Source organism: Agrobacterium sp. LY4 (assembly GCF_001526585.1).
GTDB lineage: Bacteria > Pseudomonadota > Alphaproteobacteria > Rhizobiales > Rhizobiaceae > Agrobacterium > Agrobacterium leguminum.
In genome coordinates, this window is record NZ_ASYA01000001.1 from 340,096 (window position 1) to 395,506 (window position 55,411).

At 56.9% G+C, this 55,411-nt stretch carries 58 protein-coding genes, 2 tRNA genes, 4 pseudogenes and 1 riboswitch (2 of these 65 running past the window's edge); of the genes and pseudogenes, 39 read left to right on the forward strand and 25 right to left on the reverse strand.

Going from position 1 to position 55,411, the window contains the following annotated elements; genetic code table 11:
- Positions 1-373: the 3' portion of an esterase family protein gene (locus tag L904_RS01685; RefSeq protein ID WP_035265050.1), read on the forward strand. The gene continues 356 nt to the left of window position 1, outside the view; the window shows 373 of its 729 coding nt (coding positions 357-729); its start codon lies beyond the left edge, outside the window; the stop codon is at positions 371-373.
- Between the two features lie 61 nt (positions 374-434).
- Here L904_RS01685 and pgi read toward each other — a convergent pair whose 3' ends face one another.
- Both pgi and L904_RS01695 read right to left on the reverse strand, forming a co-directional pair.
- Positions 435-2,060: a glucose-6-phosphate isomerase gene (pgi, locus tag L904_RS01690; protein WP_035265053.1), complete on the reverse strand. Its 1,626-nt coding sequence runs from the start codon at positions 2,058-2,060 to the stop codon at positions 435-437.
- 142 nt (positions 2,061-2,202) lie between these two features.
- Positions 2,203-3,915 carry a long-chain fatty acid--CoA ligase gene (locus tag L904_RS01695; RefSeq protein ID WP_035265056.1) on the reverse strand — a complete coding sequence of 571 codons (1,713 nt, stop codon included), beginning with the start codon at positions 3,913-3,915 and terminating at the stop codon, positions 2,203-2,205.
- A 359-nt stretch (positions 3,916-4,274) separates the two neighbouring features.
- Between L904_RS01695 and L904_RS01700 the strand changes: the two genes are divergently transcribed.
- The 6 genes from L904_RS01700 to L904_RS01725 all read left to right on the forward strand — a co-directional run bounded on the left by L904_RS01700 (position 4,275) and on the right by L904_RS01725 (position 12,129).
- Positions 4,275-5,330, forward strand: coding sequence for an ABC transporter ATP-binding protein (locus L904_RS01700; protein ID WP_020810552.1), 1,056 nt, complete (start codon positions 4,275-4,277; stop codon positions 5,328-5,330).
- Positions 5,331-5,479: 149 nt separating this feature from the next.
- Positions 5,480-6,496 carry an extracellular solute-binding protein gene (locus tag L904_RS01705; RefSeq protein ID WP_003503602.1) on the forward strand — a complete coding sequence of 339 codons (1,017 nt, stop codon included), beginning with the start codon at positions 5,480-5,482 and terminating at the stop codon, positions 6,494-6,496.
- Positions 6,497-6,569: 73 nt separating this feature from the next.
- Positions 6,570-8,246 carry an iron ABC transporter permease gene (locus tag L904_RS01710; RefSeq protein WP_020810553.1) on the forward strand — a complete coding sequence of 559 codons (1,677 nt, stop codon included), beginning with the start codon at positions 6,570-6,572 and terminating at the stop codon, positions 8,244-8,246.
- Positions 8,247-8,425: 179 nt separating this feature from the next.
- A complete protein-coding gene (locus L904_RS01715; protein ID WP_020810554.1) occupies positions 8,426-10,615 on the forward strand; it encodes a TonB-dependent siderophore receptor in 2,190 nt (729 codons plus the stop codon).
- A gap of 109 nt (positions 10,616-10,724) precedes the next feature.
- A complete protein-coding gene (locus L904_RS01720; RefSeq protein ID WP_020810555.1) occupies positions 10,725-11,606 on the forward strand; it encodes an AraC family transcriptional regulator in 882 nt (293 codons plus the stop codon).
- Between the two features lie 130 nt (positions 11,607-11,736).
- On the forward strand, positions 11,737-12,129 hold the full coding sequence (locus L904_RS01725; RefSeq protein ID WP_020810556.1) for a PRC-barrel domain-containing protein: 393 nt from the start codon (positions 11,737-11,739) through the stop codon (positions 12,127-12,129).
- Between the two features lie 93 nt (positions 12,130-12,222).
- On the opposite strand, the gene L904_RS01730 is transcribed toward L904_RS01725, so the two are convergent.
- The 3 genes from L904_RS01730 to L904_RS01735 form a co-directional block, all read right to left on the reverse strand.
- Positions 12,223-12,465, reverse strand: coding sequence for a DUF982 domain-containing protein (locus tag L904_RS01730; RefSeq protein ID WP_020810557.1), 243 nt, complete (start codon positions 12,463-12,465; stop codon positions 12,223-12,225).
- Between the two features lie 317 nt (positions 12,466-12,782).
- Positions 12,783-12,941, reverse strand: coding sequence for a YqaE/Pmp3 family membrane protein (locus tag L904_RS26605; RefSeq protein WP_020811433.1), 159 nt, complete (start codon positions 12,939-12,941; stop codon positions 12,783-12,785).
- 60 nt (positions 12,942-13,001) lie between these two features.
- Complete coding sequence (locus L904_RS01735) at positions 13,002-13,307, reverse strand: hypothetical protein (RefSeq protein WP_020811432.1); 306 nt, start codon at positions 13,305-13,307, stop codon at positions 13,002-13,004.
- 114 nt (positions 13,308-13,421) lie between these two features.
- Here L904_RS01735 and L904_RS01740 point away from each other — a divergent pair, with 114 nt between their 5' ends.
- Entirely contained in the window at positions 13,422-13,613 is a 192-nt protein-coding gene (locus L904_RS01740; RefSeq protein WP_174055965.1) for a helix-turn-helix domain-containing protein, read from the forward strand.
- Between the two features lie 195 nt (positions 13,614-13,808).
- Positions 13,809-14,027, forward strand: a complete 219-nt coding sequence (locus L904_RS01745; protein ID WP_035265168.1) for a helix-turn-helix domain-containing protein — start codon at positions 13,809-13,811, stop codon at positions 14,025-14,027.
- A 52-nt stretch (positions 14,028-14,079) separates the two neighbouring features.
- On the opposite strand, the gene L904_RS01750 is transcribed toward L904_RS01745, so the two are convergent.
- The 4 genes from L904_RS01750 to L904_RS01765 all read right to left on the reverse strand — a co-directional run bounded on the left by L904_RS01750 (position 14,080) and on the right by L904_RS01765 (position 15,998).
- On the reverse strand, positions 14,080-14,484 hold the full coding sequence (locus L904_RS01750) for a type II toxin-antitoxin system HicB family antitoxin (protein ID WP_020811429.1): 405 nt from the start codon (positions 14,482-14,484) through the stop codon (positions 14,080-14,082).
- A gap of 5 nt (positions 14,485-14,489) precedes the next feature.
- Positions 14,490-14,678 (reverse strand): type II toxin-antitoxin system HicA family toxin, encoded by a 189-nt coding sequence (locus tag L904_RS01755; RefSeq protein ID WP_031234109.1) that lies wholly within the window; start codon positions 14,676-14,678, stop codon positions 14,490-14,492.
- 145 nt (positions 14,679-14,823) lie between these two features.
- A tRNA-Thr gene (locus tag L904_RS01760) sits at positions 14,824-14,899 on the reverse strand.
- 136 nt (positions 14,900-15,035) lie between these two features.
- Positions 15,036-15,998: a nitronate monooxygenase family protein gene (locus L904_RS01765; RefSeq protein WP_020811427.1), complete on the reverse strand. Its 963-nt coding sequence runs from the start codon at positions 15,996-15,998 to the stop codon at positions 15,036-15,038.
- Positions 15,999-16,253: 255 nt separating this feature from the next.
- Between L904_RS01765 and L904_RS01770 the strand changes: the two genes are divergently transcribed.
- Entirely contained in the window at positions 16,254-17,399 is a 1,146-nt protein-coding gene (locus L904_RS01770) for a hypothetical protein (RefSeq protein WP_020811426.1), read from the forward strand.
- A gap of 48 nt (positions 17,400-17,447) precedes the next feature.
- Here the strand turns inward: L904_RS01770 and ppk2 are convergent, their stop codons facing one another.
- A complete protein-coding gene (gene ppk2, locus L904_RS01775) occupies positions 17,448-18,329 on the reverse strand; it encodes a polyphosphate kinase 2 (RefSeq protein ID WP_035265061.1) in 882 nt (293 codons plus the stop codon).
- A gap of 233 nt (positions 18,330-18,562) precedes the next feature.
- Between ppk2 and phoR the strand changes: the two genes are divergently transcribed.
- The 7 genes and pseudogenes from phoR to phoB all read left to right on the forward strand — a co-directional run bounded on the left by phoR (position 18,563) and on the right by phoB (position 26,495).
- Complete coding sequence (phoR, locus tag L904_RS01780) at positions 18,563-19,834, forward strand: phosphate regulon sensor histidine kinase PhoR (RefSeq protein ID WP_035265064.1); 1,272 nt, start codon at positions 18,563-18,565, stop codon at positions 19,832-19,834.
- 194 nt (positions 19,835-20,028) lie between these two features.
- Positions 20,029-21,062 (forward strand): annotated as a pseudogene (locus L904_RS01785) (substrate-binding domain-containing protein).
- Between the two features lie 263 nt (positions 21,063-21,325).
- Positions 21,326-22,810, forward strand: a complete 1,485-nt coding sequence (gene pstC, locus L904_RS01790) for a phosphate ABC transporter permease subunit PstC (RefSeq protein WP_035265070.1) — start codon at positions 21,326-21,328, stop codon at positions 22,808-22,810.
- A complete protein-coding gene (pstA, locus tag L904_RS01795) occupies positions 22,807-24,129 on the forward strand; it encodes a phosphate ABC transporter permease PstA (protein WP_035265072.1) in 1,323 nt (440 codons plus the stop codon). Before pstC ends, pstA begins: the two co-directional genes overlap by 4 nt.
- A gap of 14 nt (positions 24,130-24,143) precedes the next feature.
- The gene (pstB, locus tag L904_RS01800) at positions 24,144-24,959 is read left to right on the forward strand and encodes a phosphate ABC transporter ATP-binding protein PstB (RefSeq protein ID WP_003519986.1); all 816 of its coding nucleotides are present in this window, start codon (positions 24,144-24,146) and stop codon (positions 24,957-24,959) included.
- 96 nt (positions 24,960-25,055) lie between these two features.
- Positions 25,056-25,781 carry a phosphate signaling complex protein PhoU gene (phoU, locus tag L904_RS01805; RefSeq protein WP_003519985.1) on the forward strand — a complete coding sequence of 242 codons (726 nt, stop codon included), beginning with the start codon at positions 25,056-25,058 and terminating at the stop codon, positions 25,779-25,781.
- Between the two features lie 30 nt (positions 25,782-25,811).
- Complete coding sequence (gene phoB, locus L904_RS01810; protein ID WP_003493692.1) at positions 25,812-26,495, forward strand: phosphate regulon transcriptional regulator PhoB; 684 nt, start codon at positions 25,812-25,814, stop codon at positions 26,493-26,495.
- Positions 26,496-26,876: 381 nt separating this feature from the next.
- Here the strand turns inward: phoB and L904_RS01815 are convergent, their stop codons facing one another.
- Positions 26,877-27,410 (reverse strand): GcrA family cell cycle regulator, encoded by a 534-nt coding sequence (locus L904_RS01815; RefSeq protein WP_003519984.1) that lies wholly within the window; start codon positions 27,408-27,410, stop codon positions 26,877-26,879.
- A 431-nt stretch (positions 27,411-27,841) separates the two neighbouring features.
- Between L904_RS01815 and L904_RS01820 the strand changes: the two genes are divergently transcribed.
- The 3 genes from L904_RS01820 (at position 27,842) to L904_RS01830 (ending at position 31,248) form a co-directional block, all read left to right on the forward strand.
- Positions 27,842-29,041, forward strand: a complete 1,200-nt coding sequence (locus tag L904_RS01820) for an aspartate aminotransferase family protein (protein ID WP_035265073.1) — start codon at positions 27,842-27,844, stop codon at positions 29,039-29,041.
- A 57-nt stretch (positions 29,042-29,098) separates the two neighbouring features.
- The gene (gene argF / locus L904_RS01825) at positions 29,099-30,016 is read left to right on the forward strand and encodes an ornithine carbamoyltransferase (RefSeq protein ID WP_035265076.1); all 918 of its coding nucleotides are present in this window, start codon (positions 29,099-29,101) and stop codon (positions 30,014-30,016) included.
- 242 nt (positions 30,017-30,258) lie between these two features.
- Complete coding sequence (locus L904_RS01830) at positions 30,259-31,248, forward strand: Hsp33 family molecular chaperone (RefSeq protein ID WP_035265077.1); 990 nt, start codon at positions 30,259-30,261, stop codon at positions 31,246-31,248.
- 49 nt (positions 31,249-31,297) lie between these two features.
- Here the strand turns inward: L904_RS01830 and apaG are convergent, their stop codons facing one another.
- Complete coding sequence (gene apaG, locus L904_RS01835; RefSeq protein WP_003503545.1) at positions 31,298-31,690, reverse strand: Co2+/Mg2+ efflux protein ApaG; 393 nt, start codon at positions 31,688-31,690, stop codon at positions 31,298-31,300.
- Positions 31,691-31,923: 233 nt separating this feature from the next.
- Entirely contained in the window at positions 31,924-33,108 is a 1,185-nt protein-coding gene (locus L904_RS01840) for an O-succinylhomoserine sulfhydrylase (protein WP_035265079.1), read from the reverse strand.
- A 43-nt stretch (positions 33,109-33,151) separates the two neighbouring features.
- A riboswitch (SAM riboswitch) is annotated at positions 33,152-33,230 on the reverse strand.
- 73 nt (positions 33,231-33,303) lie between these two features.
- Between L904_RS01840 and L904_RS01845 the strand changes: the two genes are divergently transcribed.
- The 4 genes from L904_RS01845 (at position 33,304) to L904_RS01860 (ending at position 39,069) form a co-directional block, all read left to right on the forward strand.
- Complete coding sequence (locus L904_RS01845) at positions 33,304-34,398, forward strand: 2'-deoxycytidine 5'-triphosphate deaminase (protein WP_035265171.1); 1,095 nt, start codon at positions 33,304-33,306, stop codon at positions 34,396-34,398.
- Between the two features lie 59 nt (positions 34,399-34,457).
- Positions 34,458-34,531, forward strand: a tRNA-Gly gene (locus L904_RS01850).
- Between the two features lie 163 nt (positions 34,532-34,694).
- Entirely contained in the window at positions 34,695-35,882 is a 1,188-nt protein-coding gene (locus L904_RS01855) for an integrase arm-type DNA-binding domain-containing protein (RefSeq protein WP_059762453.1), read from the forward strand.
- 112 nt (positions 35,883-35,994) lie between these two features.
- A complete protein-coding gene (locus tag L904_RS01860; RefSeq protein ID WP_080707390.1) occupies positions 35,995-39,069 on the forward strand; it encodes a hypothetical protein in 3,075 nt (1,024 codons plus the stop codon).
- Here the strand turns inward: L904_RS01860 and L904_RS01865 are convergent.
- Positions 39,066-39,626, reverse strand: a complete 561-nt coding sequence (locus L904_RS01865) for a recombinase family protein (protein WP_035265082.1) — start codon at positions 39,624-39,626, stop codon at positions 39,066-39,068. The two genes, L904_RS01860 and L904_RS01865, sit on opposite strands and share 4 nt — an antisense overlap.
- Positions 39,627-40,249: 623 nt before the next feature.
- Between L904_RS01865 and L904_RS26615 the strand changes: the two genes are divergently transcribed.
- The 5 genes and pseudogenes from L904_RS26615 to L904_RS01885 all read left to right on the forward strand — a co-directional run.
- Positions 40,250-40,477 (forward strand): hypothetical protein, encoded by a 228-nt coding sequence (locus L904_RS26615; RefSeq protein ID WP_080707391.1) that lies wholly within the window; start codon positions 40,250-40,252, stop codon positions 40,475-40,477.
- Positions 40,478-40,770: 293 nt separating this feature from the next.
- Entirely contained in the window at positions 40,771-40,980 is a 210-nt protein-coding gene (locus tag L904_RS01870; protein WP_003519970.1) for a cold-shock protein, read from the forward strand.
- Positions 40,981-41,107: 127 nt separating this feature from the next.
- On the forward strand, positions 41,108-41,335 hold the full coding sequence (locus tag L904_RS01875) for a hypothetical protein (RefSeq protein ID WP_034499643.1): 228 nt from the start codon (positions 41,108-41,110) through the stop codon (positions 41,333-41,335).
- Between the two features lie 181 nt (positions 41,336-41,516).
- Positions 41,517-41,792 carry a hypothetical protein gene (locus L904_RS01880; RefSeq protein ID WP_003519968.1) on the forward strand — a complete coding sequence of 92 codons (276 nt, stop codon included), beginning with the start codon at positions 41,517-41,519 and terminating at the stop codon, positions 41,790-41,792.
- Between the two features lie 121 nt (positions 41,793-41,913).
- A pseudogene (locus tag L904_RS01885) lies at positions 41,914-42,352 on the forward strand (oxidoreductase); the annotation flags it as partial.
- 304 nt (positions 42,353-42,656) lie between these two features.
- Here the strand turns inward: L904_RS01885 and L904_RS01890 are convergent.
- Positions 42,657-42,977: a hypothetical protein gene (locus tag L904_RS01890; protein ID WP_035265084.1), complete on the reverse strand. Its 321-nt coding sequence runs from the start codon at positions 42,975-42,977 to the stop codon at positions 42,657-42,659.
- A 13-nt stretch (positions 42,978-42,990) separates the two neighbouring features.
- On the reverse strand, positions 42,991-43,278 hold the full coding sequence (locus L904_RS01895; RefSeq protein WP_035265086.1) for a hypothetical protein: 288 nt from the start codon (positions 43,276-43,278) through the stop codon (positions 42,991-42,993).
- A gap of 303 nt (positions 43,279-43,581) precedes the next feature.
- Here L904_RS01895 and L904_RS01900 point away from each other — a divergent pair, with 303 nt between their 5' ends.
- The 4 genes and pseudogenes from L904_RS01900 to L904_RS27500 all read left to right on the forward strand — a co-directional run.
- Positions 43,582-43,923 carry a hypothetical protein gene (locus L904_RS01900; protein WP_003519959.1) on the forward strand — a complete coding sequence of 114 codons (342 nt, stop codon included), beginning with the start codon at positions 43,582-43,584 and terminating at the stop codon, positions 43,921-43,923.
- A gap of 148 nt (positions 43,924-44,071) precedes the next feature.
- Positions 44,072-44,353, forward strand: a complete 282-nt coding sequence (locus tag L904_RS01905; RefSeq protein WP_035265088.1) for a hypothetical protein — start codon at positions 44,072-44,074, stop codon at positions 44,351-44,353.
- A gap of 146 nt (positions 44,354-44,499) precedes the next feature.
- A complete protein-coding gene (locus L904_RS01910) occupies positions 44,500-44,865 on the forward strand; it encodes a hypothetical protein (RefSeq protein WP_035265090.1) in 366 nt (121 codons plus the stop codon).
- Between the two features lie 248 nt (positions 44,866-45,113).
- Positions 45,114-45,245, forward strand: a pseudogene (locus L904_RS27500) (IS110 family transposase); the annotation flags it as partial.
- Positions 45,246-45,601: 356 nt separating this feature from the next.
- Here the strand turns inward: L904_RS27500 and L904_RS01915 are convergent.
- A complete protein-coding gene (locus tag L904_RS01915; RefSeq protein ID WP_156428571.1) occupies positions 45,602-46,678 on the reverse strand; it encodes a hypothetical protein in 1,077 nt (358 codons plus the stop codon).
- Positions 46,642-46,986 carry a hypothetical protein gene (locus L904_RS01920; protein ID WP_003519955.1) on the reverse strand — a complete coding sequence of 115 codons (345 nt, stop codon included), beginning with the start codon at positions 46,984-46,986 and terminating at the stop codon, positions 46,642-46,644. Before L904_RS01920 ends, L904_RS01915 begins: the two co-directional genes overlap by 37 nt.
- 105 nt (positions 46,987-47,091) lie before the next feature.
- On the opposite strand from L904_RS01920, the gene L904_RS01925 reads away from it, so the two are divergent.
- Positions 47,092-47,352: a helix-turn-helix transcriptional regulator gene (locus L904_RS01925; protein ID WP_003519954.1), complete on the forward strand. Its 261-nt coding sequence runs from the start codon at positions 47,092-47,094 to the stop codon at positions 47,350-47,352.
- A gap of 52 nt (positions 47,353-47,404) precedes the next feature.
- Here L904_RS01925 and L904_RS01930 read toward each other — a convergent pair whose 3' ends face one another.
- A complete protein-coding gene (locus tag L904_RS01930; RefSeq protein ID WP_051671945.1) occupies positions 47,405-47,770 on the reverse strand; it encodes a DUF3768 domain-containing protein in 366 nt (121 codons plus the stop codon).
- 5 nt (positions 47,771-47,775) lie between these two features.
- The gene (locus L904_RS01935) at positions 47,776-48,378 is read right to left on the reverse strand and encodes a hypothetical protein (protein ID WP_035265096.1); all 603 of its coding nucleotides are present in this window, start codon (positions 48,376-48,378) and stop codon (positions 47,776-47,778) included.
- Between L904_RS01935 and L904_RS01940 the strand changes: the two genes are divergently transcribed.
- The 4 genes from L904_RS01940 (at position 48,377) to L904_RS01955 (ending at position 52,799) form a co-directional block, all read left to right on the forward strand.
- The gene (locus L904_RS01940) at positions 48,377-48,652 is read left to right on the forward strand and encodes a hypothetical protein (protein WP_035265098.1); all 276 of its coding nucleotides are present in this window, start codon (positions 48,377-48,379) and stop codon (positions 48,650-48,652) included. The genes L904_RS01935 and L904_RS01940 overlap by 2 nt on opposite strands.
- A 176-nt stretch (positions 48,653-48,828) precedes the next feature.
- On the forward strand, positions 48,829-50,772 hold the full coding sequence (locus L904_RS01945) for a methyl-accepting chemotaxis protein (protein WP_035265101.1): 1,944 nt from the start codon (positions 48,829-48,831) through the stop codon (positions 50,770-50,772).
- 234 nt (positions 50,773-51,006) lie between these two features.
- Positions 51,007-52,173: an MFS transporter gene (locus L904_RS01950; protein WP_059762448.1), complete on the forward strand. Its 1,167-nt coding sequence runs from the start codon at positions 51,007-51,009 to the stop codon at positions 52,171-52,173.
- A gap of 308 nt (positions 52,174-52,481) precedes the next feature.
- Positions 52,482-52,799 (forward strand): helix-turn-helix transcriptional regulator, encoded by a 318-nt coding sequence (locus L904_RS01955; protein WP_035265102.1) that lies wholly within the window; start codon positions 52,482-52,484, stop codon positions 52,797-52,799.
- Positions 52,800-52,875: 76 nt separating this feature from the next.
- Here the strand turns inward: L904_RS01955 and L904_RS28300 are convergent.
- Both L904_RS28300 and L904_RS27505 read right to left on the reverse strand, forming a co-directional pair.
- Positions 52,876-53,090, reverse strand: a pseudogene (locus L904_RS28300) (hypothetical protein).
- Positions 53,065-53,361, reverse strand: coding sequence for a hypothetical protein (locus L904_RS27505; protein ID WP_059775485.1), 297 nt, complete (start codon positions 53,359-53,361; stop codon positions 53,065-53,067). Before L904_RS27505 ends, L904_RS28300 begins: the two are co-directional and overlap by 26 nt.
- A 114-nt stretch (positions 53,362-53,475) precedes the next feature.
- Here L904_RS27505 and L904_RS01965 point away from each other — a divergent pair, with 114 nt between their 5' ends.
- On the forward strand, positions 53,476-54,057 hold the full coding sequence (locus L904_RS01965; RefSeq protein ID WP_196248082.1) for a hypothetical protein: 582 nt from the start codon (positions 53,476-53,478) through the stop codon (positions 54,055-54,057).
- Between the two features lie 18 nt (positions 54,058-54,075).
- Here the strand turns inward: L904_RS01965 and L904_RS01970 are convergent, their stop codons facing one another.
- The 3 genes from L904_RS01970 to L904_RS01980 all read right to left on the reverse strand — a co-directional run.
- Positions 54,076-54,864 carry a hypothetical protein gene (locus L904_RS01970; protein WP_035265109.1) on the reverse strand — a complete coding sequence of 263 codons (789 nt, stop codon included), beginning with the start codon at positions 54,862-54,864 and terminating at the stop codon, positions 54,076-54,078.
- Position 54,865: 1 nt separating this feature from the next.
- The gene (locus L904_RS01975; RefSeq protein ID WP_051671946.1) at positions 54,866-55,120 is read right to left on the reverse strand and encodes an AlpA family transcriptional regulator; all 255 of its coding nucleotides are present in this window, start codon (positions 55,118-55,120) and stop codon (positions 54,866-54,868) included.
- A 114-nt stretch (positions 55,121-55,234) separates the two neighbouring features.
- Positions 55,235-55,411 carry the end of a hypothetical protein gene (locus tag L904_RS01980; RefSeq protein WP_035265112.1) on the reverse strand. It continues 807 nt past the right edge of the window, so 177 of the gene's 984 nt are visible here — the last part of the coding sequence; its start codon lies beyond the right edge, outside the window; it ends in the stop codon at positions 55,235-55,237.

Here is a 55,411-nt window from a genome sequence, read left to right on the forward strand (position 1 = left end):
TGCGTTTCAGGCCGCGAGCCTCGTCTTCCGCCACCCGCATCTTTTTCGCAAGCTCGTCGCCTTTTCCGGCCGTTATGACCTGACGATGAAGGTGGAATCCTTCGGCGATCTGTTCGATGGTTATTACGACGACGATGTCTATTTCCACATGCCGAGCCATTTCCTGCCGGGCCTCGCCTGCCCATGGCGGCTTGAACACCTGCGCCGCATCGACATGGTTTTCACCATCGGCGATGCCGACCCGTTTCTGGACAACAATCATCACCTCAGCCGGGTTCTATCGGAGAAGCATGTGGGGCATCGGATGCATGTCTGGGATGGCCGCGCCCACCGGGCGGGCGCGTGGCGCAAGATGGCGGCGCTTTATATTTGAGCCGCCACATTAAAAAAGCCGGAGGTGTCTCCGGCTTTTTAGATCGCGGTCGTAACGTCCCTCAGCCCGCCAGTCCCGCCAGCGCCTTCACCAGCCCCTGCGTCGAGCTGTCATGGCCGGCTGCACTTTCCTTGCCTTCCACGACGGGAAGCAGGCCGGTCGCCAGTTCCTTGCCAAGCTCCACGCCCCACTGGTCGAAGGAGTTGATGCGGAACAGCACGCCTTCGACGAAAACGCGATGCTCGTAAAGCGCGATCAGGCGGCCAAGGGCAAACGGCGTCAGCTTGTCGTAGACGAAGGTGATGGAGGGGCGGTTGCCGGTGAAGACGCGATGCGGCGCGATGAAATCGGCAAGTTTGTCTTCCATGCCCTTGGAGGTGAGCTGGGCTTTCGCTTCGGCAAGCGTGCGGCCCTTCATCAGCGCTTCCGATTGCGCCAGGCAATTGGCGATGAGAAGCTGGTGCTGGTGGCGCAGTTCGGGCTCGAAACCGTTGGCCGCGATCATGAATTCCGCCGGAATGACGCTCGTGCCCTGGTGGATGAGCTGGTAGAAGGCGTGCTGGCCATTGGTGCCGGGCTCGCCCCAGACGACCGGGCCGGACTGGCCTTCGACGGGCGTGCCGTCGATGGTCACACCCTTGCCGTTCGACTCCATGTCGAGCTGCTGCAAATAAGCCGGGAAACGCGACAGCCGCTGATCATAGGGCAGGATCGCGCGCGTCGGATAATTCAACACGTTGCGGTTATAAAAGCCGATGAGGCCGAGCAGCATCGGCAGGTTTTCGCGGATCGGCGCTTCGCGGAAGTGCCTGTCCATGGCATGCGCACCATCCAGGAACTTGCCAAAATTATCCGGCCCGATGGCGATCATCAGCGGCAGGCCAATGGCCGACCAGATCGAGTAGCGTCCACCAACCCAGTCCCAGAAACCGAAGATGCGGTCGCTTTCGATGCCGAAGGCGGCAACCTTTTCCAGCGCGGTGGAAACGGCGGCGAAGTGATGCTTGACAGCTGCCTCACCCAGTTTCTCAGCGATGAAGCGGCGCGCGGTGGCGGCATTCGTCATGGTTTCGATGGTGGTGAAGGTCTTCGACGCGACGATGAACAGCGAGGTTTCCGGGTCGACAAGCTTCAGCGTGTCGGCGATATGAGCGCCATCGATGTTCGAGACGAAATGCGCGCGCGGGCCGTCATGGAAAGGCGCAAGCGCCAGCGTCGCCATCACGGGGCCGAGATCGGAACCGCCAATGCCGATATTGATGACGTCGGTAATCTTCTTGCCGGTCGCACCCTTCAGCGAACCGGAGCGGATCGCATCGGCAAATTTGCCCATCGCGGTGAGAACGGCGTTCACGTCAGGCATCACGTCCTTGCCATCGACGAGAACGGGCGTGTTGGAACGGTTGCGCAGCGCGGTATGCAGCACGGCGCGGTCCTCGGTGAAGTTGATGGCCTTGCCGGAGAACATCTCCTCGCGCTTGGCCTCGACGCCGCCCTCGCGGGCCAGCGTCTCGAGGAGCGTCACGATTTCTTCATTCACCGCGCATTTGGAATAGTCCATCAGCAGGTCATCGAATTTCGCGCTGAAACGGCTGAATCGTTGGTCATCGGCCGCAAACGCGGCGCGAAGATCGGTTGCGGCTGTGCTGCTCGCCGTTACTTTCAGTTTTTCGATGGTGGCCTGCATCTTGTGCTCCTCGGCTTCCGTGGAAGGATGAGGAAACTATTCTTTTTCAGGCGGCCAAATCAAGGCGACTTTGATAAAAGAAAAGGGCCGCGATAAAAGAAAAGAGCCGGTTTCCCGGCTCTCGTCATTGGCTTCGAAGCGCTCAGTTCAGATTGCGCAATTCGCGTCGCAAAATCTTGCCGACATTGGATTTCGGCAGTTCGGTGCGGAACTCGATGATTTTCGGCCGCTTGTAATTTGTCAGGTTCTTGGCGCAGAAGGCCTTGAGTTCCGCTTCCGTCAGCGACTGGTCCTTCTTGACGACGAAAAGCTTGACGGTTTCGCCGGAATGTTCGTCGGGAACGCCGATGGCGGCGCATTCCAGCACGCCCGGGTGGCTGGCGGCCACTTCCTCGACCTCGTTCGGATAGACGTTGAAACCGGAAACGAGGATCATATCCTTCTTGCGGTCGACGATCTTGGTATAACCGCGATCGTCCATGAACCCCATGTCGCCGGAGCGGAAGAAGCCGTCTGCCGTCATGGCTTTGGCGGTTTCATCCGGCCTCTGCCAGTAGCCGGCCATGACCTGCGGTCCGCGAATGCAGATCTCGCCGACTTCGCCTGTCGGCAGGCTGTTACCGTCCTCGTCGCGAATATCGATTTCGGTCGAGGAAATCGGCAGACCGATGGTGCCACTGAATTCCGTCGAATCGAGACGATTGACCGTTGCAACGGGCGATGTCTCGGAAAGACCGTAACCTTCGGCAATCGGGCAGCCGACGATCGAAAGCCAGCGCTCCGCAACGGGCCTTTGCACTGCCATGCCGCCACCGAGAACCAGAATAAGCGACGACAGATCGAGCTTGCGGAAATCCTCATTATTCATCAGCGCGTTGAAAAGCGTGTTGATGCCGGGGAAAATATGCGGCTGATAATGCGTCAGCTCCTTTACGAAGCCGGGAATGTCGCGCGGATTGGCGATGAGCAGATTATGACCGCCGAGCGCAATGCCCATCAGCGAATTCACCGTCAATGCGAAGATGTGGCAGAGCGGCAGCGCGCAGATGAAGTTGAGAACTTCCGGGCGGTCCTTTCGGCCGTTGAAGGCGGCGTCCAGCCACAGGCTGATCTGAAGCTTGTTGGCCAGAAGATTGGCATGGGTGAGAACCGCACCCTTGGATACACCGGTTGTGCCGCCGGTATATTGCAGGAAGGCGATGTCCTGCGCCGTAAGGCTGACCGGCTTCAGCGAAAATCCCTGACCTTCCTTCAGCATCGCCTTGAAGCTAATGGAACCGGGAATGGTGTAGGCGGGCACCAGTTTCTTGACCTTGCGAACCACCAGATTGACGATATGTCCCTTCAGGCCGAGGAGATCGCCCATCGCCGCGACGACCACATGCCGAACCGCGGTTTTCGGCACCGCCTGCTGGGCCACATGGGCGAAGTTTTCCAGAACAAAGATCGCCTTTGCGCCGGAATCCTTGAGCTGATGTTCCAGCTCGCGCGGTGTGTAGAGCGGATTGACATTGACCACGATCATCCCCGCCCGCAGGATCCCGTATACCGCGACGGGATTTTGCAGGATATTCGGCATCATCACGGCAACCCGGTCGCCTTTTTCCAGCCCTCTGGATTGCAGCCAGGCAGCGACCGCGCGGGTTTCAGCGTCCAGTTCCCGATAGGTCAGGGACTTTCCCATGCTGGAAAAGGCCTTGCGGTCGGCAAATTGCGCACAGCTCTTTTCGAGAAGTTCGACAAGGGAGGCATGGGCGGATGCGGGGATTTCGGAAGGTACGCCCGGCGGATAGGATGCCAGCCAGCGCTTCTCTGCGCTGACATTTTCCGGGTGTCCCAAGGACAGTTCACTCATGCTTCTCCTCCCAGAGTCTTTGTCGCGCCGCGCATTCCTTGAAACGCGTGAAGGGCGCTTTCGGCTGCCTGATGTTCACGAAGCTCCCGCATTCAGCCGGCTCAATCGGCCGGGTTGAGGGAACTCCCTGTGGCGTCACCGGATCGACCGCTCCTCTCGCTCCCCGGTGACGAATGATAGACGCGTAATCCCTTGACGTCCATCTCGTCGGCAAAGCCTATTTAACTCTAACGTAAACGTCAATATTGCTGCCGCACATCTCGCCAACTCGTGAAGGGAAAAGCATTTTGCCCGGCTTTTTTGACTTTAATCCTGATTTGAGCGATCAACATAATTCGCAAAGCAGGGCAGGATTGGAAATGGCAGGCAGGGCAGCGCTTGAACTGAAATCGGTCGGGAAGAGATTCGGCGATACGGAAGTGCTGTCCGATATCGATCTTTCCGTCGAACGCGGCGAAATCATTTGTCTGGTGGGACGCTCCGGCTGTGGAAAATCGACCTTGCTGCGCATCGTGGCGGGCGTGGAGACGCCGGACCATGGCAGCGTTTCCCTGAACGGCGCTGCCGTTGCCGGCCCCGCTGTTTTCGTCGAGCCGGAAAAGCGCAATATCGGTTTTGTCTTTCAGGATTATGCGCTGTTTCCGCATCTGACCGTCGAGCAGAATGTGATGTTCGGTCTTCGGTCTTTGCCGAAGGTGGAAGCCCGCCGCCGCGCCGCAGAGATGATCGAACATGTTCACCTGCAGGAACTGGCGAAACGTTATCCGCATACGCTTTCGGGCGGCGAGCAACAGCGTGTGGCGCTCGCCCGCGCGCTTGCCCCGCAGCCCGGCCTGCTTCTGATGGACGAACCCTTTTCCAATCTGGACAGGGGATTGCGCGACAGCGTGCGCGAGGAAACGCTCGGCCTGTTGCGGCAACTGGGCACGACGGCGATCATGGTGACGCATGATCCGGAAGAGGCGCTTTCCGCAGGCGACCGTGTGGTTCTGATGCAGCGCGGGCGCATCGTGCAGAGCGGCACGGGTTACGAAATCCACGATCATCCCAAAACCCGTTATGCCGCCGATTTTTTCTGCGCCTTCAACAAGATCGAAGGCCGGGTAAGACAGGGTCGCGTCGAAACGCCGCTCGGGCTTCTGGGCGACGCGTCCGATCTGCCTGACGGTCTCGCCGCCATTGCCTATGTTCGCCCAAATGCGATTTCGATCATCGAGGACGGTGCGGCGAAAGAAGGAATTGCCGGCGAAATATCGAGCCGTGTCTTCCTGGGGGAGATCGAGCAGCTTGGCATAGCCGTGCCCGGACTGTCGGCCGATCTGCGTGTCAGGACAATGCAGCGCACACCCGCCAGGACGACAGCGGTGCGTTTCGGTATCGATCCCAAGGGAGTGCTGATATTTACTGCAAGTTGAGTGAGCGGATTTGTATGTTTATTTCCGCTCCATTTTCAACTCTTGGTGATCGAATCCGCGCGAAAAACAGAGAAATAAAACTTGATTTGGGTCATCAGGTATGATGTCTGCTCCCTCTATATTGCCGCTATCGGAGAGGGAGACAAAACATGACGAAATTTACCAGATTTGCCCTGCTTGCCAGCACGGTTGCCTTTGCAGCCGGAACGGCCAGCGCTGCGGAACTCAACATCTACACCACCCGCGAACCGGGCCTGATCCAGCCGCTTCTGGAATCCTTCACCGCCTCGAGCGGCGTCAAGGTCAACACCGTGTTCCTGAAGGACGGTCTTGCCGAGCGCGTTCTGAGCGAGGGCGCAAGCTCGCCTGCCGACGTTCTGATGACGGTGGATGCCGGCAACCTCGTCGATCTCGCTGAAAAGGGTGTCACCCAGGCGGTCGAATCCGAAACCTTGACCAAGGCTATCCCGGCTGAACTTCGTGATGCCAAGGGCCATTGGTTCGCGCTCTCCATGCGCGCCCGCGTTCTTTATGCGGCGAAGGATGTCGATCTCGCCTCCTTCAACTATGAAGATCTGGCGGATGCGAAGTGGAAGGGCAAGGTCTGCATTCGCGCCGGCCAGCACCCCTATAACACGGCGCTCTTTGCCGACTACATCGCCCATTACGGCGCTGCGGACACCGAGAAGTGGCTTGCCGGCGTCAAGGAAAACCTGGCCCGCAAGGCAGGCGGCGGCGACCGCGATGTCGCCAAGGACATCCTCGGCGGCATTTGCGATATCGGCATCGCCAACTCCTATTATGTCGGCCTGATGCGCTCGGGCAAGGGCGGCGAGGAGCAGGTGAAGTGGGGCGACGCCATCAAGGTCGTTCTGCCGACCTTCAAGAATGGCGGCACGCAGGTCAATATCAGCGGCGCTGCCGTGGCCAAGAATGCACCGAACAAGGCGGAAGCCGTCAAGCTGCTGGAATATCTCGTCTCCGACGAAGCCCAGAAGATCTATGCTGAAGCCAACTACGAATATCCGGTCAAGCAGGGTGCGGCTCTCAACGAGATCATCGCTTCCTTCGGCACGCTGAAGATCGATAACAAGCCGCTGACGGAAATCGTCTCGCACCGCAAGCAGGCGAGCGAGCTGGTCGACAAGGTCGGTTTCGACAAGTAAAGGCCAATCAGCGATAACTTGGTGAAAGGCGTTCGCATCTGCGGGCGCCTTTCCGCGTATTTTCTGAAAGCACATGAATCCAGACGCCATCCAGCCACTGACACCTCGTGCCCGAGCCAGGTTTTCATCCTCCTTCTGGTGGCTGTGCCTCTCCGTGCTGGCGGTCTGCGGCGCTATGGTGCCGGTTCTGGCGCTTGTATCGCAGGCGTTGCAGGGTTCTGAAGGCCTGTGGGCGCATCTCGGCTCGACCGTGCTCTGGACGGCGCTTCCGGATACGGCGATCCTTCTCGCCGGGGTCGGGCTGCTGGCCGGTGTCGTCGGAACCTATGCCGCCTGGTTGGTCACCGCCTATGATTTTCCCGGCCGCAAAATATTGGAATGGGCGCTGCTGCTGCCGCTGGCCATGCCCACCTATATCGTCGCTTACGCCTATCTGGATATTCTGCATCCCATCGGACCGGTGCAGGGCGCGATCCGCTGGCTGCTCGGTTATTCCAGCCCGCGCGAATTTCGTCTGCCGGACATAAGGTCCATGACGGGCTGCATCGTCCTTCTCGGCTTCGTGCTGTTTCCCTATGTCTATATTCCCGTGCGCGCCATGTTCCTGACGCAGGCGGGCAACCTGCTGGAAGCGGCACGAACGCTCGGCGTTTCCAGACGCGCGGCCTTCTTCAAGGTGGCGGTGCCGCTGGCGCGCCCGGCGATTGCGGTCGGCATCAGCCTTGCCCTGATGGAAGCGCTGAATGATATAGGCGCATCGGAGTTTCTGGGCGTCCGCACGCTCACCGTTTCCGTCTACACCACCTGGGTCACGAAATCCGACCTGCCGGGTGCGGCGCAGATCGCGCTTTCCATGCTGTTCATCGTTGTCGCCCTCGTGGCGCTTGAGCGCTGGGCGCGGCGCAAGCAGCGTTATGCGGTTTCGGCGCAGAAAAGCAGGGAACTGGAGCCGCTGCGACTCAACGGCCTGAAGGGCTGGGCCGCTTTCGTACTCGGCGGCCTGCCGGTCCTGATCGGCTTTGTGGCGCCGGCCAGCTATCTCGTCATCGAGGCATGGAAACGGTTCCGTTTCAGCGGCCTCTCCGCCCGCTTTGCCGATGAAGCTCTGAACACCATCGTCTTTGCCGGCCTGGCGACGGTTATCACCCTGATCCTCGGCCTTGCGGTTGCCTACGCCATGCGTCTTGCACCGGGGCGTCTCTCGCTCTGGTCCTACCGGCTTTCGACGGTCGGATATGCGGCCCCCGGCACGGTCATCGCCATCGGCGTGCTGATCGCGCTTGGCGGCTTCGACCGGTTTGTCGACCAGACCATGCGTGACTGGTTCGGCATCTCTACCGGCCTCATCTTCATCGGCAGCGGTGCGGCGCTGATCTATGCCTATTCGGCGCGTTTCCTCACCATTGCGGCGGGCGGTGTGGATGCCGGCCTCAGCCGCATACCGCAATCCTTCGATCACGCCTCGCGAACGCTCGGACGATCCGCGACGCAGACATTCCGCCAGATTCATCTGCCGCTATCCAAGGCGTCGCTTGCGGCAGCGGCGCTGCTGATCTTTGTCGATTGCGTCAAGGAGCTTCCCGCCACGCTTCTGTTGAGGCCGCTGAATTTCGAAACCTTCGCTACCCATCTTTATGGCGAAGCGGCGCGCGGCACCTATGAGGAGGCGGCAATCGCAGCGCTGGCAATCGTCGTCATCGGCATGCTTCCGGTCATGCAGCTTGCAAGGATCGGCCGGCGCAAGGGCTGATATCGAAGCCCTGTCCGATAAATGACGGGCGCAAAACTGTGCGAGAGGCCAATAAGCTTCAAATCCCGCCAGAAAACGACAAGCATCCTGCCTTAATCCTGATGTAAATACTCAGCTTAATTGAGGTGCCGCGGCCTGTCGAATTTGGACATCGGCTGCGATCTGTTTCGGGGCATATCTTGAAAAATTTGCATGGGATGTTTTTGAGCCGTCTGGCTTTGGGCACGGCCGCCGTTGTTTTGCTGGCGCCAGCGATGGGCCACGCGCAGGACACGACCGTTCTGCAGCAGATTACCGTTGAAGGGCAGGGCGCGGAAAACGCGACAGGTCCGGTCCGGGGTTATGTCGCGAAGAAAAGTGCGACCGGTTCGAAAACCGAGACGGAAACCAGGGATATTCCGCAATCCGTATCGGTCGTCGGCCGCCAGGAAATGGATGACCGCGGCGCAGTGACGAAAATCGACGAGGTACTGCGTTATACCCCCGGTGTGACGGCGGAGCCCTTCGGCACCGACCCGGATACGGACTGGATTTATATTCGCGGTTTTCAGGCCACCCAGACCGGCGTGTTTCTGGATGGTCTGAACCTGTTCAGCTACGGTTTCGGCGGTTTCCAGATGGATGCCTACGGTCTGGAGCGCGTGGAAGTTCTGAAAGGCCCTGCCTCGGTGCTTTATGGCGGCGCCAATCCCGGCGGTATTGTGCAGATGGTCCGCAAGCGCACGCAGGATGAGCCGGTGCGCGAAACGGAAATCGGCATCAATAATTTCGGCAATGCCTTCTTCGGTTTCGATCTCGGCGACAAGGTCGATGGTGAAGGCGTGTGGAAATACCGCGTCACCGGCAAGGTCTCCGGCGGCGACAATTACACCGATTATTCCGAGGATTTGCGCGGCTTCATCATGCCGCAGATCACCTTCGAGCCGGACGCGCAGACAAGTGCCACGCTTTACGGTTATTTCTCGGCGCTCGATCAGGTTCATATCGGCAACGGCTTCCTGCCTTATGTCGGCACCGTGGTCGACGCGCCCTTCGGCAAGCTCGACCGCAAGGCCTTTTATGGCGAGCCGGATATCGACAATGGCCGCGTCTACCAGTCCATGGTGGGTTACGAGGTCAGCCATGAATTCGACAATGGCTGGAAGATCAGCCAGAACGCCCGCTATGGCCACCTCTACAAGCATGAGACCGGACCCTATGCCGGCGGCTGGGCCAATACAGATGCAAACGGCCAGCCGATCCTCGATGCCACCACCAACGACTATATGTTGACTCGCTTCGGTTACGATGGCGTGTCGAAAGTCGACAGTTTCGGCGTGGATAACCGGGTCGAAGGCCAGTTCGATACCGGCGCGGTCAATCACTCTCTGCTCTTCGGTCTCGACTATAAATATTACCGGCTGGACCAGGTGCAGGCCTGCTGCGGATCGAATGCAATCGGTGCGCTCAACCCGGTCTATGGCTCGACGCAGGGAACGAATTTCGTCTATGCCGACAATATCGTGACCCAGCAGCAGATCGGCATCTACGCGCAGGACCAGCTGCGCTTCGGCGATGGCTGGCTGGTCACGCTGAACGGCCGTTACGACTATGTCGACACCGAGCTGAACAATAGGCTCCCTGCGGGTCTCTCCCGCCGCTCCAATGACGATGCGCTGAGCGGCCGCGCCGGTCTCGCCTATGAATTCGACAATGGCCTGACACCCTATGTCTCGGCGGCCACTTTCTTCAATCCGCTCATCGATACGCTTGCGGATGGCACTCCCGCTTCGCCGGAAGAGGGACACCAGTTCGAGGCCGGTATCAAATATGAGCCGACCTTCTTCGACGGCAGCATCACCGCCTCCGTCTTCAAGCTGGTCAAGGACAATGCCATCGTTTCCTATACGGCCGGCGGCGTGACCACGAGCGGTCAGTTCGGGCAGGTGGAATCCACCGGCTTCGAGCTGGAGGCCAAGGCCAATCTCACCGACAACTGGAAGGCGCTCGCCTCTTATTCCTATACGGATCTGGAGATTACCCGCGACGCCAATCCTAACCTTATCGGCAAATCGCCATGGATCGTGCCTGCCCACACCGCCTCGCTGTGGCTGGACTATGCCTTTACCACAGACGCGCTGGAAGGTCTCAGCCTCGGCGGCGGCGTTAGGTATCAGGGCAAATCCTGGGCGGATGAGGCAAATACGCTGCGTGTTCCGGATGCCGCCGTCTTCGACGCTGCAATCCGCTACGAGAAGAACGACTGGACCGCATCGATCAACGTCGCCAATGTCTTCGACAAGGAATATGTGAAGAGCTGCGCCGGCGTCTCCGTCTGCGGCTGGGGCGATAGCCGCACCATCACCTTCAAGCTTTCCAAGAAGTGGTAAGGCTTGGCCGAAGGCCGGCAGTTGCGGGGAAAGCAGTTTGCCACTATAAACATGAATAGATTTATCATGTTTATAGTGGCGCCATGGCGCCCTGCGGGATCGAGAGGCCATGGCTTTCCGCGTGCGGATGGAAAATGAGATCGAGGGCTTTGCCGTCATCGGCGGCCCGCGCTCGCGGGTGTGGAACGGCATCGTCGCCGATCTCTGGGATGTGCGTTGCGCCCCGAAGGCGGGCGGCCGTTATGTCGGCAAGGATCCGCGTTTCGTTTTCCTGCTGGACATGGACGGGACGGATGACGGCCGGTTCATGATGAACCGCTGCCGCCGCGACAATTACGGTTCGTCCAAGGCGAACCGTATTTCCTTCGTGCCTGCCGATCTGGATGTGCATGCCGAACTGAGCAACGTCTCCTTCGTGCGCCACCTCGATCTGCATTTCGATGCGGGATTGCTGGGCGCGCGGCTGGTGCAGGGCTTCGATCCGCACAGCCTGCTCGATCCGCATCTGATGTTCGAGGATGAGCGCCTGCTGGCGCTGGCGCGATTGATTGCCGCCGAATGTGATAATCCCGATCCGCTGCATGACCTTTATGGCGAAAGCCTCGTGCTGGCGCTATTAACGGATTTCCTGAAAGTGAAGCGGGAGCCGGTCAAAAAACGCAGCAAGCTCGCCGCCTGGCAGTTGAGGGCGGCGACGGATTACATCCGCGAACATTGCCTGCGGTCGATCCGGCTGGAGGAACTTGCGGAACTCACCAACCTGTCGCAATCGCATTTCAGCCATGCCTTCAAGGCCTCCACCGGCGTGCCGCCCCACCAATGGCAGATGCAGGCGCGCATCGATCGCGTCAAGGAACTGATGATGCGGACCGACATGGCGCTGACCGACATCGCCATTGCCGCCGGTTTTTCGGATCAGGCGCATTTCTCTCGCGTCTTTCGCAAGATGGTCGGTGTTTCTCCCTCCGTCTGGCAGAAAATCCGCCAATAAAGACGCGTTTTCGTTCCATTCTCCTTCAAAAAAATTCCCGCCGAAGCACCTGAAACGCCGCGGAACGAATTGTCCGTCGAGGGGTTTACCAGACGTGACACAAACGAGGAAAATCAAGGAGGAAAGGCACATGATGCATCAGGAACCCCGCGCCGGACAGGACCCCTATGTCAAGGATACGCCGAGCCTGATCGCCAGCGACAAGGTGGAAGGCACGCGCGTCTACGGCGCCGACAGCAAGCATATCGGCTCGATCCAGCGCATCATTCTGGAAAAGCGCGGCGGGCGCGTGGCCTATGCGGTCTTGAGCTTTGGCGGCTTCCTCGGCATCGGTGACGACTATTATCCGCTGCCCTGGGAAAAGCTGCATTACGACGAAGAACTCGACGGCTACCGCATCGATCTCACCAAGGAAGAGATCGAAAACGCGCCGCACTTCGCCAATCTCGATGATAACGACCTGCTGAACGCCAAGGACCGCAAGGTCTACGATTATTACGGCGTCGCACCCTATTGGATGTAAGGCCAAGGAAAAGCGCTTCCGGCTGTTTGATCACCGAAAGCGTCGCAAATAAAAGAACGGCTCCTTTTCAGGAGCCGTTTTCTTTTGGGTGCGTCAATGCGGGTTTTTCTGCATCTCGGAAACCGCATCTGTGAAGCACTTTCGTGCTTCTTCGGGCGATTTACGTCCGTCAAGGGCGGCACGGCAGGCGCTTCTCGCTCTCACGAAGCTCAATCCGCGAATTTTGGGCCAGCCTTCGGTCAATAATGTCAACGCTTCGAAGGGGCCGGCGATGACACTCTTGCCATTCGCCTCGAGATTGACCTCGACAGGCTCTGTCCATCTCTCGTTCTTCATCGTGCACCTCCCAGAGCAACGCGATCCCGAAATACACCCGACAGCGAAGCAACCCATGAACGCAGTCGTGTGTCACTGCTGCTTAGGATATGCGCAAGCGATCGAATTGACAACGGGGATCAGCGGAAGCCGAAAAACGACAGGATCGCCAGAACGATGACGACGAGGCCGACGATGTAGATGATCTGGTTCATGATTTTCTCCTTGGCTGGTGTCATCACCATAACGTGAGGGAGAAGATGAGGTTCCAGCAGCCAATGAGAATTTAATCACGTACTAAAATGTTGCGGGCGTCCCATCGCCGGTGAGAGCGGATGTCACCTCCGCAGGATCACCCAGATCGCGTGGATAATGCCGGGAACATAACCGCACAGCGTCAGGAGAATATTCAGCCAGAAATGCAGGCCAAGCCCGACCTGAAGAAACACGCCGACGGGCGGAAGGATGATGGCGATCAGGATACGAATGACGTCCACGATGACAGGCTTTCCAGTTGTTTATGACCTGCCGGAGAACGTGTGGTGGGCGGTTTGGTTTCAAAGGTTCCGGTGATCGCGGGAACTGGGTGAAGACTCATCCAGCAACAGCATTGCCGACTCTCGGATTATCTCTGGTCGGTGCCTGATAATCTGCAGATGACCATCAGGCCGACGATCAATGGGAAAGACGAACTCATCGACAAGCTTCGCCTTGAGTTGCTTGCTGGCGAGGCGATAACGCACCAAAATTCTTATCAATGCCAGCAGGAAGCAGGGAGGAATCAATAGCCATAACGCCTTGATCCAGTCCGGCGATGATTGGAATGTATCCAGAAGGTCCGCCCAAAAGTTGTAATCATTCATGATCTTGCGCCATAGGTGGCAGGTGGCTCGAAATCAAATATGTATTAAAATACATGGAGAAATTTTTCGCGCAACGGCCTTGTGCCGTTCATGGAGATAAAGAAACGCTTCGGATTGGCTGTAAAGGAAAAGCGGGTTGCGCTCGGCATTTCGCAGGAAGAGCTTGCGATGCGCATCGAGGCCGATCAGGCCTATGTAAGCCGGGTTGAAGCGGGGCAGATAAATGTAACGCTCGAAACCATGCAGCAGATTGCCTCCGCTTTAAAAACGGATGCGGCAGAGTTGCTGATATTGCGGCAAATTTAGTCGAGCGGACGAAGACGATTACTTTGCCGCCAAAAAAGACGGGCAGCGACCGTAATGCAGCAATTAAAGCATCCCACATCGTCCGCCATCTCCGGCAAATTTAATGTAGTATATAGTCAACATTTTGAAAATGACAACCAAAAATGAGACTCATAGTACGTGGGCATATCGTCGTCATTCGCACTTATTGCCTTCATGGAAGATGTACGCGCGATCCTGGCCCGAAATATCAAATCGGCCCGCAAACGGCTGAATATCTCGCAGGAAGAACTTGCCTCGCGAACACAAATCGATCGAACTTATGTATCGGGTATTGAGCGGCAGGTAAGAAACCCCACCATCACCGTGGTCGCAAAATTTGCTGAAGCGCTGAACACGACGACCGCCGACTTGTTGTGCAACAACGGTGAATAAAAACCCATCATCGATCGACGTAGATCACCATTCTAAGCGGCGTAGCCGATCATTATTTGCCGCTTGCGTTCGACATCTCGTGTTTAGCTGCACGCGCAAGAAACCCGGATCGTGTTAGCCCTCTCGATTCAGCGAAGGCGTCAATCTCCTTCAGGACATCTTCCGGAAGCGTGATGTTGAGGCGAACGGATTTTTTGCTCTCTGTCCTGAGAGCGACGAGAATGGCGACGCCATCCCTGTTTTCAGGGGCAGCCATCACCGTATCGAGAGACGACGGTTCGGGAATCGCTTCCCCATCCTCGATCATCCCCTCAACATGGAGCGCCAGGGCTTCTTCCGCCATGCGGCGGGCATCGTCAAGATCGGTGCCGGCAGTCACGACACCGGGAAAATCAGGGAAGGAAACACCGTAATCGCTATCAGCGTCCTTGTGGATCAGCCCGATATAGTTACGCATTGTTTTCACCTCAATTTCAGTCCGGATTGTTTTTCAATGCTTTTGAGCGTGCCTATCGGCAAATCCCGTTTCGGATGGGGAACGGTCACACGGCCCTGTTTCGTAGGGTGTTTGAATTGAACGTGGCTACCTTTGGTGTTCACCTCGTACCAGCCGTCCGCCTTCAATACCGAAATGATATCGCCGCTCTTCATATGTGTATAAATACACATAATTATGTGAAAAGTCAACAATTGGCGGACTGCGAAAATAAACCTTTCTGCCCTCTAACGCGCGTAAAGACGGATAGAGACAAGGCTTGGCAACCCAGCGCTTTGAAATGGATTTGTTATTTGGAAATGGTGCCGCTTACGTGACTCGAACACGTGACCCCGTCATTACGAATGACGTGCTCTACCAACTGAGCTAAAGCGGCCCGATTGTGACCCGTTTGGTGCGGATCAGCTTCATGGCGGGCTGATACAGGCAATGCTGACGGATTTCAAGCCTTGAATGTGCTGGTTTTGAAATTTCCGCAAAAAGCTTTGCCTGTCCATTGTTTACCGGAGCCTTCAGCCTTTCCCGCAGATGCGCTTTTTGGCCGTTTCATATTCATTTGCCAGACGATCGACGAGCGCCGCCACCGGTTCCACCGCCTTGACGGCGCCGATGCCTTGCCCCGCGCCCCAGATGTCTTTCCAGGCCTTGGCGCCGCCGGAGACCGTTTCGAAGTCCATTTTCGAAGGATCGGCTTCGGGCAGATTGTCGGGGTCCATGCCGGAGGCGACGATCGAGCTTTTCAGGTAGTTGCCGTGTACGCCCGTGAAATAGTTCGAATAGACGATATCCTTGGCCTGCGCGTCCACAATCGCCTGCTTGTAGCCTTCGGAAGCGCGCGCTTCCTCGGTGGCGATGAAGGGGGAGCCGATATAGGCCATATCCGCGCCCATAGCCTGCGCCGCGAGAATGGAGCCGCCATTGGCGATGGCGCCGGCCAGCAGCAGCGGGCCGTCGAACCATTCGCGGATTTCCTGAACGAGGGCGAAGGGCGAAAGCGTGCCCGCATGTCCGCCGGCACCCGTCGCCACCGCGATGAGCCCATCCGCGCCCTTGCGAATGGCGGAGCGGGCATGGCGGTCGTTGATGACGTCATGCAGCACGATGCCGCCATAGGAATGCACGGCCGCATTGACCTCGGGCACCGCGCCAAGCGAAGAAATCACCACCGGCACCTTGTATTTCACGCAAAGGCCGAGGTCATGCTCCAGCCGTCGGTTGGACATGTGCACGATCTGGTTGACCGCGAAGGGCGCCGCCGGGCGCTCGGGATTGGCCCGGTTGTGAGCGTCAAGCTCCTCGGTGATCATTGCCAGCCACTCGTCGAGCTGGCTTTCGGGCCGCGCATTGAGCGCCGGGAAAGCACCGATGACGCCGGCCTTGCACTGCGCCAGCGTCAGCTGCGGATGTGAAATGATGAATAGCGGTGATGCTATGACCGGAAGACGCAGATTGTCTTTCAGCACGGACGGTAGCATGTCTCCTCCCACGAATTACGTTTACGCGCACGTAAGTCAATATCGCGTTCAGCAGCAGATTGAAAGCGAAAACAGCGTGGCATTCGCCTCTCGAATCTGCGTTCGTAGCGCCACAATGAATTGATTTTCCCCAAGGCAATCCGGTCTTTATCACAAACGATGCTTGCGGAGGGGCGGTATAGCCGTTACCGAATCGTGAACCCATGGCGCAGCGCCGCATATTTTTTGCAAAGCGCAATAGAACAAGGATCGGTCGTGAGCGGACTGGAAACGGCAATCAGAAATGCTCTGGAAAAATCGGACAGATCGAACGCCGAAGTTCGTGCACGGATTTACCAATCCTCCCGCCAGGCACTGGAAGCGGGCCTGCGCAAGCAGGGCATAGACGATCCGCAGGTTGTCTCCCAGCAGCGCCAGCGGCTTGAAGGCCTGATCCACCAGATCGAGAATGAAGAGCGCAACCGGCTTCTGGACAGGGTGGAGCAGCAATTGCGCCCGCCCGCACCGGAAAGTCCGGCGCAGGACGATCACTCGGTCGACCCCGTTTCGCAGTCGCCCCACCACGACGATATGGGTGTTGAGCCGGAGCTGCGTGGCGAAACGCGCGATGTGCGGCCGGGGGCCGCCGCTGCTCCGGAGCCGCTGAGTGCGGGACAGCGCAATGGCAAGCCGCCGAAGAGAGGTTCCCGCGCGGGCGCCTCCTCGCTTGCCTTCCGTCCGGAGGGCGCGGTTGGCCGCCGCAAGCGCCGGGGTCTTTTCGCCCGGCTTTTCATCTACGTGACGCTTCTGGCCTTTATCGGTTTCGGGGCCTGGTGGGTCTATTCCTCAGGCCTCCTGCTCTCTCCGGAGCAGCGCGATACCAGCGTGCCCAATCCGCCGGCGCAGGTGCAGGCAGAGGATTTCAACGGGACGGAGCCTGCGCCGAGCCTTTCCGCCGGCCGTGGTTTTTCCGATGACTGGGTGGAAGTCTTCAATGCGGAGCGTGGCAGTTCCGGTGTTTCGGCCGGCCCGCGCGCCAGTGTCGAAAACATCGCCACACCCGCCGGCAAGGCTATAAAGGTGACCTCGAGAAGCGTTTCGCAGGATGGCGCGGTCAGCGTCGAGGTTCCGGTGGAGGTGATGCGGGATATGGCGGGCAAGTCCTCGACCATTTCGATCACGCTGCAATCCTCCAGCGACCGGCAGACCCAGGTGTCCGTCGCCTGCGATTTCGCGACATTGGGCGATTGCTCCCGCCACCGCTTCACCGCCACGGCCGAGCGCGCGGACATGCTGCTGAACACGACATTCGAACGATCTCTCGCTCCCAATGCGCCGGGCAGGATCTTCATCAACAGCGATATCGATGGCAGCGGCCGCCCGGTCAATCTTTATTCCGTGCGCATTCTGCCGGGCCAGTAAGGGAAAACAGGCGTCTCGAATGGAGGCGCCTGTCAGCGTCTTCCGGTCCTATTTGAGAAAATCCGGCCCAGATCCCAAAATCTTGTCGTCGATTTCGCCGATTGCCTTTTTGTCCTTGCCCTCATAGTCGAGCGCAAGAAGAATGTGGCGGATGAGGTTCACCCGCGCGCGGCGCTTGTCGTTGGCGCGCACCACCGTCCAGGGGGCGGCATCGGTGTGGGTCTTTTCCAGCATTTCGTCGCGCTTCTGCGTATAGTCGTCCCATTTCGTCAGCGCGGCTATGTCCATATCCGAAAGCTTCCAGCATTTCAGCGGGCTGTGGCGGCGGTCATGGAAGCGTTCGATCTGCGTTTCGCGGCCGATGTCGAGCCAGAATTTGAAAAGATTGATGTCTTCATGGGCTAGCATCTTTTCCAGACGCGGCGTTTCCTTGAGGAAGCGCTTGTGTTCCTCCGGCGTGCAGAAACCCATGACCGGCTCTACGCCTGCGCGGTTATACCAGGAGCGGTCGAAGAGAACGAATTCGCCGGCGGTCGGAAAATGCGAGATATAGCGCTGGAAATACCATTGGCCGCGTTCGGTTTCCGTCGGTTTGGTCAGCGCCACCACGCGGGCATAGCGTGGGTTGAGATAGGCCCGGGTCGCGAAGATCGCCCCGCCCTTGCCCGCCGCATCGCGGCCCTCGAAAACCGCCATGACCCTTTTGCCGGTAGCCTGCAGCCAGAACTGCACCTTGACCAGCTCCACCTGCAGCGCCTCGAGGGCAGTGTCATAGTCTTCCCGCTTCATCTTCTTGTCGTAGGGAAAATTGCCGGCGGAAAGTTTCTTTTCCTCAACCCATTCAGGAAGAACCGGATTGTCGATGTCGAAGCTGCGCAGTTTGCCGCCAATGGTGATCTCGACCGTCCGCTTCTTCGTTTCTTCGCCCATGGGTTCCTCCAGATGTTGTTGTGTAAAGGCAACTCGCCGCCAATGAGTTCACATCCATTGCCAGAATTCAAGTGAAACAGGACCGGTTGACCGGGATGCGGCGGCGGGAGCGATTGCCGCGTTGATTTTGCGCATATACGTTGTGGAAAATGCGCGATGATGAATCTCTGTCATGAAGCTGGCCTATGAGATTTCGATGCGCTGTCAGATGAAAGTGGAAAGAGCAGGCTGAAATGGCAGTCATGGAAGGCGATGGTGGATTAAGGCGTTTGGGAAGGAAGCTCGGCCGAAACTGGTTGCCCGTTCTCATCGTCAGCATGCTCGCCATCGTGGCCGTTGCCGAGCTCAACACGCCCTATATGCCCGCCGCCCTGTGGCTTTGCGCCGTCATTGCCATCCTCGCCGCTCGGGAGGGGCCGGCGGCGGCTCCCGCAAAGGACGGCAGCCCGGCTGCGGACGCAGATGAGCAAGAAGTGCCCGGCGAAAGCGTCATTTCCGGCGTAAGGGCGGGCCTCGCGGTTCTGGATACCCCCGTTTTCATTCTCGACAGGAACGCCAGCGTGCTGTTTCAGAACGGCGCGGCCGAGCGCGCCTTCGGCCAGTTGCCCGCCGGGGCGCATATTTCCGCCCGGTTGCGCTCTCCCGGCCTTTTGGATGTCATTCGCGAAACCATCACCACCGGCCAGCCCAACCAGGTCGAACATTCGGAGCGCTTCCCTTCCGAACGGGTCTTCATCGTCCGCATCGCCCGTGCGGATATGGGAGAGGGGGCAGGTCCGCCATTCTATATCCTGTCGTTCCGCGACGTCTCGGAGCTTCGCCGCATCGACCGGATGCGCAGCGACTTCGTCGCCAATGCCAGCCATGAATTGCGCACGCCGCTCGCTTCGCTCCGCGGTTTCATCGAAACCATGCAGGGGCCGGCGCGCAACGATCCGAAGGCGCAGGAACGTTTCCTTGCCATCATGCTTGATCAGGCAACCCGCATGAGCAGGCTGGTGGACGATCTCATGTCCCTGTCGCGGCTGGAATTGCGGGCCAACATCGCGCCCGACCAGAAGGTCGATCTCGTTCCCGTCATCGGCCATGTGCGCGATACCCTGCTGCCGCTTGCCGACGAGCTGGATGTGACCATCACGCTGCACCTGCCCGACCGGCCGGCAGAGGTGCAGGGGGACCGCGACGAACTGGTGCAGGTATTCCAGAACCTCGTTGAAAATGCTTGCAAATACGGCCAGGAAGGCAAGGTCGTGGATGTCTGGCTGCGCGCCGAGCCCGGCAAGCCGGTGGAGGTGAGCGTCATCGACAAGGGGCCGGGCATTCCCGCCGAACATGTGCCGCGCCTGACGGAGCGTTTTTATCGTGTCAGCGTCGCCGACAGCCGCTCGAAAAAGGGCACGGGTCTCGGGCTTGCCATCGTCAAGCATATCCTCACCCGCCACCGCGCCCGCCTCATCATTAAATCGGAATTGGGCAGCGGCACGGACTTCACCGTGAGATTCTGACATAAAATATGCATCTGCTTTTAATGTGTGGATATTTATAAATAAAATCAATAATTTAGATTGTCACAAATCTTTCGTCAAAGTGACATAAAAGGATGGGGCTACGGTGGTTAAGAAAAGGTCGCCGAGCGCAAGCTAAGAGCGAGTGTCGCTATCGGCTGCGTCCACAACAAAGCCCACGACGGGAGAGACAAATGAACATCGTTAAATTTTCCGCAGCAGCTCTGGTGGCTTCTGTCGCCTTCGCTGGCGCCGCCGCTGCTCGCGACCAGATCCAGGTTGCCGGTTCCTCCACGGTTCTGCCCTACGCCAAGATCGTTGCCGAGACCTTTGCCGAAACCTTCCCGAACTTCAAGGCTCCGGTTGTCGAGTCCGGCGGCACGGGCGGCGGTCTGAAGGCGTTCTGCTCGGGCGTCGGCGAGGCACCATCGACATCGCAAACGCTTCGCGCAAGATCAAGAGCGACGAACTGGCCGCCTGTAAGGCTGCTGGCGTTGCCGACGTTCAGGAAGTGAAGATCGGCTACGACGGTATCGTCTTCGCGATGGACTCGTCCAACAAGGACATCAAGCTCGAGCCGAAGGATCTTTACCTCGCTCTCGCCGCTGAAATCGTCAAGGACGGCAAGCTCGTTGCCAACCCCTACAAGAAGTGGTCGGAAATCAACAAGGAACTGCCTGACGTCGCGATCGCCGCTTACATCCCGGGCTCCAAGCACGGCACGCGCGAAGTCTTCGAAGAGAAGATCATGGCTGACGGCTGCAAGGAAGCCGGCGCCACCGACGCCATCAAGAAGATCGTCACCGACGCCAAGCAGGCTGCTGCCAAGTGCGTTGCAGTCCGCAAGGACGGCGCTGCAGTCGACATCGACGGCGACTACACCGAAACGCTCGCCCGTATCGACGCCAACAAGACCGGCCTCGGCGTTTTCGGCCTCGCTTTCTATGAAAACAACGCTGACCGTCTGAAGGTCGCGACTGTTTCGGGCGTCGTTCCGTCCACCGAAACCGTTGCCAGCGGCAAGTACCCGGTTTCCCGCCCGCTGTTCTTCTACGTGAAGAAGGCTCATCTGGGCGTTATCCCGGGCCTTAAGGAATATGTCGAGTTCTTCGTTTCCGACGAAATGATCGGCCCGGATTCCCCGCTCGCCAACTACGGTCTGGTTGCTGCTCCGGATGCAGAGCGCGAAGAAATCCGCTCGAAGTTCTCGGCCGGCTCCACGATGTAATGAAGAAAGAGGGGTGCGGCTTTGCCGTGCCCCTCATTCGGCTTCGCTTGGGCCGTCGTCCGCGGTTGACAGTTCCTAACCATCGCCATCCACATGATTGTCGATGGATTACAGATGGATAGGATGTATCAACCTTGACGCTTGCCAGACTATGATACAGTCAGGCGGCAGGCATCATGGGATGGTCCAGCGGTCTCGTTTTGATGACTTTTTGATTTGCCCGATATCGCACCGTGCTCTTGAGGCACGCCGAGGGAACTCTAATGAACACATCGATCCTTTTGCTGATACTGGCGCTCATCGGCATCGGCAGCTATCTGCTCGGCAGCCGCCGTGCCGTTGCCCTGTCTGGCGGTCGCCCCTCCAGCATGCATTCCCGTGCCGGTTATCACGGTTCCTACGCGGTCGTCTGGGCGGTGCTGCCCGCGGCGTTCATTCTCTGTGCCTGGCTCATTGTCAGCCCATTGCTCGTCACCTCGGCGGTGCGCGGTAGTTTCCCCGAGGATGTCCGGGCGCAATCCGAAGCGCAGCAGAGCCTGACCTACGGTATGGTGACCTCCATCGCCCGTGGCCTCCAGCGGCTGACGCCGGAGGAAACCGCGCAGGTCGAGGCGGACACGGCTGCGGTCCGGCCGCTTCTGGCATCGAAGGGTGTTGCAATCGCCGGCGATCCCGAGCGGTTCATGGTCGATGCCGCCCACACGCTCAACAGCATGACCTCCACCAGCCGTATCGCGATGATCGCCGTCGTGCTGCTGGCCGCGCTCGGCGGCGGCGCCTATGCGCTGCGCGCGATTGCGCCGCGTTTCCGGGCGCGCAACCAGGTCGAGAAAGTCATTCTCGCGGCCCTGCTCGTCGCCTCGTCCATCGCCATCCTCACGACCATCGGCATCGTCCTGTCGATGCTGACGGAGGCGATCCAGTTTTTCACCATGGTTCCGGCGCACCAGTTCTTCTTCGGAACGGTCTGGGATCCGCGTTTTGCGGCGGCAGGCGCCACCGACTCCTCCGGCCAGTTCGGCCTGATCCCGCTGCTCGCCGGCACGCTTTATATCGGCCTGGTCGCCATGCTGGTTGCGGTTCCGGTCGGTCTCTTCTCGGCGATCTACATGGCGGAATATGCCTCGCCGCGCTTCCGCTCCATGGCAAAGCCGCTGCTTGAAGTGCTCGCCGGCATTCCCACCATCGTCTACGGCTTCTTCGCGCTCACGACGGTCGGTCCTTTCCTCAGAGACATTTCCACGCAGATCAACGGTCTGGCGACGGGCAACTACGCCAACTTCATCCAGGCGCAGAGCGTCATCACTGCCGGCTTCGTCATGGGCATCATGCTGATCCCCTATGTGTCGTCGCTGTCGGACGATATCATCACCGCCGTGCCGCGTTCGCTGCGTGACGGTTCGCTCGGCCTTGGCGCCACGCGCTCCGAGACGATCAAGAGGGTCATTGTTCCGGCCGCTCTTCCGGGCATCGTCGGCGCCGTGCTGATGACGGCGTCGCGCGCCATCGGCGAAACCATGATCGTGGTTCTCGCGGCCGGTGTTGCCGCCCGCCTGCAGCTCAATCCCTTCGAGCCCATGACCACGGTGACGGTCAAGATCGTCAGCCAGCTCACCGGCGACCTTGAATTCACCTCGCCGCAGACGCTGGTTGCCTTTGCACTCGGCATCACGCTTTTCGCCATCACGCTTTGCCTGAATATCTACGCGCTTTACATCGTGCGCAAATACCGGGAGCAATATGAATGACCGACATCGTTTCTCCCGCAGCCGGCGCGAGCGCCGTCAACAAGGCCACGCGCCGTGATATCGGCATCAAGCGCCGCTATGCCGCCGAACGCCGCTTCCGTGCCTACGGCATGGCAGCGATTTCCTTCGGCCTCATCTTTCTCTTCCTGCTGCTTTTCTCGGTGGTTTCCAAGGGTTACACCGCCTTCCAGCAGACGATGATCACCGTTCCGGTCGAATTCTCCGAACAGATCATCGATCCGAAAAATGAGCGCGCCACCAATCCCACAAAGCTGATGACGGCCAATTATCCCGTCATCGCCCGCGATGCGGTCGCCAAGGTCCTTGGCGTTGCGCCGACGGACCGCGCCGGTCTTCGCGCCGTCAACCTCCTGATTTCCGACAGCGTGCGCACGCAGCTTCGCGACATCGTCGTCGCCGATCCCGCCGTCATCGGCACCACGCGCACCGTCACGCTTCTGGCTTCGGGCGATGTCGACAGCGCCTTCAAGGGCCAGGTCGACCTGAAGGCGGATGAAGCCAATCGCCGTATCTCGAACCAGCAGCTCGGCTGGATGAACCAGCTCGCCGAAAGCGGCCAGCTCGGCAAACATTTCAATACCGGCATCTTCGTCAACGGCGCGTCGAGCCGTCCGGAAGCGGCAGGTGTGGGTGTGGCGCTGATCGGCTCCTTCTACATGATGCTGATCGTGCTGGTGCTGTCATTGCCGATTGGCGTCGCGGCCTCCATCTATCTCGAGGAATTCGCACCGAAGAACCGTCTGACGGATCTTATCGAGGTGAATATTAACAATCTCGCGGCCGTTCCCTCTATCGTTTACGGTCTGCTCGGACTCTCGGTTTTCATCAACTTCATGGGCTTTCCGCGCTCGGCCTCGCTGGTCGGCGGCCTCGTCCTGACGCTGATGACCCTGCCGACGATCATCATCGCGACGCGCGCTGCCCTGAAAGCCGTGCCGCCTTCTATCCGCGCCGCCGCCCTCGGCCTCGGCGCTTCCAAGATGCAGACGATCTTCCACCATGTGCTGCCGCTCGCTATGCCCGGCATTCTGACCGGCACCATCATCGGTCTCGCCCACGCGCTGGGCGAAACGGCGCCGCTGCTTTTGATCGGCATGGTGGCATTCGTTGCGAATTACCCGACAACGCCGATGGATCCGTCCACGGCCCTGCCGGTGCAGATTTACATGTGGGCGAACGAAGCCGAGCGCGCCTTTGTCGAAAGGACATCCGGCGCTATCATCATCCTGCTTCTGTTCCTCATCGTCATGAATGTTGGCGCAATCCTGTTGCGTCGCCGCTTCGAACGGCGCTGGTAGAGGGAGCTTGAGCAATGAACATGTTGTCGGAAGCAGCAGTTGAAAAGGCGCTGGACAAGAAAATGAATGAAGTCTCATACAAGATGATCGGCAAGGACGTTTCGGTTTATTACGGCGAAAAGCGCGCGCTTTACGACGTGAACCTCAACGTTCGGGAAAATACGGTGACCGCGCTTATCGGCCCGTCCGGCTGCGGCAAATCCACCTTCCTGCGTACCCTGAACCGTATGAACGACACGATCGACGGTTGCCGGGTCACCGGCAAGATCACGCTCGACACTGACGATATCTACGACCAGGCGATTGACGTCGTGGAATTGCGCGCCCGCGTCGGCATGGTGTTCCAGAAGCCGAACCCCTTCCCGAAGTCGATCTACGAAAACATTTCCTACGGTCCGCGCATCCATGGTCTCGCCCGCAACAAGGCGGATATGGACCAGATCGTCGAGCAGAGCCTGCAGAAGGCGGGTCTCTGGAACGAGGTTAAGGATCGCCTGCACGAATCCGGCACCGGTCTCTCCGGCGGTCAGCAGCAGCGTCTGTGCATCGCACGCGCAGTTGCCGTCAGCCCGGAAGTGATCCTGATGGACGAGCCCTGCTCGGCTCTCGACCCGATCGCGACCGCAAAGGTCGAGGAACTGATCCACGAGCTGCGCACCAATTACACCATCGTCATCGTCACGCACTCCATGCAGCAGGCGGCGCGTGTTTCCCAGCGCACGGCCATGTTCCATCTTGGTCATCTTGTCGAGGAAAACGAAACCGACAAGATGTTCACCAATCCGGACGACCAGCGCACGCAGGATTACATCATGGGCCGCTTCGGCTGATCCCGGCCGGCGCTTTATCGAAACCGAACAAGACTGGTGCTTCTGCCGTGCCCGCTTCCGGGTACGCGCATGCAGGCCAAGCCGGAGGACTAGACCATGACACAGACAACGACCCATTCGCACATCGTTTCCGTTTATGACGATGAATTGAAGTTTCTAACGCGCCGCATCGCCGAAATGGGCGGTCTTGCGGAGCAGATGTGCGCCGACGCCGTGCGTGCGCTCGTCAATTCCGATGCCGCGCTTGCCCAGAAGGTCATTTCCGACGATGCGATCCTCGACCACGCCGAGCGCGAGATCGGCGACAAGGCCATCGTCACCATCGCCAAACGCCAGCCGATGGCGGCAGACCTTCGCGAGATCATCGGCACCCTGCGTATTGCAGCTGACCTTGAGCGCGTCGGCGACCTTGGCAAGAACACCGCCAAGCGCGTCATCGCGGTTGCCGGCACCGGCGTGCCGCGCAAGCTCGCCCGCGGCATCGAGCATCTGTCGGAACTGGCGCTGGTACAGCTCAAGGAAGTGCTGGACGTCTATTCCACGCGTTCCGCCGAGAAGGCCAATGCCATTCGCGAGCGCGACGAGGAAATCGACGCCATGTACACGTCGCTCTTCCGTGAGCTTTTGACCTACATGATGGAAGATCCGCGCAATATCACCACCTGCACGCATCTTCTGTTCTGCGCCAAGAACATCGAGCGTATCGGCGACCACGCCACCAATATCGCCGAGACGATCTATTACATGACCACCGGCAGCCAGCCGGAAGGCGAGCGTCCGAAGGACGACAGTTCCAACACCCTCGGTTCGGTGACCGAGTAACAGACAGGCAGCGGCTTGCGGAGTTAGTATATGGTGCCCAAGATTGCAGTTGTGGAAGACGAGGAAGCGCTGAGCGTCCTGCTTCGTTACAATCTCGAGGCTGAGGGATATGACGTCGACACGATACCCCGTGGAGACGAGGCAGAAATCAGGCTGCAGGAACGTATTCCGGACCTTCTTATCCTGGATTGGATGCTTCCCGGCGTTTCCGGTATCGAACTGTGCCGTCGGCTCAGGATGCGGCCGGAAACCGAGCGCCTGCCCATCATCATGCTGACGGCGCGCGGCGAGGAAAGCGAAAGGGTTCGCGGCCTCGCCACCGGCGCTGACGATTATGTCGTCAAGCCGTTCTCGACACCGGAACTCATGGCCCGCGTCAAGGCGATGCTGCGCCGCGCCCGCCCCGAGGTTTTGTCTTCAGTGCTGAAATGCGGCGATATCGAACTGGATCGCGAGACCCATCGCGTTCACCGCAAGAGCCGCGAAGTGCGCCTCGGCCCGACGGAGTTCCGCCTGCTGGAATTCCTGATGACCTCTCCCGGCCGGGTGTTTTCCCGCTCGCAATTGCTGGATGGCGTCTGGGGTCACGATATCTATGTGGATGAGCGCACCGTCGACGTGCATGTCGGACGTCTGCGCAAGGCGCTCAATTTTTCGCATATGCAGGATGTCATCCGCACCGTGCGCGGCGCCGGATATTCAATGGAAGCCTGAGAAAACCGAAACCGATGGTTTCACTTGGGATAAATTCCCCAAAAATCAGAAGGCCCGAGACCCGAACGGTGTCGGGCCTTTCGATTTTGAACCTTCCGCAAACGTGTATCCTTGTTCTTTTGAAGGTGACAGACGGTCTGCTGAAAGCCGGATTGCGCGGTGAAACCTGACAGGAGGAAGGGCGCGGCACGTCGCCGACAAATTCAGAGCATTTGCCGCAACGGCGCATCGCGGTTTTACATCCGGAGAATGCGCGAGAACAGGGATCGGGAGCGCCTCTTAAACAACGCGGGCTCCGCGTCTGAACCACTTTGGATTCCGCCATAAAAAAACGGGCCCGAAGGCCCGTAGTTTTTGAGTGTCGAATGCGTGCCGCAACACTCAAGCCTTGCGACGCTCGCTTACCGGCTGGTAGGCGAGCTTTGCATGGAACTTGCAATAGGGCGAAGATTCCAGTGCTTCACAACCGCAGAAATGGAAATCATCCTTCAGCGGATCGCCGACCGGCCACTTGCAGGTGCGCTCCGTCAGTTCTGTCAGCGTCAGGCGGCGGGAAATCGGTGTCACGACATTTTTGGAGGGAACGTAATCGAGAACTTCGGCGGTCTCGATATCGATCTCCTCGTGCAGCGCCGTTGCCGCGCTCGAGCGGTTCAGGGCGCGTGCAGGTGCTGCGCTGACGCGGGTCGCGAAATTCGTCGCGCGCGGGGCAGGGGCGGCGGTGCGCTTGGGCGCGGAACGCGCCGAAGTAACCGGGCCGCCGGCCTTCACGCGTCCCGGCAGGTTGAGGCGATGGACCTTGCCGATGACGGCATTGCGGCTGACGCCGCCCAGCTGTGCTGCTATCTGGCTGGCGCTAAGCCCCTCGGACCACAATTTCTTGAGTTTTTCGACCCGTTCGTCTGTCCAGTTCATGCCGCTTCTCCGCTTGTCGCGTATAATGTCGGCAGAATCCCTCTCCGCCTCGCGGGCGTGCCGCGAGCGTGGTTTCTGCCTGATTTTTGGTGACTAGTTCCGCCGCAATGCAGTCTAGTAATTAGCGATTAACCTAGTGCCACGCAGACTCCGTGGCAAGAGTCGCAGGAATCATCTCGAATCGATTTTCCGGTTTTCCCCAACTTGCTGGCGAGTTGAGTCTGAAAGGCAACACCTTGGGCCTCGTCCGCCGCCACCTACTAGGGCTTGAGAAGCCCGGGAAACGCGGACTTTTGTTGACATCGGCAGGCGAAGTGACAATAGTGCCCCTGCCGCCGCGAGGCGGCATTTTTGATTTTCAGGCAAGGGATAACCCCGGAAGCCTATTGACAACCGTCTGACAGCGCATCCGCGCAAGGAGTGATACAGCCATGGCCGAAGCCGCCGCGCCATTGTTCGATACGTTTGCAAGAGCCCCCCTGCGCTTCGAGCGAGGCGAAGGCGTCTGGCTGTTCACGGAAAGCGGCGAACGATATCTGGATTTTGCGGCCGGCGTCGCGGTCAACTCGCTGGGCCACGCCCATCCGCACCTCGTGGAGGCGATCAAGACCCAGGCCGAGAAGGTCTGGCACGTCTCGAACCTTTATGAAGTACCGGGCCAGGAAAAGCTTGCAAAGCGCCTGACGGAAGCGACATTCGCAGACAAGGTCTTCTTCACCAATTCCGGCGCGGAAGCGCTGGAATGCGCGATCAAGACCGCGCGCCGTTATCATTATTCCAAGGGGCATCCGGAAAAATTCCGGATTGTCACTTTCGAAGGTGCCTTCCATGGCCGCACGCTGGCGACGATTGCCGCCGGCGGCCAGCAGAAATATCTCGAAGGTTTCGGCCCCAAGGTCGAAGGTTTCGACCAGGTGCCCTTCGGTGACGTCGATGCGCTGAAAGCCGCCATCACGGCCGAGACGGCCGCGCTTCTGATCGAGCCCATTCAGGGTGAGGGCGGCATTCGCGCACCAGCCAAGGAATTCCTGCAGCTGCTGCGGTCGCTCTGCGATGAGCATGGCATGCTGCTGATTTTCGACGAGGTCCAGACCGGCGTTGGCCGTACGGGCAAGCTCTTTGCCTATGAGCAGACGGGCGTTGCACCGGATATCATGGCGGTTGCCAAGGGTATCGGCGGCGGTTTCCCGCTCGGCGCCTGCCTTGCGACGGCGGATGCCGCTTCCGGCATGACGGCGGGCGTGCACGGCACCACCTATGGCGGCAACCCGCTGGCCATGGCTGTCGGCAATGCCGTGCTCGATGTTGTCCTCTCCGAGGGCTTTCTGGAAAAGGTCCGTGATGTCGCGCTGGTCTTCCGCCAGGGCCTTGCCTCGCTGAAGGATCGTTATCCTGACGTTATCGAGGAAATTCGTGGCGAAGGCTTGCTTCTCGGCATCAAGGCCAAGGTTCCATCGGGCGAGCTGCTGCAGGCCATGCGCGCCGAGCATCTGCTGGGTGTGCCGGCGGGCGACAACGTCATCCGTCTTCTGCCGCCGCTCGTCACCACGGCGGAAGAGGCCCGTGAGGGTCTGTCACGCGTGGAAGCGGCCGCCGCTTCCCTAACAGCGAAACAGGCAAAAATCGCCTGAGGAAACAATAAAGGGCGGGCCTCTTCCCCGAGGCTCGCGAGCATGGGACAGTTTGAAATGGCTTCACCTAAACATTTTCTCGACCTGTCGGCCGTCAGCTCGCAGGACCTGCGGGCAATTCTCGACGATGCCCGCGCACGCAAGGCCGCCACCAAGGCCGGAACGGCGGAAAAGCCGCTTGCCGGCAAGATGCTGGCAATGATCTTCGAAAAGCCTTCCACCCGCACCCGCGTCTCCTTCGATGTCGGCATGCGCCAGCTCGGCGGCGAGACGCTTTTCCTCTCTGGTACGGAAATGCAGCTCGGTCGTGCCGAAACGATCGGCGATACGGCCAAGGTGCTGTCGCGTTACGTCGACGCCATCATGATCCGCACGACGGATCATTCGCGCCTGCTGGAGCTTGCTGAACACGCGACCGTGCCGGTCATCAACGCCCTGACGGATGACACGCATCCCTGCCAGATCATGGCGGATATCATGACCTTCGAGGAACATCGCGGCCCGGTCAAAGGCAAGACCATTGCCTGGACGGGTGACGGCAACAACGTCCTGCATTCCTTCGTCGAAGGCTCGGCGCGCTTCGGTTATCGCATGACGATGGCAGTGCCGATGGGCTCTGAACCGCACGACAAGTTCCTGAACTGGGCGCGCAACAATGGCGGCGAGATCATGCTGTGCCACGACGCCGACAAGGCCGTTGCGGGTGCGGACTGCGTCGTCACCGATACCTGGGTGTCCATGAACCAGGAACACAAGGCGCGCGGCCACAACATCTTCCAGCCCTATCAGGTGAATGACGCCCTGATGGCCAAGGCGGAAAAAGACGCGCTGTTCATGCATTGCCTGCCGGCCCATCGCGGTGAGGAAGTGACGGATGCCGTGATCGACGGTCCGCAATCCGTCGTCTTCGACGAGGCGGAAAACCGCCTCCACGCGCAGAAGTCCATCATCGCATGGTGCATGGGCGTCATCTGATGAGCAATCGCCCGGCCTGACACGCGTCACGCCGGGTGCTTGAACTTGCGCGCATAGATTACCATCTGTGGGACTTCGAAGAGGCTCGTCGGTTTTGCTGGCGGGCCATCATCACGATTTGCACGTTTTTCCCCGGAAGCGGTTTCTCTTCCCGGGTCTCTGTGCGACAAGCGAAAAAAGCACATTTTAAAAGCCGGACTTTTGGACGGTAGCGGCGCCACGGCTGCGCCAGGGAGTATGACATGGCAGATGTAACGGTTGAACTGGACGATCTCGATTTTGCTGGCGACGACAAGGTTGTGCCCTTTCAGGTCGAAGGTCTGGATGTGCGCGGCCGCGCCGTGCAGGTGAGTCCGCTGCTGAATGCCATCCTCGAGCGGCATGACTATCCCCCGGCGGTCGCCCGCCTGCTGGCGGAAGCGACCGTTCTGACGGCGCTGATCGGCACGTCGCTCAAGTTTTCCGGCAAGCTGACCGTCCAGACCAAGGGTGACGGCCCGGTCGACCTGCTGGTTGCGGATTTCACCGCGCCGGAAAGCATGCGCGCTTATGCCCGTTTCGATGAGGAGCGGCTGGCGGAGGCAATTGCGGCCGGGGCGACGTCGCCGGAGCAATTGCTCGGCAACGGCATTCTGGCCTTCACGATCGATCAGGGGGCGGGCATGCAGCCTTATCAGGGTATCGTGCCGCTCGATGGCTCGTCGCTGGAAGACATTGCCGGGGTCTATTTCCGTCAGTCGGAACAGCTTCCCACCCGCGTGCGGCTGGGCGTTGCCGAATTCTTCGACCGTGATGGCGAAGGCAAGCCGCGTCATGGCTGGCGTGCGGGCGGCGTTATCGCGCAGTTCCTGCCGCAGGCGCCTGAGCGGCTGCGCATGCGCGACCTGCATGGCGGCGATGGCGACGAAGGCGGTCACGAGGTGCTGGAAGACGATGCCTGGACCGAGGCGGTGACGCTGCTGAACACGGTGGATACCGACGAGCTGACCGATCCGCAGGTGCCGGTGGAACGCCTTCTCTTCCGGCTTTTCCATGAGAGCGGTGTGCGCATCTATGATCCGCAGGCGGTTTTCGACCGTTGCAGCTGCTCGCGGGACAAGATCAAGGGCGTGCTGTCCGGCTTCACCGCCGAGGAGATCGAGGCAAGCGAGGAAGACGGCGCCATTGCCGTGACCTGCGAGTTCTGCTCCACCACCTATCGCTACGATGTCAGCGAATTTGAGAATGCCTGAATGAAAGCCGCGTCCTGAAGGGCGCGGCTTTTTCATTGCCGGGTGAATGTCAGTTCAGGACCCGCATCAGGCCGGGTGAATCCAGCGAAAAGGCGGGTATGGTGACGTTGAACACCTCGCCATTTTCCGTTTCCATTTCATAATGGCCGAACATCAGGCCGGAAGGTGTATCCAGCGGGCAGCCGGAAGAATATTCGTAGCTGTCGCCCGGTTTCAGATGCGGTTTCTCACCCACAACGCCCGGCCCATAGACCTCATCCACCTGTCCGTTCTGATCGGTGATATGCCAATAGCGATTGACGAGGGTAACCGGAATATCGGAATTGTTCGCGATCACGACTTTGTAGCCCCAGACGTAACGATCGTCATCCGGGTCGGATTGTTCCTCGAGATAATACGGATCGACCGTTACCTCGATATCCCTTGTCAGAGCACGATACATACGCGCCACACCTCGATATTATGCCTGCCGCCGCATCCTACACTATAGGCTCTGGCTATCGTCAAGAAAATGAATGACTTGACGGGCAGGAGGCGTCTCCTGTTGCGCTGTTTTCCACCGTTAGGGATAACGGGAAAGGTAAATATTGGTTGCCTGAAGCGGTCTTTTTGGACCATGCAGGCGAACCATGGCCCGACACGCGGTCAGGCCATGGCAATTTGCAGATTGAATTTTCAGGCCGAAACGGCCGCCAGACCCTTCGCCAGATCCTCCAGCAGATCGTCGGTATCCTCGATGCCGCAGGAAAGGCGCAGGGTGCCGCCGGAAATGCCGAGTTCGGCACGCGCCTCATCGGTGAGGTTCTTGTGCGTCGTCGTGCCGGGGTGGGTGATGAGGCTCTTGGCGTCGCCGAGATTGTTTGAAATCTTCACGATCTCAAGCGCGTTCTGCAGCTTGAAGGCCGCTTCCTTGCCGCCCTTCAGTTCGAAAGCCACAAGCGTCGAGCCGCCGGACATCTGCCGCGCGATGATATCGGCCTGCGGGTGATCGGCGCGGCCGGGATAGATGACCTTGGCGACCTTGCCACTATCGGCGAGAAAATCGGCGATTTTGCCGGCATTGGCCGTCTGCTGTTTGACGCGCAGCGGCAGGGTCTCGATGCCTTTCAGAAGCGTCCAGGCATTGAAAGGCGACATGGCCGGGCCGGTATGGCGGAAATAATCCTGCAGTTCTTCTTCGATCCACTTCTTGTCGGAAAGGATCACGCCGCCAAGGCAGCGGCCCTGGCCGTCAATATGCTTGGTGGCCGAATAAACGACGATATGGGCGCCGAGTTCGAGCGGCTTCTGGAAAAGCGGTGTGGCGAAGACGTTGTCGACCACCACCTTCGCACCGATCTGGTTAGCGAGCTTCGCCACGCCGGCAATATCGATGATTTCAAGCGTCGGATTGGTCGGGCTTTCGAGGAAGAACAGCTTGGTGTTCGGCTGGATCGCCTTTTCCCAGTTTCCGAGATCGCGACCGTCGATCAGCGTGCATTCGATGCCGTATTTCGGCGCAAGCGTTTCGACCACCCAGCGGCAGGAGCCGAAGAGGGCGCGGGCCGCAACGATATGGTCGCCGGCGCGCAGCTGGCACATGATGGCGGCGGTGACGGCGGCCATGCCGGAGGCAAGTGCGCGGGCGTCTTCAGCGCCTTCCAGCAGGCACATGCGCTTTTCGAACATGTCGTTGGTCGGGCTCGCATAGCGGGCGTAGATGAACCCATCCGTTTCACCCTTGAAGCGCGCTTCGGCGGCTTCGGAGTTTTCATAGACGAAACCCTGGGTCAGATAGATTGCTTCCGACGTTTCACCGTAAGGGGAGCGTAGCGTACCGCCGTGAACGAGCTGGGTTGCCGGGCGCCATTTATTGCTCATGTGATCACCTTCAAAACAAAAAAACCGGCCGCAAAAGCAGACCGGTTCCTAGCACCCGGTCTTTTTAGCCACTTGTTTAACGTGGCTGCAAGCCGACCGGCCAAATCACCACGGGATAAGCTTGCCATACTGCCGTTACCGGCTTGCGTCAATGCTTTCCTTTTGGTTTTGTCGCCGTAAAAAGGAATGATGACCATGACCAGAACCACGGGCATTTTGGCGGATGGCGCAATCAAGGCGCTGTTTGCGGGCGGCAAGCTGAAGAGCGAGGCCGATCTCGATGCTGATCAGGTGCAGCCCGCCAGCCTCGATCTCAGGCTCGGCTCGAAGGCCTATCGCGTCCGCGCCAGTTTCATGCCCGGCCCCGGAAACCGCGTCATCGACAAGCTCAATCGTCTCAGCCTGCACGAGATCGACCTTACCCAGGGCGCGGTGCTGGAAACCGGTTGTGTCTATATCGTTCCCTTGATGGAAAGCCTTGCGCTGCCGGCGGACATGTCGGCCTCGGCAAATCCGAAAAGCTCGACCGGCCGTCTCGATATCTTCACCCGCGTCATGACTGACAGCGCGCAGGAATTCGACAAGATACCGGCGGGTTATGCCGGCCCGCTCTATCTGGAAATCAGCCCGCGCACCTTCCCAATCGTGGTGCGACGCGGCTCGCGCCTGTCGCAGATCCGCTTCCGCATTGGCCATTCGCTGCTCAACGAAAGTGAACTGCTGAAGCTGCACGAGACGGAAACGCTGGTTGCCAGCGACACGCCCAACGTGACCGGCGGCGGCATCGCGCTCTCGATCGACCTCAAGGGTTTCGGTGAAAACGGACTGATCGGTTATCGCGGCAAACATCACACGGCGGTGGTGGATGTCGACAAGAAGGCCCAGCACGACGTTCTCGATTTCTGGGAGCCGCTCTATGCCCGCGGCCGCGCCGAACTGATCCTCGATCCGGATGAATTCTATATTCTCGTCTCGCGCGAAGCAGTCCACGTTCCGCCGCTCTATGCGGCCGAAATGACACCCTTCGATCCATTGGTGGGCGAATTCCGCGTGCACTACGCCGGCTTCTTCGATCCCGGCTTCGGCCATGCGCAGGCCGGCGGCACAGGCAGCCGCGCCGTGCTCGAAGTGCGCAGCCACGAGGTTCCCTTCATCCTCGAACACGGCCAGATCGTCGGCCGGCTGGTTTACGAGCACATGTTGCAGAAACCGGAAGGCCTCTATGGCACCGGCCTCGGCTCCAATTATCAGGCGCAGGGGCTGAAGCTCTCCAAGCACTTTCGCGCCTAATAACGACCCCGGCGGGTGCTTGACACCCGCTGCGAACTATCCGATGTCTTATGCGCGGTGCGGGTGTAGCTCAATGGTAGAGCAGCAGCTTCCCAAGCTGAATACGAGGGTTCGATTCCCTTCACCCGCTCCAGCGACCTTTCCAACGAGATCAACGACGTCCAACAAGCGCTGATTTTCCAGCGTTTTTGCCTCGCGCGCGCGTAAGGTCGTGCAACGGTATGCAGTGACATCCAGCAATTTTGTCGGTAAAAATTACGGTATTCGTCATCGTGGTGGGAAGCCGATACCGTAAAATGGCACTGACAGACATTCAGGTTAAGAACGCCAAAGCCGACAGCAAACCGCGCAAGCTATCTGATGAAAAGGGGCTTTACCTCTACATATCGGTTGCTGGCGGCAAGTCCTGGCGCTTCGATTACGATTTTTTTGGAAAGCGAAAAACACTGACGATTGGAGCTTACCCAACTGTGGGATTGGCGGATGCCCGTCGATTGCGCGACGAGGCCAAGAAAAAGCTGGCCGAAGGTTTGGACCCATCGCTTGCCAAAAAACGCGAACACCTTGCCGCAAAAGCCGCTGCCGGAAACACTTTCGGTGTCATTGCGGATGAGTTCATTGAAAAGTTGAAACGGGATAGGCGCGCAGAGCCCACCATCACGAAAAACAAATGGATGTTGAAGGACCTCGCCGCGAAGCTGGGGCCTTATCCGGTTACTCAGATCACGGCGCGTGACGTTCTTGGAGTGCTGACCGGTATCGAAAAAAGTGGCCGTGTGGAGAGCGCTCTAGCTACGCGCGCTGCCATTGGACGTGTGTTTAGATATGCCATCGCCACGGCAAGGGCGGAGAATGATCCGACGTCGGCATTACGGGGGGCTCTCCAACGCCATGTGCCGGTCAACCATGCGGCCTTAACCACGAAGGCTGAGATGGGAGGCTTGATGCGGGCAATTTACGGCTACGAGGGGTGGCCGTCGTTGGTCGGGGCGTTGAAAATCCAAGCGTTATGTTTTGCCAGACCCGGTGAAACGCGTTCGATGGAGTGGACTGAACTCGATTTTGATAAGTCAGTTTGGACCATACCCGCAGAGAAAACCAAAATGCGCCGGGAGCACCACGTGCCGCTTTCCAAGCAAGCGGTTGAGGTTCTAGCGGAGATGAAGGTATTGTTCGGCGATAAGCCATATGTGTTCCCGTCGATGATGTCCGGAAAGAAAGTTTTGTCAGAGAACTCTATGAACTCGGCTTTACGGCGGATGGGGGTAACTGAAACCCAACACACCGCTCATGGCTTTCGCTCTTCCGCGAGTAGCATTTTGAACGAATCTGGTGAGTTCAGTGCTGATGCTATCGAAGCTCAGCTGGCGCACATAGAGGGTTCAAAGATTAGAAGAGTGTATAATCGCGCCACTTACTGGGAAGAGAGAGTTCGCATGATGAACTGGTGGGCAGACACGCTCGATCTTGAGCGAAGGGGGTAATAAGAGGCTGATTGCGATTTCCAAAGAAGTGGAACGATGAGAAGATACTATTTAATTAGGGGTTGCTTTTCGCTATTCTAAGTTTAGAGAATCAACCACCGGATGTTTACACGTGAGCAAGCCCTATATCGATATCGCTTTCATTACTCCCCTTAAAGAAGAGTTTGAGCGGTTAACAGCTAAGTTTCCCACTCAAAATGACATGGTTGAGGGGACTATTTATATCGCTGATCTTGTTCTTGGCGCTGGTGACCTTACTGCGGTGGTTGCGCTGCAAGATGATATGGGGAAGGCGGCGGCGAGCCGAGCCGCATCAACATTGCTAGCGAAGTACGATATTGGAGTTATCTCAGTCATAGGAATTGCTGGTGGGCTTAGCAACGACGTCGGTATCGGTGACGTGTGCTTTACTGGCCCTCTGCTTGACGTACTGGAGAACTCCAAGATAAGTGAGACAAAGAAAGGCGTGATAAAGATAGAGTTTAATCTTATACCCTATAAAACAGATCCACATTTGAGCTTTTCATTCAAGTACTCGTCATTCGGCAGTGACATTAAAGACGAATTCGAACATTGGCAGCTGGAACGTTTCTACGCATCTAAGGAGCTCGTTCCGGGAGAATTCATAGGCAGAAAAAATAAAAATGAGTTGATAGGGATTCCACGCATACATGATGGAAGTATAGTTTGTGGGTCTGTCTCGAAAAGTGACTTGTATAAAAGCAATGTCGTGGGGATAGACCGGAAATTATTGGCGGTCGAGACCGAAACTGGTGGCGTGTTCTCTGTTGCAGATTCGTTTGGGGTCCCTGTAATCACGGTTCGTGGAATCTGTGACTATGCAGACGGCAATAAAAATAAGCTCGAAGAGGCGACCGGGGGAGCTACTCGTACGATCGCAGCGGACAACGCTATGAGTTTCATGGCGTTGCAACTGCGTAACCCGCAATTCAAGAAATTTATCCAGCAAAGACGAGATGCCATCGATGGCAGGGCGATATTAGCAGCGCGGAAGCAGGCGGAACTCGACCTCGTACCCAACGCCCTCAATTTACTTAAGGATGAAGTTCATTCTCAGTTGTCGAAGTTGTCACCTGAGTATCAAGGGAAACCAGCTGGGTATAGGCTGCCTTTGCCTCGGGTGAGGCCCTCAGCGACAAACGCCACTATTAGCCCGTCGACGCAAGCATTTGATCCATTCGATATTCTCGAAGCTTCAGCAAGGCATAGGTCGGCATTGATTTCAGTACCTAAAAATTATCCCGATAATGGCCTGCCTTGGATTGTAGCGGGCGAACTAAGCCTCATTGAAATAAATGGAAGACAAGCGGTACCAGTCGTTATCAACGGCGATCTGATAAAGCCTCCGAGCGGCACATTCCAATCCCAAACCGTCGTGGATTTGTCGGCGTTGAACGGGCGGACGGACGCAAGGCCGGTGTTTGTAATATATGATTATCCAGAAGGTTCGAAAAGTCGTAACGACCAATTGCAGGCTGAGCAAGACCGCTATGAGGAAGCGCATTTTGTATTTATTAGCAAAAATAAAGCTGCAACGACCGATCGAACGTCGTTACATTTGGCGGTAGGGGCGGAGCGTTTCGATCTTTGTGAGATTTCCTTCGCTGAACTCTCGTTCTTTTTTCAAAGAACGTTTAAGTTGGCAGATCAGCAGGCAAGCGTTATCGCCCTTCGAATGCAAGATATGTTTGAGAAGTTCGAACTAAATGCGCATCCCACCTATTTTGCAGGACTGAGTTTTGAAGTTCTTGCGTCGCTTCTCAAAGCAAATAGACGCGCAGAGCTACTTCAACTTGCTGTAGGAGGTTTTTTGAGTTTCGTTGTTGCGGGCGATGAAGACCGTATAGTGCTGAGTAGAACGACGCGAGAGCAGTTTCTTAGAAAGCTAGCCTTTCGGATAGAAGTTTCAGGAGAAGAATTTACTCGCCCACAGTTGATCGATTTTGTTGAGAAATTCGCTGAAGAGCGAGATTTTGAAATCGATAGCATCTTATTTATTAAAGCGTTCCAAGATAAGGGTATCATCCATTTCGAAAATTCTAAAGTTCAGATTTCTTTACCATTCATATCGTCATACTTGTTAGCTGCGGAGTTAAAGGATAATCCGCAAGATGCGTTGATGTACTTTAATTTGGACTCGGATTATTTCGATTTCCCGACTTTTGACATTTACTGTGAATTATCGACCGGTGGAGAGTTAAGCGCGAAAATATCGAAACGGCTCTCTGAGGTCATCGATATTTATAATGATGGACGACCTAATCAGCATATATTGCTTACCAACGATATTCGTCCGGTTCTTGTCGATCATCCTCGTCGATTTGCTTCGCTCGAAGAACAAATTCGTAACGCAGTCCGAGATGTAATTGACGATCGACCGAACAGCGTAGAGAAACAGCGAATTATTGATATCGCCTCACGTGTGGAGACGAGTGCGCGTGAGGCGCAAAAGGAGGCCGAACAAGAGGTCGATTCAGGTGACAATTACCAAGACATTCGTCGATTAGTCAGAATTTGGACGATAGCGATCGTATCGCTTGGCTCTGGTTCCGAGCAACTGGGTCGCTCCGCAAAACGTGAGCTTGCAGAGTTGGTGGTTAGAGCCGGTTCGGTCATTCTTGATGCTTCGCTGCGGGTTTTCCCTAGCGCCCGCTTCGAAGCTCTTAAGGCCGAACTCAAAGCCGACGAAAATGTCCGAAGCAGTTTTGGAATCGGTGAAGACGAAGCAATTGATGAAGAGAAAAGAGAATTACTTGGCGCACTCGTTGATGCCTATGAGTTTTCACTTCTTGGGTTTCCAATGCGCGCTGTCTTTGAGCAGCTTGGCAATTTCGCCGGTCAGTCTGTGTTACGCGCAAGCGTGGCAAACGTGCAAAGTGATAATATGATGGAGCAACTTGTTGCTCGTATATGGGCGGCCGAAATCGATGCTGTGAGCGAGCGGTCTTCCTTGCTAGCTGCGATTAATGCTCTTCCTCCGGTGCCATTTTTGAGGCATTCTCTGTCGACTTATTTTATGACACGCGTTTTTTGGAACCATTGGGAGCCAGCGAACCGTCTAGCATTGTTGGACGCCGCAGAAGAGGCTTTGAAGCCTTTGAGTAATGGCTTCGATAAGGGACGTCTGAAAAGGATGGTGAGCGGGGCAGGCGCGGATAAAGATTAGCGTATATCATCAAGAGTCTCGCGAAGAATTCTATATATTTGCATCCTTGAGCATCCGAGATGTCGCGCTATTGATGTGATATTTTGATTTTGGCCGTAAAGGGAAAGCACAGCTTGTTTATCGATACGTGCTTTCCCTCCCTTGTATACACCGTTAAGTTTGGCTGAAGCGATGCCTTCTCGTTGACGCTCTTTTATAAAGCGCCGTTCCATCTGCGCAACCATCCCTAACACAGTCAAAATGATGCGCCCCATTTCACCTTGGGTCGACACACGGGGATCAAGGACTGTGACGAAAGCCCCTCGCTGCTGACAGTCATGTACGATATTGAGTACGTCTCTGGTGTCTCGACCAAGGCGATCTAGGCGCGTGACCACAAGCTCGTCGCCTTCTCTTAAGAACTCGATGACTGTTGCCAGTTCGGAGCGACCTTCACGGCTACTGCCCGAAATTTTTTCGGAACGAATTATTTCACAACCTTCGTGTCGAAGGCGGTCGAACTGAACCTGCAAATCCTGATCAAGCGTACTGACCCGGGCGTAACCAATGCGCGCCATATGTGTAACCTCAAGTTTTAGGCCCGAGGCTACCCTGTCACAAATAGTCGCCGTCAACCCAGATGTTACATGGGTGGCTGTAACCACCGACCGGTCACATGAGGGTATACCCTGATGCGACCCGTCGTCGTCGTATTTGTGGACAGTCAGGTTCTCTTATCAAGCGACGGATTGCGCCCCATTCCGGACGTTAGCATAGCAATTACACGCTCCCTAAAGCAGTCTTTTCGCTTATCAGGCCTTCAACGATCGTTAAGGGATGGGAAATTGACTGGCAGGTTTCGGGCGACGGCGGCGGGAAAGCTGCATCCCACCGGGCCAGCGAGCTTTGGGCGGCAGTGCACTTACATCGCCACTCCTTCATTCCTGCCGCTCCTCAGGAGTGAACATCGCGTGTATCGATGGAGGGTCAAATTAGCCCTCGTTCTTTGATATTAACGGTTTTACAGAACGCAAATATCTGTACGGGTTGGCTTCGAAGCTATCCCGCCCCCAAATGACCTTAATTGAAGGATTGCTAAACAGGCGAGCGGGCCTCATCATCGTGACCTCGGCAGCAATTGCAACGGGCGCTGCCGCCGGGGGCTTTAATGCCCGCGCCCGCAATCTGAAAGGAGGACACCATGTCTTCCAGCGTTCACGCCGTCGATTTCGATCCCGGCAGCAATCGTATTCTCAACCAGATGCTTCATAAGGCCGGATATGTAACGGCGAGGATGAAACCGCTGTCAGGAGCGCTTTCAAGTCAATCGCGCACTGTGTTGCTCCGGTTCATGTCCGGAGTCATTCGCCAGCGAGACGATGGTTTTCCGTTGGGACCGGAGTCCATTTCTGCTTTCGGACGACCGTGATTCCATAGGTGAACCTCGTGTCTGGTTACGCTCCCAGCTCCGTTTCCGCAGTCGAGGCTGTGAAACGGCTTAGGAAAATACAACTAAATGCTGAGAATATTGGTGAGAAAAAACTAAAAGTTGACAATCGCATATGAGCGACCTATATGTTGATTGTCGATATTTGCTTGCTTAGCTTTGGTTATCGCGCGTCTGGCACCGTGCCCTGAACGAGCCTTTTCTCTCAAAAATCGCTATCGCATCTGCAGCGCCGCAGGCGTTGTGGTCCTCTTATTGCTATGAAAGGGTTCATCATGACCACTGGCACAGTTAAATGGTTCAATTCCACGAAGGGCTTTGGCTTCATCCAGCCTGACAATGGCGGCACCGACGCGTTCGTGCATATCTCGGCCGTCGAGCGCGCCGGAATGCGCGAACTCATTGAAGGCCAGAAGATCGGCTACGACCTTGAGCGCGATAACAAGTCGGGCAAGATGTCGGCTTGCAACCTCCAGGCCGCTTAATCATCCCGGTATCCGCTCTCCGTTGACCACGGATGTACTGGCACTGGCGAGAGCATGATACCAGCAAGGTCAGGCAGATTGCCTGACCTTTTTTTGTTGCCACGGCGGCGTTCAATCTGGAAAAGCCATGTCACAGACACACAGCAAATCCCGGCAGAAGGCGGAGATTGCCTTCGCCAATACTCAATCGCAATTCTTCGCGCGTAACAGCGCCGTCGAGGAACTCGATTCCCTCGTTCTGGCCCGCGAGGAAAAGACGAGGCGGCTTCGTGAAGCGCGACTTGCGAAAGAATTGAAGGACCGTGAGGCGACGACAGCCTCTCTTCTCACGAAACGACGGGCCAAGACGGTCTGATCTGCCCAGGAAGAGTGGGGCGCGGACGGGATAAAACACGACGAGGCCGCCCGCAATCGGCGGTACGCCAATCGCAAGGCAAGGCGGTTATAGCAAATGGCTTGGTCACGTGAGATCATCAATCAGGCTCTGTCCGCAGTTTCTTTCAAACCGTTGCACTCCGCAACCGAAAGGGATACCTATGGCAGACAGTATCGGCGAACTTCAGGCACTCAACACGGCATGGCAGATCGCAATCCAGGAAATCCTGCGGATGGTGATCCGAGACATGTATCATGCGGCCGGAGAGGAAGCCTTTCTGGCGAACATCAAGCGGATCGAAGAGGCCGCCGTCGACAGCATTTATGCAGACCTGCGGCTACGCGGGACGAATGAATGGACGGAAGCGCTTGTCAAGGATAATGCGAGTAACTTTGTAACCACGCTGCTGACATCGTTCACATATGATCGAATCTAGTGGAAGATCGGGCCGTGAGCCGCATCGCTGCTGTTTCGTATGAGCATGTTGATAAGTTCGCCTTTGCGCGCGGCAAGTCGCTGGCGAGCGTCTGCTTTCAGGAATTATATGGGAGGCTCACGGCCCTAACGTCCGAACGGACGCCTATGGCGGCAAGATGGAAAACCGCGCGCGTCTGATACTCGAGGTCACGGCCACGGTGGTGCAGGAAATCGGCGGCGAGCGCACGGGTGTGCCGGATTTCGCCAGTTTCGCCTACAAATAGTATTTCCTGTAGCGGTCCCCAGACGCAATACGAGTATATCATCAATCGACTTGATGTTCTCGGCATCACCTGCATTCACGTCGTTGAAGGCGCGACGGGCCGCCCGCGCGACGTCGCACCCTTCGAATACGGATCGCTCCGCCGCCGCTTCAGCAGGACATATATCGCCAATAATCGCTATGACCTCGACCTTGCGACGCCGCATCGGGCCCATGGCAAGGCAGATCTGATCGCCTTCGGACGCCCGTTCGTCGCCAATCCGAATCTCGTCGAACGACTGCAAAGCGACCCCGGCTGAGATCCGGTCATGCTGTATGGCGGCGGCGCTGCGGGTTATATCGATTATCCCGCTTCATCGGGACTTCCGGCAGTGAGCCATCAGGGGGCGTACTTCGGGGGAGCTCCTGCGATATCGATCATCATCAATCTCCGATAATTCCCAAGGCTGCGTAGCCGGATGCCGCGCCATATCAAAAAATCTCTGGCCACCGTCGCCTCAAAGGACACCTGTCCGCACCCATGATCCATAGCACAGAGTGAAAACAGAGAGCATCAAGTTTTGTGATGGGGTTGATGAAATCAAGGGCGGAGTCTGCAGGCTATTTTTCGTCGGGGAAAAATCTTATGAGCTGTGTCTTCGTAAGCGTATCTCGACTCGCTGTATCAGAGGAGATGCAATGTTCAATATTTGCGCGTAAATCTGCCGGCACTTCTGGTCCGCCGGCTTTCAAGAGCTTGTCGCTCATCGCGAGAAGAGTCGCCAGTTCCACACCGCATCGAGACGCAGACATAACTACTCCTCCGGCCGGACTGGATCGCATTTCTTCAAGGTCTTTGCTGCCGGTATAAAGCGTCAACAAATACCAGATCAGAAAGAAAGCGGACCAAAGCACCATACTTCCAAGAACATACGCGCGCACAGGTGTTTCCCCGCTATCTGCCGAACCCCGGAAGACCTTGGATTGCATATCTCGGGAGTGGTCTGCGAGATGGCACACGTTCCCGTTTCTGTACCCCGAACAGGAACAGCATTTCTCCTTTGAGTTTGGAAGGGTCGGTCATTCCACCCTGAAAAAGATCGATTATCTTGCGGGTGGCCTTGTTGAATGACCGGTCGTCAGCCGAGCGCGTGTCGATTTCAAAGCCGGCATCTGACAACAGGGACAGCAACATATTCAGATCGTGAGACGAAATCGGGCCGTATTCTTGTGTGGAAGACATCGTGTCCTCCTTTCGTTGGGGCCAAGGGATTTCACCTTGAAGCGGTAACGCCCTTTAAAAAAGCTACCGAAGGAACGAGCCTGCGCGTTTTGAGGTTCATTAGCAAGGGAATTCCAATGTGCTAGAACGCAGCCGCCGCTCAATAATGACCAGCGAATGGCTGGTGAACTTCGCTGGAGCTTTCCAAAACCGTATTCGCTTGCGTCTTAAGCTATTCAGGCGCACTGTAAGGCGTCGGTAGCGATGTCACGGGCACTACTGGTTGAGGGTCGGTTACCCTAGCCCCAACGAGAGGAGGACATTATGTCTTCCCACCCCAGTTTTGCAGCCATCTCCCCCAAAGAGATGGAGATGATCCAGTCAGTTTTGAAGAGTGCGGGCTATAACGCCACATTGCTGGGCAATGACCAGCGACAATTCAACACGGCCGCGTTTCTTGTAATGAGACTGTTTCTTGCGGGAGAAACATCTGCCGATGCTCTCGCAGCACAATTGAAACGCCGTCTTGGGAATGCGGACTCACTCAATCAATCCTACCAATCACGGCCTGTCCTTGAGACCATCAGAAGTGTCCCGCGCAACACGATATACGTCCTCAGCTTTTTCAGGAAGGCCAGTGGTCGATCAATTGGGGCTAATGAATAGCCCTGGAAGAGCGAAGCCGGCGCGCTATAGGCAATCTCTTTGTTAATCCTTCTCAGGGGGTCGAAATCCACTTAGTGGAGAGCGATGACGGTCAAGGATAAACGTTGCGGCGCGGTGTGAATGACGTGTCAGGAAAGAGTTTAAGGGTATGAAAGAAAGAACGACATACAAAGAAATCACCTTCGCGAATCCGTTCGTATTGGATGGATTAGTAGTACCTTTGGAAGCTGGAACATATCGTCTGGTCGTTGATGAACAGCTCATTGAAGGTCTCAGTTTTCCTTCGTATCAACCCGTCGCAACACACCTTGAGATACCTGCTATCTCCGCACAATTAGTGAAGCGCCAGTTTTTGCAGGTGTCCGCGGAGGAAATAGAAGTGGCGCTGCAAAAGGATATCGAATCGCAATGCGGTGAGTCAGACCAGTGATCAACGTTTCACAAGTTGGCCGGCGATTGCGCTGGTCAGTTATGGGCAAGCGGTAATACAACGCCAATTGCGCTGCTTAGTTTTCTCCAGCAGAAATCTATCTCTGGCGTAGCACGGGCGAGCGCAGAACGAGTAAGGATATTCCTGTGTTACGCGCCTTCAGAGGCAAGAAGCTGATAGTGGTAGAGCGGCGTCCGTCGTTGACGGCGGCGTGCCATGCGCAACTTACTGTCGCCGGAGCCACCGTTGCAGGCCCTGTTTCTTCTGTCGAGCAAGTCTTGAACCTGTTGGAAGCCGGCGATGTCGACGGGGCAATTATTGACGTCAAAGTTGACGTAGAAATGATGTTACGCTTAGCCATGCTACTGGAATCAATGGCGACGCCGTTCGTTTTCGCATCTTTCATCGATGTGAACTCGGAAGGCTACTCTTTTGGTGGTGATAGGAAGCATCTCCGCAAGATAGCCGACGTTCTTTTTGGCTCGCCTGGACCGGCGTCAACCCTCCATTAACGTGGTCCCGTTGCATAGATGGTGTGGTTGATGGTCCACCCACCCCGCGCGTTCTTGTCAGAGGATGGCCGGATTAAACACAACGGGTGAAAGGACGGCGGCATGACATCAAATACTATGAGGGGGATCGATTTCGCGAAGAACGTTTTCCAAGATTCATGGAGCTTCGCTTTCCGAAGAGGTCAAGTTTCGGCGGAAGCTATCCCGGCAGCATTTCCTAGTTTGTAGCCGGGCAGGGCGTTTCGATAGTCGTAATGGAGGCTTGCGGGATGGCTCGTTACTGGTCACACGAACTGACGAAACTCGGCCATGAAGTACGGCTGATAACACCACAGTATGTGTGTCCATTCGTAAAGCGCGAGAAGAACGATGCTGTGGATCGCACTATGACCTCTATGACAAACCGGAGCCGGTCGAAAAAGCGTTGGCGAAACTGATCCCTTTCTACACGGAAAACCTCTGAGCATGGCTAAATTGCCGCCATGTTACAATGGCGGCACCTCTGCATGCGCAAACGAGCGGCATCAAACGTCTGTTTGGAGGTCTGGTAACTGAAAGACAGCTATCCGATAAATGCGTCCACCACCGGACAGTCCGCTCCCAGCCTTATTCAATACATGTTGAGATTTTAGCGCACCTGCTCAAGTGGCGGACGACAGCACGGCTTCGGAGCGTCTGCATTCGTCGCATCTTTCTCAGGTAGACATGCACGGTGGCGTGGAAATACCTGATGACCTTATCTATCCGTATCTTCCAAGCAGGCATTCAGCTGCCAAAACGCGCCTAACGCTCCGTCTAGATCGGTGGTAATGACTGTGCCCTTGTCATCGGTGATAGTAAGCGTTTTTTGACCCGATATCATCTGGTCCACAAAAGCCGTTTTGAAACCGGAAAAACTGTGCCAACCGAAATAGTCGTTAGGCTCACCTTCGGAACTGACGGGCGGTTCATTGTCAACCTTCCACGAGCTTTTAACAATACCGCTAAAGCTACCGTTCTCGATAAAGCCTTCGAGATCATGTCCACGTGCCTTCATAAACCCAATCGTGACATCGCCGCCGTTCTTTTTCTCCGCGTAGCAGGTTTCGCCCCAATCCTCCTCGCGCCTGCTGAACTCCCACGCTGTGGGTGTCGAAGACGCTGAAGCGTCGGTTTTGGGTGGGGCCGCGAAAGGTGACGTCGCTTCGTCTTCCGATGAGAACAGTTTAGGCCCCAGCTGCTTCAATGCGACGTCGCAGTCATTCAGTCCCTCGTTCAGCGCGTAATAGTCCCGCTTATTGATGGCTGGAATAATCCAAGGCTGCTCGTTGCCTTCGAACTTAAGTGCCATTGCTGAGGGCAGTTTAGGAGAGAACGCGAAGCTTGTTGCCAGAGCAATGCCAATGGCGCCGTCTTCATCCTCAGGATAGCTAACATATAACTCCTCTGGGGAAATCACATCCAGTTCATGTGGCGCCGGGCTAAGAAAGTTTACGCCAACCTTTACCTGTGTGGTTTTACCGACCGGCAGGTTCCAGCCGGTTTTTCGAATGCGAAGGCCGCGAGCGATCTTATCAACGCCAATCAGGCGCGTTTCAATCGACAAAGACCGGCTAGGCCACGCTGTCGTGCGCAGTACGCACGCCGGTTTTGCATCAGCCCCCTCAGGCTGAGTGAGCAGCAACTCCCAAGGAGTGCCCTGAAAGTAATAGGTTTCCTCCGCAGCCGCGACCGGGTTTAGCAACCCAGCGCCGAGCAGTCCGACAGCGGTCAGCGTCGTAAGTGTTTTAATGTGGCTCATGGCGCAACCTTCTTTCGCTTTGCTGAGCGCCACGTGAAAAATCCCATGACAGCAAGCACGAGAGCAATCACGCCCCATACCGACATATCGCCGAATGTACCTTGCGATGACGCGATGAAGGCCATCAAGGCCGACACGAAAAAGATGATGGCACCCACCAGCGGCAGGCCGAAAGAGAACGCGCCACCGATCACGAGTAGCACGCCCGTCAGCATTCCCACCGCGCCAGCGCTGCCTGTGGCTTGATCGTTCAGCAACCCGCTTCCCGCCGTCACCGCGCAGGATTGCAGCAGCACCAATATGCCGAGGAAGAGTCCAATAATTCCAACTGCGATTTTCATAGTACCCCCAATTTGACGCCGAGTAGGCAACCGTAAGTCGTTAACAGGAAATATGTCGTATATATTCGATGGATTAATGCCCGGCAAGATGCTCGCCATGCCGGGATGGAACATCGCGAACGCATTGGATGGAATCTCAGGAAGGTCAGGACCGCTAAGCGCGTTACGCAAGAGAATCTTGCTGTTGACGCAGGGGTAGACCGAACCACCATCAGCGGCATCGAGAGAGGCGATTTTAATGCCTCGGTCGATTTGCTCGCGCGGCTTGCCGACGCGCTCGCCATCGATATCTCCTTGTTCTTTGAAGTACCTGCTGAGGCTACCCCGCCTGAACCGCTGAAGGCGGGTCGCAAGCGGGGGCGCTGATCGCCGGTCAAGCTGAAAAGGTGCTTGACGATGAAAAGATGGAGCGCACTGGTCAGTACTCATCTGCCCGCATGACTGTGAGCACTCGGCAGGTTACATCGTCATCTGCCGGATCGGATGATCCGAATTGCAGGTCGAGATCGTAGTAGTCGATCTTCCAAAAGAACACGGCGTCTTCGAGTGTGACCGCGCCAAAATCGTGCTCGCCGTAAGGGTCGTTGTCTGGCGAGAAATCATCGAACGTCTGCACCGCCACTATGACCGCTCGCCGTTGTTCGTCGCTAAGGTTTGTGACGCCCGGTGTCAGCAGCACTCGTCCGTCGGAGAAGCTTTTTCGAAAAGCGTCGTTTTTATCGCGGATGGCTGCGGCCCGAGCGGCCGCATCCTGGCTGATGTTTTGTTCCATGGCGCAGCCCATGACGATCACTTCTCGACGTAAGCGGGGTGAATGAGGGCCACCTGATCGGTGCGGCGGGTGAAAGGCGGCATGTCGAGATAGTCGCGCCACTTAAGTCGAAGCCCGGTATCACCATCGATCTTGATGACGGTGGCTTCATACCACCCCTCCAGCGGACCTTCAGTCGCCAGCACGAGGCTACCCACCGTCAACTGGTCCCAGCTTTCGGGCATATTCTTGGGCGGAACAGGGTAGCTGGTTTCGGGGGCGGGTTTGTCCGGTACAACACGCGGTTGCTCCAGCCGTTCGCGTTCCTCATCGGATAGGTGAGCGGCAATCGCCTGATAGAGCTCCTGCTTCACAAACGGCACGAAGGCCTTGCCACTATCGAACAGCTTGCCCTGCGGCAACCGGCCGAGAAACGCCCTGAGTTCGTCGCCTTCCACTTTGAGCGCCACCATGCCCATCAGTTCGGCAGCCTTCTCAGCTGCGCGCGTATCGGTGGCAGGGAAGAATGAGGCGTGGGGCCTGCCGTTGTCGTCACGGCCGAGGATGATGACGGGGCAGGGCAGCGTGATGGCGGGTGCGGTGGTGGTGGGTGTAGTGGATGTGGCGGTTGAAACGTTCATGACTGTAGCTCTCCAAAACAAGAAGAGGGGCCAAACGGCCCCTCACACCGGCATCGCCACCGGCGTGTCATGGTATAGCATTACAACTAAAGATTGTCAAATTGCATGCTTGCAACTGCAATCGCGGGGCGATGTTGGTCTGGCAGACAACATTTCGAACGCGACCGCCGCTGAGCCTGAGCATCGGGCCATAGCCGCAAAAAAACCGATAATGGCACTGAATGTATTTTCTGAGAATGTCATCCTTAACGAATATAAAATATTATCACATTAGATTTATCAGTGCTGAAAATGAAACGGCAATCTTGATCGCCTTCAGCAGGTATTATGTCTTGGGATAAATTTTAGATATTTGAAAAGTTTCTTCCAGCGTATGCCATCTTGGTGCACCCGGCGAATGAGTTGCTCGTTGTTCCTCCTGATAAACGTCAATTATTGCGAGAGCGGCACATGAAACACATTTCTATCGTCGGGAAATTTCTTATTATTATGGCATGCTTCGGCTTGTTCTCTCTCGGGGTCGCCCTTTATTCCGGGATCCAGATTGCCAGTGTTGACGAAGACTACGGCGGCCTGATGGAAGGCGAATCAACCGCCGCCCTGTATTTGGCTCGCTCCAACCGCAACCTCCAGGCAGCACGAGCGTCCATCGGGGAACTTTTGATGTCGCGCTCGGCAGAGTTGCGTGAAAGGGCGGAGAAGGATATCAAGGACGCAGAAGCGAGCTTCGTGAAATACATGGACAAAGTTGCGGCTGCTGTTCCGCAGCGGGCCGAGATTGCACTCCTGAAGGCCGAAGGCCTCAAAGTCATGAAAGAGGCATGCGGACCGACGATTTTGGCGGCGCGAAACGCGACGACGGAGCAAGACATTGCCGCGTCACAGCAACTGTTCCTAAGCCAGTGTCAGCCTGCTTTCAGCGCGCTCACTCCGAAATTTACAGCTGCGACGAATGAAATCGTTGACGGTGCTGCGAAGACGGGGGAGGAGCTGTCCGCGCACGCCAGCAGCACAGTTACCAAGACACTTGCCGCTGTCATCCTTGGCTTGGTCATCGTTCTCGGCGTCGGCTTCCTTGCTGTCCGTTCCTGGCTGGTGCGTCCGATCCAGCGGATGTCCCTCACCATGAACGTGCTCGCCGGTGGCGATCTCAGCGCCAATGTCGATGGGACGGATCGCCGCGATGAAGTGGGGGGCATGGCGAGAGCGGTTCAGGTGTTCAAGGAAAATGGTTTGCGGGCAAGAGAACTTGAACAGGAAGCCGTTGCGACGCGCTCTGCCACCGAGGCAGAACAACAGCGGATCGCGGAACTTGAGCGTGAGCGCGCCCAGCAGATGGCACAGGCGACGTCGGGCCTCGCGGAAGGCCTGAAGCAGCTGTCGAGCGGGGATCTGACATTCCGACTGAACGAACCCTTTGCCAGTGACTTCGAAGCATTGCGGTCCGACTTCAACGCAGCCGTTGGTCAACTGGCGGACAGCCTGCGGTCGGTGGCGAACGCCACGGGATCGATCGATAGCGGCGCGCGCGAAATCAGCCAGAGTGCCGAAGATCTCTCAAAACGGACTGAGCAGCAGGCCGCGTCGCTTGAGGAAACGGCAGCCGCGCTCGACCAGATTACCACGAATGTTGCAAACTCCTCCAAGCGGACTGAAGAAGCGCGGCATGTGGCAATCGAGGCCAACAAGTCGGCGCGCCGCTCGGGTGAAGTTGTTTCGAATGCCGTAAACGCCATGCAGCGTATCGAACAGTCGTCTAACCAGATTTCCAGCATCATCGGTGTCATCGATGAGATTGCCTTTCAAACCAACCTGCTGGCTCTAAATGCCGGTGTGGAGGCTGCTCGGGCCGGGGAAGCAGGTAAGGGCTTCGCGGTGGTCGCTCAGGAGGTGCGCGAGCTGGCCCAGCGGTCGGCACAGGCAGCCAAGGAGATCAAGGAGCTCATCCGTAACTCAGTGGATGAGGTCAGTACGGGCGTAAAGCTGGTCGAGGAAACCGGTCAGGCGCTCAAGGTGATCGAGGAGCAGGTTGTTTCGATCAACACGCAGCTCGACGCCATCTCGACGTCGGCCAAGGAGCAGTCGATCGGTCTCGCTGAGGTCAATACGGCCGTCAACCAGATGGATCAGGTGACGCAGCAAAACGCAGCCATGGTCGAAGAATCAACGGCCGCCAGTGCTTCTCTCGCCAACGAGGTGGAGCGCCTGCGCGAGATCATCTCTGATTTCCGCGTCGGCGCCGAAGCAAGAGTTGAACCCGCCAGACCGACGCCGGCAAGAGCCGAACACAAGCCTGTCGCCTCTCCCGCCCGCCGCATGCTTGCGAAAGTAGCCGGAGCCGTTGGCCTCAGCAGCGGTGCGGCGGCGGCAGCTGAGAACTGGGAAGAGTTCTGACGTTCGCGAATTGCGCGGAAGGCGTCGCCTTATCGTGACCGGGGCCAACGATACCTCGGTCACGATCAACATATCAGCCATGAATGTTCTTGTGGTTGATAATCGGCTCCATTGAAACTCGTTTTCGTGCCGGTCCATAATCGGAAGTGACGATGGGTATCATTGCTACCGCAAGCAGTGCGGCGGTGCCGCGGTTGTTATCTGACCGTCACACTTCGCCTCTACCAGTGAACAATGCAACGTCAACTCTCTGTGTTGTTCCTTCTTGCGCTAACCCAAATCACCGGCTGGGGCGTTGTGAGCGTTTTGCCCGTGATCGCGACGACGGTGGCGGTAGAATTCCGAACCTCGCTGTCCATGATTTTTGTCGGAACCTCTGTGTTGTTCGTCGCGATGGGGCTCGCTGCCCCTTGGACAGGGCGTGCCTTTCGTAGGTTTGGGCCGCATTCCGTCATGGTTGCGGGAGCCGGGATGATCGCGGTCGGGCTTTGCCTGCTCGCTCTGTCTCCGGGCCTTTTGGCATTCTGGGCAGCTTGGGCAGTGATCGGGATTGCAGGCTCGATGTTCCTGACGACATCAGCCTACGCCTATATCGCGGACTACGCAGGGGATCGGGCGCGGAGCCTTATCGGTACGCTGATGCTGGTAACGGGTCTGGCGGGTAGTGTCTTCTGGCCCATCACTGCCTTTCTCGACGGTGTGGTTGGATGGCGTGCGACAGTTCTTATCTACGCTGGCGTCATGGCATTGGTCATTTGCCCACTTGTTTTAATCGGCCTGCCAGCGACCGGTGCCACGACCGCGTCATCCATCAACAAAAAAAGTGCTCGCAAGGGTCCTGTTTTTGCCCTTCTTGTGACCGCCATTGCTCTGAACAGCTTCGTTACCTTTGGCATTGAGGCAGTAGGTATTCAACTCTTACAGGCGATTGGAATGGATCTTGCCAAAGCTGTCGCGATTGCCTCGCTTCTGGGGGTGTTCAAAGTGGGCGGGCGCGTGATTGACTTGCTGGGTGGGCAACGATGGGACGGGCTGTCCACCGGGATCGTGTCCGGCGCAATGATCCCCGTTGGTCTTGCCGCAATGTGGATAGGCGGTCAGGGCTTCCTGTCGGTGGCTGGGTTTCTCGTGATCTTTGGCGTGGGAAGTGGGGCTTTCGCTGTCGCCCGAGCCACGATGCCCCTCGTTTTCTTTGAGAAGGCCGACTATGCCGCAGCAATGGCAACTATTGCCCTGCCAATGAATCTGATCAACGCACTGGCACCACCGGTATTGGCTGCGCTCATGGCGTGGATGGGGGCGCATGCGGTCTTTGCGGTGCTTGGAGTTCTCAGCGCGACGGCATTTATGGTTTTATGGCAACTTAAGCGGAAGTGGTCGTGGAGCACCGTAGCCGAGTGATTGCTAACGAAGAACTTTTGTTTCAAGGTCTTCAGAGAGGCAGGCGAGGAGGCGAATATCTGCGGCAGTGGGAAATTGACGAGTTAAAGAAGCCTGCATCCGATTAGCCAATCAAGCTTCTATATTTTTTTAAATTCATATTGAAACCGGTAGTCTCAAAGAGATTTTGAATGAGCCAAAAACGAGACAAAGCCGATTGTCGATCTGTGCCGGATCGGCCTACAGGCACAATTCTGCACTTTCGAAAAGACGGAAATCTACGCAAATGTTATGACGAAACCCATGGAAATCTGCGGGGGCGAGCTAGCATGCATAGAGCAGTTCAAGACAAGAACACCGAATATTTCCAACGGTGCGGCGAGGTGCTCAACATCCTGTCGAACGCAAAGCGCGTCGAGGTCGTACTGGCGCTGTCCAAGAATGAGCAGAGCGTGAAGCAGTTGGCTCATCAAGTCGATTTATCACAGTCCGCGCTTTCGCAACATCTCGCGAAAATGCGCGAGGCGGGTGTTGTTGAAACGCGACGTCACGGCCTTGTCGTCTATTATCGGCTGATAATGCCAGAGCTTATAGGGTTGCTGAAAGAGGTGGTACTTTTCGTGAAACTGAATTCAAAAAAGGCATGACCACCTGCATTACTCTCGTTGAGGAATCCTCTAACTTTCACTACCTGTGAATGCTTCCACCATCGCTGATGGCAGGTCAGATAGCAGCCAGACAGTCCGCATCGGAATGTTCTTCACCCCGCAGCTTTGCCAAGTCCTCATCCATTTCGCTGAGCCGCATCATATGTGCAGTGATCTGCAATGAGATGATGTGCCGATCATCTATCGAAAAACGTCCCACCTCTTGAGATTGTCTATGACCTCGATGAGGTCGAGGCGTTCTTGTTCAAGCTTCTCCAAGTTCCAGATCATCGCAGCCGGGCTCCCGTTTCGACTTGTCTGAAACGTAGCATGCCGGGATCGGTTCAAACCGATAAAATTTAGCGTAAATTTTATCTAAATTTCCGTTTCCGCTTTTCCAGATGAACCGCAGGTCAGCGCTTATCCGCGCCTGAAAGTCCGCCGTCAGCTGCAAAAATCCCCTAGAGACGCCGCCGTAAATAACGGTCGGCATAACGCCAATTACATTTGCAGGCCGCAAGGTCGTGCGTGGAAGCGCCACGCGGGACTTTGCCTGCTTCATCTGGAGACACAGATGCTGCGTTCGCAAGGGCAAAGCATATGGGCCAGCTGTACCCAAATTACCCTACAGACACACCCCCACACACAACCAAACCTAACCAAGGGAGATATGCTTATGCATACCCATACCCATACCCATACCCATACCCATACCCATACCCAGCAGCTACTCGATGCCTACACCCAGATGGTGGAAGAGAGAACAGTAGGGGGTTGGGAAACTTACATGGTCACGTTGATGTTCAACCCGTTGGCAGGCAATGAGAACGCCAAAAGGCAGCAGATGCGTCGGATTACGGAGAACTTGTATGCCCTCCTGTTGACCCGCTTCGTCAGGCGTCCTCACAACACTCCGATAGTAGAGATGCCATTCTGGCTCGCCAGTTATGACTGGCCAGTGCGGAAGCTGTCTGGCTGGACTACGGCTGACAGCATGATCAATGACGGAATGCATATGCACATTCTCGCGATGATACCGCCCAACGGACGTGAGGGCCGTCGTCTTACGGACGTTATTGCGAATGCACCGACAAGCTTCTTGATTGGAAAGACAGCGCCACTCTCCCGCATTCATGTCATGCCCATTGAAAAGACGTTGGCACGTGCGGCGGCATACACCCTGAAGTCAGTGGACAGAAAAAGAACGACCCCGGAAGACGTGATTATTCTTCCGAGGTCGAGGAGCGAGCTTAAGTAATACAGGTGATGAGGTAGATCAGCCTTTGTTCGATGGCACAACGGGTTTCACCTTGTGCACCAACAACATCAGGGGAACGTCGACTTTTTCAATGGTCGCCGTGATTTTGATTTTCTCACCCACCTTATAGCGGGTGGGAGAAGCTTTTGGACTTTTGCATTTCATTATAGCCTTCCAGGTGAACGCGGTATTGCTGGCCACGCGATCAGGCCGATCGGGATCAGGCGCCTGTTCAGTCTTCTTATCAGGTTCGGCCTTAACCGCACGAGACGCTTTAGGTGCCTTTTCGGTATCGTTTTCCTCAGGACGGTGACTTACGCCGCCGCCGTCCTTAGTTTCCTTTTTGTATTCCGCATATGCCGTGGCAAGATTCTTGAGACCGTCCTTCTTAAGGCGGTCTTTCAGCGCCTTACCCCTCAAGCCTTCTTCAATGGGGAGGGCGACGGCGTTGTAGTAGAAGCTCGCTTTCTTTTGAGCGCTCTTCCCGGGGCCTACCATGAACTTGATCGCAAAGCGTACGGCTTGATCGATTTGATCCTCCTTTGGAGGTGCCGTCTTTCCCCACGCATTCTGGCAGAAGTCTTTCCAATCTTTTTTGTTTTTTCCCAGCTTTAGGCCGATCTTGACGGCCTTCACGATGTCACTCCTGACGGCTTTCCGGTGCGCTTTTCGACGCTTCTTGAAGCTTTTATGGAGCTTCATGATCTGTTCAGTGAGCGTCAAAGACTTTTTCGGATCATCCGATTTTTTCTCTGCTGAGCTAGCGTGCTCTGCGTCCGGTTTTTTCGAAGTTGATGCGGAAGCCATATTATTTGCCCCCCTGTTCGATTTCACGCAGGAGGTCATGGATATCCTCGGCTTTCCATACGGTGACCCTTGGAGAGATTTTGAGCGGTTTCGGAAACTTGCCGTTTTTGACGCCTGCCCAGAAACCTGACTTGCTGATTGGCAGCGGCCCGCTGGGACCCACAATCTGGTTGAGGCGTACAAATCCCGTTTGAGGGAAGATCGGCGGTACACTGCGCTCGTGCAGTTTGTCGTTTTGAAAACCTATGTGCTTCATGTCTTTCGTCCTTTCGATCTTGAAGACGGAGAAAGAATGACGCGAAATTTATCGATTTAAAATTCTGTACATATCCATGGACAGGGCAGCCAAAAATGGACAATCTGTTTGTGTTTACTCTTTGATTATCTTTTGAAAAATTTCGTTGAAAGATGCAGCCTCTATATCGTTAAGCTTGGCAGGCGCAAAAGCGGTGGCTGGCCCGTCGCCAACTAGGCGCACGGTCTTCCGTTCGAGGTCGGTGTCGGTCATCCGTCCAAAGATGTGAGCTGCAATATAGCGAGTGCGGCG

Excerpts from the sequence above, each read along its gene's own strand:
- L904_RS01975 (WP_051671946.1), bottom strand. The coding sequence starts at position 55,120 with ATGAAGCACATAGGTTTTCAAAACGACAAACTGCACGAGCGCAGTGTA.
- L904_RS01840 (WP_035265079.1), bottom strand. The coding sequence starts at position 33,108 with ATGAGCAATAAATGGCGCCCGGCAACCCAGCTCGTTCACGGCGGTACG.
- L904_RS01710 (WP_020810553.1), top strand. The coding sequence starts at position 6,570 with ATGAATCCAGACGCCATCCAGCCACTGACACCTCGTGCCCGAGCCAGG.
- L904_RS01855 (WP_059762453.1), top strand. The coding sequence starts at position 34,695 with ATGGCACTGACAGACATTCAGGTTAAGAACGCCAAAGCCGACAGCAAA.
- L904_RS01955 (WP_035265102.1), top strand. The coding sequence starts at position 52,482 with ATGCATAGAGCAGTTCAAGACAAGAACACCGAATATTTCCAACGGTGC.
- L904_RS01720 (WP_020810555.1), top strand. The coding sequence starts at position 10,725 with ATGGCTTTCCGCGTGCGGATGGAAAATGAGATCGAGGGCTTTGCCGTC.
- L904_RS01705 (WP_003503602.1), top strand. The coding sequence starts at position 5,480 with ATGACGAAATTTACCAGATTTGCCCTGCTTGCCAGCACGGTTGCCTTT.
- pstB (WP_003519986.1), top strand. The coding sequence starts at position 24,144 with ATGAACATGTTGTCGGAAGCAGCAGTTGAAAAGGCGCTGGACAAGAAA.
- L904_RS01725 (WP_020810556.1), top strand. The coding sequence starts at position 11,737 with ATGATGCATCAGGAACCCCGCGCCGGACAGGACCCCTATGTCAAGGAT.
- ppk2 (WP_035265061.1), bottom strand. The coding sequence starts at position 18,329 with ATGGGCGAAGAAACGAAGAAGCGGACGGTCGAGATCACCATTGGCGGC.
- L904_RS01945 (WP_035265101.1), top strand. The coding sequence starts at position 48,829 with ATGAAACACATTTCTATCGTCGGGAAATTTCTTATTATTATGGCATGC.
- L904_RS01755 (WP_031234109.1), bottom strand. The coding sequence starts at position 14,678 with ATGAAGAGCGGCGATATCATTTCGGTATTGAAGGCGGACGGCTGGTAC.
- L904_RS27505 (WP_059775485.1), bottom strand. The coding sequence starts at position 53,361 with ATGAAGCAGGCAAAGTCCCGCGTGGCGCTTCCACGCACGACCTTGCGG.
- L904_RS01875 (WP_034499643.1), top strand. The coding sequence starts at position 41,108 with ATGTCACAGACACACAGCAAATCCCGGCAGAAGGCGGAGATTGCCTTC.
- L904_RS01950 (WP_059762448.1), top strand. The coding sequence starts at position 51,007 with ATGCAACGTCAACTCTCTGTGTTGTTCCTTCTTGCGCTAACCCAAATC.
- L904_RS01730 (WP_020810557.1), bottom strand. The coding sequence starts at position 12,465 with ATGAAGAACGAGAGATGGACAGAGCCTGTCGAGGTCAATCTCGAGGCG.
- phoB (WP_003493692.1), top strand. The coding sequence starts at position 25,812 with ATGGTGCCCAAGATTGCAGTTGTGGAAGACGAGGAAGCGCTGAGCGTC.
- L904_RS01750 (WP_020811429.1), bottom strand. The coding sequence starts at position 14,484 with ATGCGTAACTATATCGGGCTGATCCACAAGGACGCTGATAGCGATTAC.
- L904_RS01930 (WP_051671945.1), bottom strand. The coding sequence starts at position 47,770 with ATGGGCTGCGCCATGGAACAAAACATCAGCCAGGATGCGGCCGCTCGG.
- phoU (WP_003519985.1), top strand. The coding sequence starts at position 25,056 with ATGACACAGACAACGACCCATTCGCACATCGTTTCCGTTTATGACGAT.
- L904_RS01735 (WP_020811432.1), bottom strand. The coding sequence starts at position 13,307 with ATGAATGATTACAACTTTTGGGCGGACCTTCTGGATACATTCCAATCA.
- L904_RS01935 (WP_035265096.1), bottom strand. The coding sequence starts at position 48,378 with ATGAACGTTTCAACCGCCACATCCACTACACCCACCACCACCGCACCC.
- pgi (WP_035265053.1), bottom strand. The coding sequence starts at position 2,060 with ATGCAGGCCACCATCGAAAAACTGAAAGTAACGGCGAGCAGCACAGCC.
- L904_RS01830 (WP_035265077.1), top strand. The coding sequence starts at position 30,259 with ATGGCAGATGTAACGGTTGAACTGGACGATCTCGATTTTGCTGGCGAC.
- L904_RS01870 (WP_003519970.1), top strand. The coding sequence starts at position 40,771 with ATGACCACTGGCACAGTTAAATGGTTCAATTCCACGAAGGGCTTTGGC.
- L904_RS01920 (WP_003519955.1), bottom strand. The coding sequence starts at position 46,986 with ATGAAAATCGCAGTTGGAATTATTGGACTCTTCCTCGGCATATTGGTG.
- L904_RS01820 (WP_035265073.1), top strand. The coding sequence starts at position 27,842 with ATGGCCGAAGCCGCCGCGCCATTGTTCGATACGTTTGCAAGAGCCCCC.
- L904_RS01900 (WP_003519959.1), top strand. The coding sequence starts at position 43,582 with ATGTCTTCCCACCCCAGTTTTGCAGCCATCTCCCCCAAAGAGATGGAG.
- L904_RS01845 (WP_035265171.1), top strand. The coding sequence starts at position 33,304 with ATGACCAGAACCACGGGCATTTTGGCGGATGGCGCAATCAAGGCGCTG.
- L904_RS01815 (WP_003519984.1), bottom strand. The coding sequence starts at position 27,410 with ATGAACTGGACAGACGAACGGGTCGAAAAACTCAAGAAATTGTGGTCC.
- argF (WP_035265076.1), top strand. The coding sequence starts at position 29,099 with ATGGCTTCACCTAAACATTTTCTCGACCTGTCGGCCGTCAGCTCGCAG.
- L904_RS01895 (WP_035265086.1), bottom strand. The coding sequence starts at position 43,278 with ATGTCTTCCACACAAGAATACGGCCCGATTTCGTCTCACGATCTGAAT.
- L904_RS01905 (WP_035265088.1), top strand. The coding sequence starts at position 44,072 with ATGAAAGAAAGAACGACATACAAAGAAATCACCTTCGCGAATCCGTTC.
- L904_RS01695 (WP_035265056.1), bottom strand. The coding sequence starts at position 3,915 with ATGAGTGAACTGTCCTTGGGACACCCGGAAAATGTCAGCGCAGAGAAG.
- L904_RS01765 (WP_020811427.1), bottom strand. The coding sequence starts at position 15,998 with ATGCTACCGTCCGTGCTGAAAGACAATCTGCGTCTTCCGGTCATAGCA.
- pstC (WP_035265070.1), top strand. The coding sequence starts at position 21,326 with ATGAACACATCGATCCTTTTGCTGATACTGGCGCTCATCGGCATCGGC.
- L904_RS01940 (WP_035265098.1), top strand. The coding sequence starts at position 48,377 with ATGACTGTAGCTCTCCAAAACAAGAAGAGGGGCCAAACGGCCCCTCAC.
- L904_RS01925 (WP_003519954.1), top strand. The coding sequence starts at position 47,092 with ATGGAACATCGCGAACGCATTGGATGGAATCTCAGGAAGGTCAGGACC.
- pstA (WP_035265072.1), top strand. The coding sequence starts at position 22,807 with ATGACCGACATCGTTTCTCCCGCAGCCGGCGCGAGCGCCGTCAACAAG.
- L904_RS01700 (WP_020810552.1), top strand. The coding sequence starts at position 4,275 with ATGGCAGGCAGGGCAGCGCTTGAACTGAAATCGGTCGGGAAGAGATTC.
- apaG (WP_003503545.1), bottom strand. The coding sequence starts at position 31,690 with ATGTATCGTGCTCTGACAAGGGATATCGAGGTAACGGTCGATCCGTAT.
- L904_RS01880 (WP_003519968.1), top strand. The coding sequence starts at position 41,517 with ATGGCAGACAGTATCGGCGAACTTCAGGCACTCAACACGGCATGGCAG.
- L904_RS01865 (WP_035265082.1), bottom strand. The coding sequence starts at position 39,626 with ATGGCGCGCATTGGTTACGCCCGGGTCAGTACGCTTGATCAGGATTTG.
- L904_RS01965 (WP_196248082.1), top strand. The coding sequence starts at position 53,476 with ATGCATACCCATACCCATACCCATACCCATACCCATACCCATACCCAG.
- L904_RS26615 (WP_080707391.1), top strand. The coding sequence starts at position 40,250 with ATGTCTTCCAGCGTTCACGCCGTCGATTTCGATCCCGGCAGCAATCGT.
- L904_RS01970 (WP_035265109.1), bottom strand. The coding sequence starts at position 54,864 with ATGGCTTCCGCATCAACTTCGAAAAAACCGGACGCAGAGCACGCTAGC.
- phoR (WP_035265064.1), top strand. The coding sequence starts at position 18,563 with ATGGCAGTCATGGAAGGCGATGGTGGATTAAGGCGTTTGGGAAGGAAG.
- L904_RS01745 (WP_035265168.1), top strand. The coding sequence starts at position 13,809 with ATGGAAGATGTACGCGCGATCCTGGCCCGAAATATCAAATCGGCCCGC.